Below are 46,399 nucleotides of genomic sequence, written 5' to 3'. Positions count from 1 at the left end.
ACTGCCATACAATAACATTATCTTCTCAAGCGATCGATTTAAAACTGAACCTTAGTCATCCCGATCATGTTATTTTTTCTCAAATCGCAAGTGACCGAAACCAAGACTAGCAGTCAACCGAAAAAAGTCAACCCAAATCGAGTCCGAGATCATCTGGCCAATGAACGCACCTATCTGTCTTGGATGCGAACAGCGATCGCATTAATGGGTTTTGGTATGGTTATTCTGCGCTTACGGGCCTTTCATCCTCCCCTGGTTCCTCGTCCCGGTTACGGTTGGAAATTAGGCTTAATGTTTGCTTTGGTGGGTTTATTGACCGTATTTTTGACCACAGCCCATTATTTTACAGTCAGACGAGATATAGATGAAGATACCTACGAACCAGCCGATCGATGGGTGCTACTATTTAGTTTAGCGATCGTTATTCTCGGTGCGGGAATTATCTATTTTGTCGCCACCAGTCCCGATCTGTTGATGGGTAGTATGATGACCTTCGAGTGAACTTTGGAGATTAGGTGGGTTGAAGTAAGCGCCAACTGACCGTGACTAGAACCGTATAAAGCAGTATTTTTAGGGCATTTTTGGGGAAATATTCCGATAATCTTGCTCCCACTACTACCCCCGGTATTCCACCCAACCAGATGGGAAGTACCAGATTCCAATCGACTGTTCCTAATCCCAGATGACCGATGGAAGTACAGGTTAAGAGGATGGACGCTTGCGATAGATCTGTACCAACTAATTTGCGAGAATCAAGGTGAAAAAAGGTCATCAAGACCAATGCAAATAAGGAACCACTGGAAATACTGGTTAAACCGACCAAATAGCCTAAAACTGCCCCTAATACCGTTGTTTTTATCTGACCAGAGCGAGTGGTTAAATCTAATTTTGGCCAGGACCAAGGGGACAAATCGGGAAAAAATAAGGAGATTAGTAGTTCCAGGGCCGCTAGGACAGTCACGATCATCAAGACAAGACCGATGATATGAGGCAACCATTGATCGAGATTGAGGGAGCTATTCTGCTGAAAATAGCGAAAACCGACTAATCCTAACAGAGAACTGGGTACACTGCCAATTACTAGCCATTTTACCACCTCTAACTCGATCGTTTGCTGTTGCCAGTGACGAACGGTGCCGACCACTTTCATCAACCCGGCCGCTACCACATCGGAACCCACTGCGGTGGTAGCGGGAACCTGAAATACAAAGATCAATAGGGGTGTAATCAAGGATGAACCGCCAATTCCCGTTAATCCCACGATAATTCCGATAAAAAAGCTAAATATTGTCAATAAAGAATAGTCCATTTTTGCCTCAGTTGTCTCTCTTCTCCGCTGCGTTTCTGGTGGTTAGGGGACAAAATTAGTGAATTAAGCATTTAAAAGCGTAAAAAACAGTAACAGTAAGCTTTTATCGCTGTTTAATCTTTTTAGTCTCTGTTTATAACCAGTAATCTCCCGAATCAAAACTTAATTTTTTTGCTATCCTGTAAAATGTAATTGTATTTTAATACGATTAAGATTAAATCATAGTTAAAATACGGTCAAACCCTATACATTTTTTGCCAGAGGATTAGCCACCGTGAGTATCATCATCGAGCAAGTATCGAAACAATTCGGCGCCTTTACTGCTTTAGACAACATCAACCTAGAGATCAAATCGAATCGTCTGGTGGCACTGCTGGGGCCGTCCGGTTCGGGAAAAACCACTCTCCTGAGAGCGATCGCAGGATTAGAACCCCCCGACACAGGCAAAATTATCATCAACGGCAAAGACACAACCCATTTAAATGTCAGAAAAAGGAAGATTGGCTTTGTTTTTCAGCATTATGCGCTTTTTAAACACCTGACGGTGCGTCAGAATATCGCTTTCGGTTTAAAGATTCGCAAAGCTGCCCCCGACTACATTCAAAAACGAGTGGACAGTCTCTTGAGTTTAATTCAATTGCAGGGATTGGGCGATCGCTATCCAGCCCAACTATCCGGGGGTCAACGTCAACGGGTTGCCCTAGCCCGGGCCTTAGCGGTGGAACCGGAAGTATTATTATTAGATGAGCCTTTTGGGGCCCTGGATGCCAAAGTTAGAAAAGAGCTACGAGTTTGGTTGCGACAGTTACACGAGGAAGTCCATGTCACCAGTGTTTTTGTCACCCACGACCAAGAGGAAGCCATGGAAGTGGCCGACGAGATCGTAATTTTCAATGAGGGTAAAATCGAACAGGTGGGAACTCCCGATCAGGTGTACGATCATCCTGCCTCCCCTTTTGTGATGAGTTTTATCGGCCGGGTGAATGTTTTGCCACCGACCTCGGCTGCACTATTCGGGCAGCTTGGGGGGGTAGTAACGGAGTCAAGATTTTTATTCGTCCCCACGATCTAGAAATTCTCTCTTCTCCCAATGGGTCTAGCATTGAGGCAAAAGTCGAGCGCATTATCCATCTGGGTTGGGCGATCGATGTGGAATTAATTCTACCGGATCGCTCTCTCCTGATTGCCCATCTTAATCGAGAACAACTGGCTCAATTGCATCTCAAAGTCGGGGAGCAAGTTTATGTTCGTCCTCGGGATGCTCGCGTTTTTGCTTAAAAGTCACCCTTATTGTTAGCACCTGACGGTCGCAGGATGAACGGCGATTATTTCCGGGTAACGGCTAAAATCGTCAACATTAAAGGTCAGAATATGTGTAAGGTCATGAACGCACATGGCTGCTACTAGCTTCGCATCATGTACCTGCACACCCTTGACTGAATAGGTGAAGACTAAGCGTTCCCATTCGGGATAAATAGCGGGCAGATCGTCAATAATGGGAAAAAGTGACTTTAGGCGATCGATTTCAGCCTTGGCTGCGGCCACTGTGCGTCCTAAACCATTTCTATTAATTGGACGGGTGTAAACGTTCCAAAACTCGATTAAATTCTGTGGTGCGATATAGAGTTTTTCTCCTTGTCCCAATAATAGACTTGTCGCACCCACAGCATCGCCATACATGGTGTGATCAGGTTCCGCACAAAGTCACAGGCACTCATCGTCAAAGATACTATCGCGACTTACGGCATAGTCGGATAAAAGTGCGCTGCCTCGATCGTGACTACTTGCCCAATCCCGAAAAGCTTGCGCTCGTTCCGTCGGTGTTGCCGTCTCGTAAAAAGGTGTTTTTGGCTCTATCAGTTGTTTTAGCATTGTATCCAAGAGAATTTCTACCTTTTCTGGTGATTGGTGACTAATTATTGCCAAAATCTCCGCAATTGCCTTTAAATCTTGCTGATGGGCTTTTTTAAAGTCTAGCAGCATTTCCGATCCCTCCCCATCTAGCGATCGCTGAGAAAAAGGAGTAATTTCCATAGATATTGCTCTCCTTGAAAACCGCTAAAACTTGATTCTGCCATAAAAACTTTTTTTAGAATAGATTGGGATCGACACCGATCGCGCCTTCACCGTCGGCATCTTGTAGGTTAGCACCGTCTAACCGAGCATTAGTGAGATTGGCTTTCTCTAAGTCAGCTTTTTGCAGATTGGCGTTGGTTAAGTTTGCCCCTTGCAGGTTGGCTTTTTCTAAATCTGCACCTAAGAGATTGGCCCCGCTTAAATCGGCCCCCGCTAGGAGAGTTTTGCCGAGGTCGGCTCCCCGTAGGTCAGTCCCTTTCAGGTTAGCACCCTGTAGGTTGGTTCTTTCTAGATCCGTTTGGCTGAGGTTTGCTCCTTCTAGATTGGCCGAGGACAAGTTTAAATCTTTGAGGCTAATTCCGTTAAAGTCACAACCGACACAGGCGTTGGTTGCCTGTAGTTTTTGCCGATTATCCCCGGCGGCCGCTGGCTCGACTAGAGTAATTTTTGCCGGTGCGCCGTCAGTGGTGGTAACGGCCCTAGCGATGGCAGGGTGGAAGCAAGAAAAAACTGTCAGTAGCAATAGACAGAAGGCTGTCAGTAGCGTCGGTTTCATCGTTTTTGATCTCCTTGAGTGATCTTTTTCAGTCTCTGTTTTCACTCTAGGCAATGGCTTTAATAAAAACAAATATTCTTTGTTTTCAAATCCATAAATTTGCTTTATGGAAAGCTGGGAAACTTCCTCGCCCTTTCATCACTTTTATTTATTAAAACGACAATTAAGAATATTTGCTTTTATGCTTGTCCCGTACCTAAGATGATACTGTCTGGTCAAAATCCTAGTCAAGGAGAGTGTTGTCAGCAATCTCACCCTCGATCGCAAGCTCAAGAACTTGACCTTGGATTGATACTGACAAAAAAATAGTCAAGAATCCTAGCAGGAAATACCAAGACGCATCTACAACGTGATAGGAGTAAAAATATAATTATATGTCCGTTCAAATTCTCGATATAGCTGAAAATCTCTCTCTAACCACTTGCGGCACTATTCTCACCCTGGCAGTCTTAGAAACTATTCTATCGGCCGATAATGCCGTCGCCCTGGCCGCTTTGGTGCGAGAACTTCCCGACCCCAGACAACAACGCCAGGCCTTAAACTGGGGATTAGTCGGGGCATTTGTGTTAAGAGTTGCCCTGTTAGTCAGTGCCAGTTGGACAGTTAAATTTTGGCAGGTGGAGGTACTGGGTGCTATTTATCTGCTCTGGTTAGCGGGTAAGCATTTTTGCCAGAAATTTTTAGATATAGACATAGAAGACCAAAATTTTGCCCCTAATCTCGCCATAGAATCTTTTGGCCGTGTTATTGTTCTGATTGCTTTTACGGATCTGGCTTTTTCCCTCGATAGTGTGACAACAGCGATCGCCCTAGCCGATCGATTCTGGATTCTCCTGACTGGTGGTATTTTGGGAATGTTAGCCCTACGATTTTTGACCGGTTTATTTGTCAGGTGGTTAGCTGAGTTTGTTTACCTACAAGATGCGGCCTATCTGACGGTTTTAGCGGTAGGGGGAAGATTGTTGTTAAAAGCTTGTCAACCAACCTATTTACCGCCAGAGTGGATGGTATTAATGATGGTGGCGGCCTCCTTAAGTTGGGGCTTTTCTAAGCGTGTTGTGGTGGAATAGGTCTGGCAGCAAGGGATTTCCTCAATTTTTTAGGGGCGTGTCAACCGTTATACTCCGGGAGGATGGGCGACTGTGACATAATTTGGGACTAGGTACGGTAAGAGTCGCTAGTGAACCCCGTTAGCCTTGGAGACTTCCTTGCTAGACACCATTTCCACCCTATCCCCAAAACTAACAGCGATCGAAACCACGGGAAATCCTCTCCCGAAAGTTGCCACTTGTTCCTCCACCTGTCGTTACTGTCGGTTTTATAGGTTTCAGGGGAGAGGAAATGGCTATTGTCAACGCTTGGGAGTCCCTGTCCACAGTCATTGGCGCGCCTGTCCTTTGATTTGTCCACCTTTCGCCCCTTCCTGGGAAAGGTCGGAAAATGGGCAATTTTAAGTAGTTATCTGGATTTTACCACCTGTATCGAGCAATTTTTCCCCATCCCGCTCCCTGCGAGGGTGGGGTTTTAATCGAAACCGATGCTTTCCACTCTACCGCTATCGGGACTGGTGGCGACAAAATAGAGAATTCCTGACCCTAGACAAGCGATCGCTATACTAAAACAAATAATCCAGACTTGAGCGGGTTTGTAGCTATTATTATCGATCGCTCGCCGGATGAGAAAATATCGGCGCGTGGCGATGACAACGGTTAATAATCCCACCATAGCGAAGACAAAACCCAACAACCAACCTAATCCTAGGGATGCAGAAGATGCTGTTCGTAAACGCAAAATGACCAGACCAAAACCCATCAAAGCGATGGAAGCGCGCATCCAAGACAGATAGGTGCGTTCGTTGGCCGAATGATCTCGCCAGTAATCGGGGTTAAATTTCTGCTTTGTCTTTCGGGATTTACACAGCATAGAGGAGTTCCTCGCAGTGAACTTCAATAAAATCAAGTATTCTTTCTTCTGGTTTTAATAAATTGTTTTTATCATCTAGTTTTTCGCTTATCTTTAACCAATTCAAGGGACTTAAGCAGATTATCATCCATAAATAGGGGAAGTTTACCGTCCCATCTTTCGATCGCTTTGTTCTGTAAAACTTCTGGACTTAAGGAATCTTGGAGAATGCGATGAGCTGCCGCCTCTCCCTTAGCCAGATTGATTTTTACTTCCGATTCTTTCAAGGCTTTCAGCACCATAAAACCGGCTTTTTTGGCCTCCTGTTCGGCAATTTGTTTGGCTTCCACCGCATCGGTAAAGCGATCGGAAAAGTTGACATGAACCAAAGAAATATCATCGACACCGATATGATAATTTTTCAGTCTTTCGGTTAAACGAATATCCACTTCTCCTTTCACCTCCTCCCGTTTAGTAATTAATTCTTCGGCGGTATATTTAGCCATAACTGCCTTAAGAATTTCCTCCACTGCTGGATCGATGACTCGTTCGATGACAGCCGCTTCATCGCCAATTTGTTGAAAAATATTATTAACTTCTGATGCTAAAATATGCCAGTTCAGGGCCACATCCGTAAATACTTCCTGTAGATCTTTGGAGGAAGCTTCGGCCGCTATCTGTTGTTTTTGGATTCTCACACTTAGTTTTTTTACCGTGTTAACAACCGGAATAATCCCGTGAATACCCTCATTAAGTATGTGATCTTGCACCTGTCCAAAAACCATTAAAACCCCTCTTTCTCCCGCATTGACAATCACGAAAGGATTAAAAATAATCGCCACAATTAATAACAAAAAAAAGATATTACTTGGTCTAGCTAAAAGGCGATTTTTAGGCATTCTTGGTTAATACATTAAAAATAAACGATAGGATTTGCTGTCAATTAAGATATAAATCCCTAGAATAATATAGATAAAAGGACTAATTTTATGTCCGTAGTTTGTAACCACTTTAGCTATCCTGGGATGGGTAATCAAAAAATAGGCTAGGATGCACCAAATACCCATCATGAGATAAAAAACTATCATGATAATTAAGACGTGCATCGGGGAATTATTGGCAAAAAGAGAGGTATAGATACCAATATTATCACCACCATTAGCCACGGTCACGGCAGCAACGTAATAGGTTTGGGAGGGAAAACGAGGAATAAAGGAGCGATTTTTAGAACAATTAACATCTGCTCTTACTTCTTGAATATAATCCTCATTTTCCCTTGATAAAAGTTGTTTAACGCCGATAATTAGAGGAATAAATCCTAATAGACCAATCCATTCTTTAGAAACCAGTAACCCAAATAGTAAACCGAGGGAACTAGCTAGGAGAATCAGGGTAAAACCGAGGTATTGACCAACAATCAGGTGTCGAGGTCGAAAATTAGCATTAAGTCGCGAGAAAAACAACATTAGCACCATCAGATCATCAAGATTTGTGGCTACAAAACTCGTCACGCTAGTAATTAAAAGGGCTACTAACCAATTCATAGATTGAAAAAAGAGATAATCCTTCCCATTCTAAATCTCGTAGTGCCAGATGTCCTCCTCTCGTAAAAGAAGACGATGGACGGGGAGACGTTCCACGGCCCCTTGTTGTTCAAGATGATTAAGTGCGCGGGTAATTGTGACTCTAGTGGTCCCTAATAAGTCAGCGATATCCTGATGAGTTAGACGCACATCAATTAATTGTCCGGTACCGGTTTGTTTACCAAATTGATTGCCTAACCATGACAGTAATTTCACAACCATAACATCAGTACGTTTGTAGCTACGAATAATACTTAGTTCTTGTGCTTGCTGAAGATGAGACAGCAGAATTTCTGCCATTTGATAACTCTCAACTGTGGAAAAGGAAACTGCTTGCACTGGAGTGATGCACTCAACTTGATAGGGATTGACTCTCTCTAGGGTTTTGCCAACAAAATTGCCAGGTCCCCACAATCCCAAGACGATTAGGGTTCCATCTTCTAACCAGGTGGAGGTTTTCACTACTCCACTCTCGATTTTCCAGAAATTAGGGTTTCTAAGGGGCAAAATTGCCCGATTATCAAAGTGCCAGCGATGGGGGGTTGGTGGTTGATAGGTAAGCGTCATGATTGGTAATTAATTGTGATGAGGTACTTAGCTAGTCAAAAGCACAATGTCCTCGAAAAAGAGGCTTTTTAGACGAGTTAAGGTTTTTTTGATAATTTTGGGGTAAAAACGATAATTACCCCAAAAAAGACTGATTTTATGCCCTTACAAGCCCTATTTATTTCGGGGTGTTAGTCTTCTCCAGTTCCGTGGTGGCCGAGGAGATCAGTTCTTGCCAAGCTCGATCGCTTTCCTGTAGAGTCTGTTTAACCGCATCGATGGTTTTTTCTACGCGAGTTTTCAGGAAAGGGGAAGCATTGTCTTTGAGTTGTTCGGTGTCGTCGGCTAAGATATCGATCGTCTCGGAGGTATTAACAAGGCTATTTTCTAGGGTAATAAGGTTGTTTTGCAGGGTTTCACTGAGTTTAGCCCCGGATTTGGTCAATTTTTTCGTCAATTTACTCACTTTTTCCCCTAGATCGTCAATATTATCCGCTAAGTCCTCTAGGTTGTCCTGTTGAGCTTCGATAATCTTCTTGTCGAGAGAAGGAGCGGCCAGTTGAGCATTTAGGTCATCGATAGCCGATTTTGCAGCTTGGATGGCTTTTTCATAGGCAATTTGGGCATCTTCCAGAATTTTTGGGCTAGAAACCTCATTTTTTTTCTTGACTGGTTCCACCACAGTGCCACCCGTTGCTGTTGCACGGTCGATGACGGCCAACGGTTCGGGGAGTAGGGGCAAGGCGATCGCATTTCCCCTTCCCCCGAGGAGCAAAGTGACAGTTAAGAGGAAAATCAGCAGCGGGAAAACTTGATTTTTGAGGCTCTGAAAGCTCTTATTTCGGTTGATCATACTTGGATTTTCTCCTGTTTAGAAAAATTAGTTACTCTCTCTAAATGCTATCACATAAAATATTTTTATTTTGTTTATATACAGAAAATTTCATAAAAAATTCATTATATTTTTGTTTAATAAATTGCGAATAAAAAGATAAGTCTTTTGAGCCAAAAGTCATTATTTAAAAGCTTTTGCTCTCTTAATAACAATTAATTTTTATTACTTCTTTCATTAATGAGGTGCTGAATTATCCGATGAGTCTATTTCTTGATTGATCCGAGATATTTTCTTACGACCCTTAATATATTTGGCTAAAGGTTGTTTTTTCTTCAGTCGTTTAATGCCACTTAAAGTGCAGAGAGTGAAAAAAGTTCCCACGAGAACCATCTGCCATAAACCGCAGCCAGAAGCCGCGCCTAATCCTGCCGCTAACCAGATAGTCGCCGCCGAAGTCAAACCTTTCACTTGTACCTTATTTAGTTCCCGATGGGATTGTTGTAGGATGATTCCCGCCCCTAAAAAACCGACACCAGAAGCGACCCCTTGAATAGTACGACTGAGAGCATTAGAAGACGCATAACCCACATCTCCCTCCGCTTGTAGGGGAATCATGACAAACATGGCAGCCCCGAGACTAACGATGATAAAAGTTCTCAATCCAGCAGGACGACCGCCTCGCTGTCGGTTATAACCAATCAGACAGCCGACGGCCATAGCCATACTCAGCCGAAAAATAATCGTTTGCCAATCTTCCGAGTCAAAAAACATTGCTTAACCTAACAAATGAGATGAAAACTTCGCCTAACCAATCAAAGCCTTTTCCAGATCCCGCTTTAAATCGTTCCTATTCTCGATCCCAATCGATAATCGTAGTAAAGCCGGTGTTATAGCTTCCGAGATAAATGGGAACCGTTACCGCCCCATGGCTAGAGTCTGGTTCTTGCCCCCCATGAATTGCCCTCGTTGCAAATTCCATCAATTTATTGTCCTATTAGTCGATATCTTCGAGGTCTTTAAACAGGGCCGTGCTGAGGTAACGTTCCCCAAAACTGGGCTGAATCATGACGATTAATTTATCTTCGTTTTCGGGTCTTTTGCCCACCTGAATCGCCGCCCATAAAGCAGCCCCGGCCGAAATGCCCGATAGTAGTCCCTCCTGACGAGCTAACCGTCGCGCGTAGGCGAAAGCCTCTGTATCATCGACGATAATCACCTCATCGATTAATTCCGGTCGGAAAATGGCTGGGATAAAACCGGCGCCGATGCCTTGGATTTTGTGCGGACCGGGGGGTCCCCCCGATAACACGGGACTATTAGAGGGTTCAACTGCGATCGCTTGAAATTGGGGACGACGGGGTTTAATGGTTTCGGCAATACCGGTAATGGTTCCCCCGGTTCCCACGCCACCGATAACGATATCTACCAGACCATCGGTATCGGCCCAGATTTCCTCGCCGGTGGTTTCTCGGTGAATTTTCGGGTTGGCCGGGTTGCGGAACTGTTGCAAACTATAGGCGTTGGGGATGTTTTCGACTATTTCCTCGGCTCTGGCGATCGCTCCTTTCATGCCCTGGCTACCCGGGGTTAATTCTAATTGCGCTCCGTAGGCTTTTAACATTGCCCGTCGTTCTAAACTCATGGTTTCGGGCATAGTCAGCACTAGGCGATAGCCTTTGGCAGCGGCTACCATGGCCAGGGCGATGCCGGTATTGCCGGAAGTGGGTTCCACCAGAATTGTTTTATCGGGGTGAATTAGTCCGGCGGCTTCCGCGTCCTCCACCATACTGACCCCGATGCGATCCTTAACCGAGGCGGCGGGGTTCATACTTTCTAGTTTGACGACGATGCGGGCTTTTACTCCCTCTGCTACTGGGATTCGATTCAGTTGGACTAGGGGAGTCCGTCCTACCAATTGGGTGATGTCTCTTGCGATCGGCATAATCCCACTTGCTTTATACTTGTTGGCTATTTTTAATTATATATGTATTTAAATTGTTTTACAATACTTTTTGGGTCGGAGTACACTGCGAAATGCTGGTGTTGGCACCTCTGATCACAACGTCGGCGGGGATTATCCCTGTCGATTTTTTTGCGCTACGCAAAAAAACCATCTTGGGCAAGATGGTTAAACACAACGAGTATAAACCGAGAAACTTGACTTCAGACCGCTTTTTCTGGCCCGGTGGCGACGGGCAGATCCGTGGTACTGTAAATTTAGGTATAACGTGATATTTTTTTTGCAGCAAGTCGTCAACTAATTATTAATTTCCTCTTGGGTGTCGATCGCCTTGGGTGTCTCTAATAACTGTTGCCACCAGAGATGAACTAGGATAGACCAAGCGATCGCTAAAAGCCAAGCGGCAAGGATATCACTAGGAAAGTGAACCCCTAAATAAAGACGAGTCCAAGCAATAACTAAGAGGAAGGGAATCCCCAGTAAAACTACCCCGAAAAACCAGCGCGTTCTCCAAGATAGGATCAGTAAAGAAATGACTAACAGGGAACTAAATAAAGCATGACCGCTAGGGAAGGCAAAATCATCGGGTAAGGGATAAAATAACTGCCAAAATTGCGGGCGATTCCGATGAAAAAGAATTTTTAGGTTATAACTAATGGCCCAACCTCCCGCCATAGTTACAAGCAGATAAGCGAACCCATACCAGTATTTTTTGAGGGCAAAAATCAGCAGTGAAATTGTTAGTATCGGAGCCACTCCCCAATAAGTGCCTAATCCCGTTAGTTTTATGGCCAAAAAGTTTAGGTTTAAATTAGTAGTTTGATGAATAGATAGCATTAGGGATTTTTCCCAAGCAAATCCTTGGGGATGCCAGTCAATAGCGATCGCTAAATCCGTAAAAGTTAGGGATGTTAACAAGATGGCTAAGAAAAATAAGCTATTGTTTAAGTAGGTTTTGGGAATCACGGGGAAAAAGTGGCGACAAGGATAACGGGGGCATTCATCCGACATTTTAGGTAAAGAATCAGTAAGATTAGGGAAATCTCTGGTCAAAATTCCTAGGTTCCGTTAATATACAATTTTCGCTGCTCTAGTGCCAATTGCTGGAATTCCCCTGCCGCAAATTTGCCCTGGCAAGGACGGCGCTCTCGCTCGGACTCAACCAAATAGATATAATCACAATCAACCCCTTCTAAATTGGTATTTTCGGCAATTTTCCAAGCTTCGATACAAGCACCCGTCAGGGTGGCTCCCTGTAAATTGGCTCTCATCACGTTAGTATGGGCTAAATTCGCCCCTTCTAGATTAGCCTGGGCTAAATTTGCCTCGCTGAAATTTGCTCTGGTGAGGTTGGCATTTTTGAGGTTAACTCTGCAAAGATTTAGTCCACGAAAATTATAGCCAATATAAGTTTTATTTTCCCCTTGACCGGTAACGAGAAGATTTCGGGTAGCAGTATCGGCCAGAATTGTCTTTTCCCAGCGCGCTCGCTCGATACCCGATACCAGATAAAATCGAGTTCTAGTGAAATCTTTTGCCCTTAAATCAGTGGCTTTTAACTGCGCTGCCGTGAAATCAGCTTCTTTGAGATTTGCCCCCCCAAAATTTGTGCCTTTACTGACTAAAAAAGCAATGGCCAGGGATTTTGTGATCGTTTCTCTCGATTCTTCTAGGGATAACCAGGCCATATAAGCGGTGAAACAAGTTCCAAAAATACCAACAATTAAAGCTATAGGCAAAGTTAAGTTAACTACAGCTACTGATGCTTGATCAACTAAGATAATTACTGTTAATAAACTTAAAGTTAAGCTGATTAAAATTGCTAGAATAAAACTGATTGTTTGACCAGAAATTAAGGATAAGACTAAGGGCAATCCCCCAACTCGCTGACGATAAAATATTCCGTAAATTAGTGATAAAATCGTGATGATCAAGGCAGCAATGATTTTAAATTCCATTACATCTGTCACCAGCATTAAAGCTAGATAATAACCAGCTAATCCCCAGAAAAAACCGCAGATAGCCGCTATTAACCAAGAAATTAAGATTAATTGTAGATGGCCGCGTTTTTGTAATCCTGCTTTGGCCTGTGTAAATTTAGTTCCCTCTAAAATGGCCCCTTGAAAATTAGTGCCATGGATATCCGCTTCACTAAAATTAGCCCCCGATAAATCCTTTCTGCGAAAACACTGTCCTTTTAAGTTGACTCCTGTAAAATTGCGTTTGCCCTTGGCATATAAATCTAGTATCTCACTTGCTCTCATAGAAATTACGGAGATGTGTTTTTGGGGTTGAGTGATTAATGTAACTCATAATCCATACACAATTATTAATTATATTTTTTTATATTTTCTTAATTAAGCTATTTTAAATGAGCTGCCCGCGTATTTAAATTGCTGGTGGAGATGAGACAAGGGGGGGTGAGGGCTACGAATAAAAAAAAAATGGGATAAGATCATCGAAAAAGTGGAAAATTGCCACCTTTGTAGGGAATATGACTAGACAAACCGCTAATCTCGGACAAACAGGAATTGCCGTCAGTGCCTTGGGCATCGGGACATGGGCATGGGGAGATAAAATATTCTGGAACTATGGCAAGGAATACGGAGCTAATCAGGTAGAAGCGGCCTTTAAAGCGGCAGTAGAGGCAGGAATCACCTTTTTTGACACGGCCGAAGTCTATGGACTGGGGGAATCGGAACGACTCTTAGGAAAATTTACCCAAGAGACCGATATTCCCATCGATATTGCCAGCAAGTTTGCCCCCGTACCGTGGCGTCTTGGGGCGAATGCGGTGCATAATGCCATTACCGACAGCTTAAACCGTCTAAAAACCGATAAAATGGCTCTTTATCAAGTACATTGGCCCTTCACCTTCCTAATTAGCCAAGAAACCCTGATCAATGCCCTAGGGGAAGAAGTAAAACGCGGCCGCATTGGTTCCGTGGGCGTAAGTAATTATTCCGCCGAGCAAATGCGTCAAGCAAGCCAGATTTTGGCGAAAAAAGAGGTTCCCTTAGCGGTCAATCAGGTGCAGTATTCGCTTTTGTATCGCAAAATAGAAACTAAGGGAATTTTAGCCACGGCCAAGGAATTAGGTGTCACCATCCTCGCCTACAGCCCCCTCGCTCAAGGATTACTGACGGGTAAATATAGCCCAGAAAGCCAGAATTTGCCCGATGGAGCCAGGAAAAATGACTCGCGGTTCAAAAAAGAAGGTTTGGAGAAAATAGCCCCAATTTTAAGGGTACTGCAAGAATTGGGCGCCAAATACCAAAAAACCCCCGCACAAGTCGCCCTCAATTGGTTAATCGCCCAAGGAGATGTGATTCCCATTCCGGGGGCAAAAACTGCCAACCAAGCGATCGAAAATGCCGGGGCCCTAGGATGGAGTTTAGAAGCGCAAGAGGTGACGCAATTAGAACAGATGAGCCGGCCTTGGCTGTAAAAATCAAAACTTTTGATTTTTGATCACCATTCTGGAAAAAGTCTCTAACTTTTTGGGGATCAAGATCAAAACAGGCTACAATCTTTGCATACTCCTGTACTACTTAAGAAAACTGGGGAGAAAATTAATGGCGACAATGACAAGTAATTCCGATCGAGATAAGGCCTTAGGTTTAGTCTTAAATCAAATCGAACGCAACTTTGGCAAGGGTTCGATTATGCGTTTGGGAGACGCCACCCGCATGCGGGTGGAAACCGTACCTAGTGGTGCTTTAACCCTAGATATGGCTTTGGGTGGCGGTTTACCGAAGGGCCGCATCGTCGAAATTTACGGGCCGGAAAGTTCTGGAAAAACCACTTTAGCCCTCCATGCGATCGCAGAAGTGCAGAAAGCCGGGGGAGTGGCGGCCTTTGTCGATGCGGAACACGCTTTAGATCCCACCTATTCGGATGTTTTAGGGGTAGATATCAATAATTTACTGGTGGCACAACCGGACACGGGGGAGGCAGCCTTAGAAATAGTTGACCAGTTAGTGCGTTCTTCGGCCGTGGATATCGTCGTCATCGACTCGGTGGCCGCTTTAGTGCCGCGGGCGGAAATTGAAGGGGAAATGGGGGATAATCAGGTGGGTTTACAGGCCCGTTTGATGAGTAAAGCCCTGCGAAAAATTGCCGGTAATATTGGTAAATCCGGTTGTGTGGTGATTTTCCTCAACCAACTGCGGCAAAAAATCGGTGTCACCTACGGTAATCCTGAAGTGACTACCGGAGGAACGGCCTTAAAATTTTATGCCTCGGTACGTTTAGATATCCGTCGCATTCAAACTTTGAAAAAAGGCACGGAAGGAGAATACGGAATTCGGGCTAAGGTTAAGGTGGCTAAAAATAAAGTCGCGCCTCCTTTCCGGATTGCTGAATTTGATATTATCTTCGGTAAGGGCATTTCCCAAGTGGGTTGTATGCTGGATATGGCCGAACAAACTAACGTGGTTACTCGTAAAGGGGCATGGTATAGCTATAATGGCGAAAATATTGCCCAGGGTCGCGATAATGCCGTTAAATATCTCGAAGAAAAGCCAGAAGTAGCGGCGGAAATTGAGAAGTTATTGCGGGATAAATTAGATATGGGTTCGGTTCCTTTCCCCACGGAACCAGCTGATGGGGACGATGAGGACGAACAGGAACCAGAAATCTAAAAGAGGACGGTTTTAGGTCTTGGTTATCCCCCTATTTCGGGGGATTTTTTTGTTTCAGAATCGATCGATTTTGCCGCTTCTAACCATGATTCTAAACCTTTTTTGGTCGGTGTTCCTTTAGGGGTAAAAGTCCATAAATCTCGTTTATGTTGCGGTCCGTAGCTGATATGAATCGGGCGATTAATTCCGTAAAAATAGAGAGAGTCAAAGGGTAATTTTTGGTTTAAAATCCAATCTATCAGGCGATCGCTAGTTAAGTCGATAATCCGAAAATCACAGGCTGCCCCCAATCGCTGACAATAATATTGACCTTTTTGATTAATTTCGTGGGCGCAATGTTGATCACGACTGGGATCGATTCTCCCGTTTTTTAAGCCGGTGATTGGGTCTTTTTTTTGGAGAAGTTTTCTGAGATCATTGGAACAAAATCCGTAGGTTAATTGGAATTTTTCTCGACCAAAATTGTCAATAATTGGATCGATAATAAAGTGAGTAAGATTCTGCCAAGCGGTTATGGTTTCAGGATTTTTTGGATAGGGATCGATTTGGGCTGCATACTTTTGATAGGTTTGGGAACAGGTAGATAATTCCTCTAGGGTTAAATATTTACCAATTAACATAATTAGTTATTCGATGGTATTTTTCAGTTTATTAAACATCTCTAAAAATTATAAACCAATTATACCAAATTCTGTTTAAAAAGTATAGGGGAGTGGGTTTTTTGAGTAACGCACAGAAAACGGGTTTCTCCGAGAAACCCGTTTTCTACTCATGCACTCATGCAAAACGGAGAATAAATAATCGGTTTTTAATAACTGGATTTAGTATAATACCTTTTTCTCTATTCGTGGCAGACATCTTATTACTAATTACTGTAACAGGTTTTGGTAAGCTTTGAGGGTGGCAATTTTGACGCTTTCGGGGACGAGGGGAAAGGTACTTAATATATGTTGAAATTCTGTTAGGGTTAATTCATACAAGTGGGCGACTATTGCATCTAATTTCGCTCTAATTGCCATTCTTTCTGCTTCTTCTGTTACTCCATTTTTATGGGAACCTATCCCCACTTCTTTCGCTAATTGCTCAAATTCTTCTGTGGTACAAATCAATTTTGCCGCATTTTCTACTATCTCCTGAAAGTATTTATCTCCCTCTTTTAATCGGGGGATAGGTAGTTGATATATGTAGAAAAAATTTAGGTTTTGACTAACTTTTTGTCTAAGCATCCAATCAATTAAAAAGCTGTTTAAAATGGTAACAATGAAAAATTTGAATGCCTCATTTTCTTGAAAATTATTTTGTTCGTACTCACTAATAGATAACGAATTTCCGCAAAAAACTGATTTAGGTATCAGACTAGAAATTAAAGAGCGTTCGTTTGTACTTGATGAAACTGACCGAAATCCTAAACGATAGGTTTGATAGTCCAAGATTTGACCTTTATCGACTTCACCGCGTTTTAATAAAGCTTGTCTTGCTTCCTTTTCATCTAACCAGTATTTCGGTAAAGCATACCGATGGGTGAATTGATGAATCATTTTTCCTTCGTAGAGGGGTAGTCTTCCTTCTGCGGGTTCAGTTTTAAATAAATAACTATCATTAGTCATGTGAAATTCTGATGTTAACTTGAGATTCCATGTATCGGGAAGGGTTTCTCCTAGCAGGGGAAAACGAGACATTTTTTCAGCGATATGAATATCTATATCTTGTTTAAATTCCATTACCGAGAGGGAATCGGGGGATAGTTTGCGGATTAAATCGACGCTAATTACTAAACTATCTTTATGGGGAAAACGTTGTAATTCCTCAACATCGTGACGCATAAATTCCACAGGAAAGGAAAGAGTTTGTTTATTTTTCTCAAAAGTTAGAATGACAAACTTAAAGCGACTATCTACACCTTCAAAAATTGTTTTACGATTTTCAAAACAAAATAATCCTGTCAGGTTTGTCTGAGAAAATAACATTTCCCGCAGTTGCTTGGTTCCTAAATCGGTATAAATTCCACTGGGAATAACTATTCCACATTCTCCCCGGGGATGGAGGAGATTAAAACATTGTTCAACAAAAAGCTTATAGAGATTAATATCCGTCCCTTGCTTTTTACCATTGACAATAGAGATTTGATTTTTATATTGTTCCGAGGAACGAAAATAGAGACTAACGTGGGGGTATTGACTTTGATATTCTAACCATGCTTGAGCGATTTCGGGATTAGTTAATAGTTTTTTCTGTTCCTTTTCAAACGTCTTGATGTCCATTTTATTTTTAGTCACCAAGTCGCTATGCTGAGAAAAAAATTCTTTCGCTTGGGGTTTAAAGACTTCCCAAGGGGGATTGGTGATAATCACATCAAAACCACCTTTTTCTGTAATCAGTTTATCGAAGTGATAACCCCAGTGGAAGGGTTTCAGGGATTGCATATCAGAAAGAGTTAATAAACGTTTCTTTGCTTTTCCCGTTAATTGTGCGGATTCGTACTTAATTGACAACTTACCGCTAAACTCATCTAAGAGAATTTGGTTTAATTTCTGCACCGATTCGCGGTTGACATCCTCGATGTGATTGCGTAACATCTGGAGACGGTTTTCTTGGGGGGTTCCCTCTACTTCTCCCAACCGAAAAGCGTGTTCTTTGTATAATTCAATACTGCGATTTTTTTCCGCGAGAATTGCCTGATAATTTTGCGCGGTGAGGGTTTGCAGAATGTTTTCCTCTCCCATGAGATTAAAACTTTTTTCGTCCACGCGAATTAACCCGATGAGGGAATTTCCCGACATGATATTAAAATCAATATTCGGTAAGGGTTCCAATTCTGTCACCGATTGTGCGGCAGCAACTAAAGCGAGAAATAAACGCAGTTTTGCGATTTCCGTTGCTTCCTCCATGATATCGACACCGTAGAGGTTATCGGAAATAATTCTTTTTTTGATGTAATATCCGAGGGAGGGATGGGATTTTCTTACCTCTGTTAACCACTGTTTTAATTTACTGTCTCCCCGTAGTTCAATTGTCCCAATCACCGCGCTATAAATTCCGATTAATGTCTTCATCGCAGCCACTAAAAAAGCACCGGAACCACAGGCAGGGTCTAAAATAGAAAGCTGGGGAAGAATATCTTCAATCAGAAGCTGACAGAGGGGAGAATCGAGATTAATTAGTAGTTCAGAAATACTGGCAAATTGTTTGCGGGGATAATGTTGATTACTTCTCTCGACAATCCATTTATTAATCGTCCTATCACAGAGATATTCGGTAATCTCCGGACGGGTATAGTAAGCACCGAAAGCTTTTTGGTTGATATACTTTTCAAAGATATATCCCAAGACATCGGGGTTAATTTCGTCATCGCTTCCCCCCGGAGTGTCGTCAAGATTCCAGGAGTAACGGGAGAATAAATCGAGGATATTCTCAAATGCTTGGTCATCAATACAAATGTTTTGATAAATATTTTCGAGGGGATGTTGGAGAAATAATCCTCCGTTAAGATATTTGACTTTTCCCACCAATGCAGTTACTGTCTCATCTCGTTGGGATTCTGGTTTAGCGAATGCTTGGAAAAAGAGGGTTTGCAGAAACTGACGATAAAATAAATTTTTCCCGCGTCGTTGACTTGCTTGTAATTGGTTTTGCAGATAGTTGAAGTCGTTATCGATAAATCCCTTGCGCTGCAGGAAATAGACGAACATTAAACGATTGAGAATAACCGAAGTGTACCATTTTCGATCGCTTTCTCGATCGATTCCTTGGATAAAGGGGAGGAACTGTAGATGCTCTCGCTGAAATTCCTGATAAAATTTCTTGGTAATCTTTTCGATATCGAAACCTTTTTGTAAGCGATGGGCCACCTCCACCACGGAGGGTTCCCCATCTTCAAAATCGGTGATATCGAGGACTAATTCCGCTAGTTTACCGAGAAATAAATCTCCCGGTTGTCCTTTTATATAAAGATGGTCACGGATATAACTTTTACTTCCCTCTCTTTTTACCCAGTACCATAAACTGCGTGTCCGTCCCCCATCGACGAAAATTAGCAGATTTTCGGCAATTCTTTCGATAACTTGCTGGTGAATGTCCCGACGAAGTTTCGCATCGGGTATATCGGTAGTTGTCACCTCTAATACTGCTACTCCGGACACCTCCGCAATTCGTTGACAGGGATATTCTTGATTGTCAACGGTGATACTAACAGTTTTTTTTGTGCGAGGATGAGACCATCCCAATTCCTCGATAAACAGTTCCCCAAATTGGAAGTTAGATAATAAGTCACGAGTCCGGGAGAAGTTGAGGGGCATAATGGATAAATATCGATAAATTATGAACCAATCCAATTCGCTTCGCTGAGATTGGAGATACATTTAATATAGCAAAAGGTTTGATCCCCCTAAATCCCCCTTGATAAGGGGGACTTGAATTGGTTTGATCCCCCTAAATCCCCCTTGATAAGGGGGACTTAAGAAGGTTGAAATAGACCCAAGGAACAAATAATCTGAGGTTCTTGGGTGGATTCTTGTGGGTGAACAATACAGAGACGGTCATCTTGATATAAAGATACCAGTAAATCTGCCAATTGTTGGTCACTGATGCCGGTTCTTAAACAACGATTTAAGCGATCGAGAGCCGACTGTCTAAGGGGATAATGATACAATTGGTCGAGAGCCTTGCATAAATCCTCATGAGCAAACAGATCATCCTTACTATCTTGAGAATACCTTTTTAAGCGCTCATAGGTCTTAAATTTTGCTCCCGTCAATCGTCCCAATTTAGATCCGGAGTTGTTTTCCTCCTCCGCAATTAATTCTGTACCTTTTTGTACTAATTGATGGTGTTGGGGATGGGGGGGAATGGCCGGGGTTTGGGGATGACAGGCAGCGGACCGTAAAATAGTTAATTGGGATTGAGTCACACTATTTCCCTGCTTATCAATCCATGCTAAAGCATCATTCCCCCCGGCAGTTTTTAGATAAACCATGACTCCCTCCGGATGGGTTGCTGTCCCACTATGGCAACGGGTAGAATAAACCACCGGCGGCAGAGTCTCTATGGTATGTTTTAAACTAGGGTCAACTTCGATCGCATTTTTCCAAATTTGATACGCTTCCGAGGTTAAATCCACTTCTTGATCCTCCTCTTCATCGATAACCTCAGATTTTTCATGATACAGATCCAATAAAGTCTGGTTATCCATCTCCTCCTCAAAAAATATCTCATCAGTCCCCACCACCTCAGCATTCTCTCGCAGTCTTTGAGATAGTCTCGTCCGCAGTTTAATAATTCTCTCCACTCCCTCCGCAGGTAAAAAGGAATAACAGAGAATCTGACTTGCTTTTTGACCGATTCTATCTACCCTTCCGGCCCGTTGAATCAGGCGAATAATTGCCCAGGGTAGGTCATAATTAACGATAATGGCACAATCCTGTAAATTTAACCCTTCACTAAGGATATCCGTCGCAACCAAGACTCGTATTTCTTCCCCCACTTGCTGAGAATTACTGCGGGGACTAAAATGATGGACCATTTCCGCAGGATTAGCAGAGTTTCCCGTCACTCCCGCAATCTTATCCACTCCCCGATTTTGCAACTGAGTGACTAAATAACTGACTGTATCGGCAAATTGGCTAAAAATTAACACCTTTTCTCTGGGATGATTCTCCTCTAACAGCTGCCATAACTTCTCTAGCTTTTCGTCGGTCTCCGGCTGCCAGGTCCCACAGGTTTGCAACAATGCTATTAAAGCCAAGGCATCGGATTTTAGGTCTTTTTTCAATGCGGGTTTAAACACCTCGGTGTTAATCCACTGAAAGCGCTTGCGATAATCACCGCTATACTTTTGATACACTTGTTCGGCTCTTTTTTGATACTCTTTTTCTAACCCGGTTATCCCCCCAGTCTCCTCGGTTTCTATACTTTCATCCTCTCCCTGAGTGACTAAATCCTCATCCAGATAACGAGTGTCTAACAAAGCTGGATCCTGACTCCCGATGGGAAGGGGTAAATTCTTGGCCATGGCATGAAGGAAAATATAGTTACGGAGAATATGACGGTCAAGGGATTGCAGGAAAGCATACCCTCCACTCTCCAAACGTTTAAATAAATTCGTCCGACAAAAACCCATTAATCTTTTACCCGCACGGGATAGACTTTTTAAGATGGTTTCTTCCTCTCCTGTCCCTTTGCATCCTTTAATTAGATAATTTCCCAATCCGTAACGGGGTAACTTCAATCCGTTGAGGGTTATCACCACTGCTTCCGAATATAAACGCGCATAAACCGAGTCTTGCAGGTCAAACTTGATTGTCTTTAGTTGTCGTTGGGGAAGATAAACCCTCGACCCATCAGCAAATTTTAGATACCGACGACCCTGTTCGTCTTCTGTAGCATAATTATTTTCGATAAAACCGCGAGTCCGTCTAATCATATAGAGACGCATTAAGTCTCTCCAGTCGTCGGGAGAGTCACTTTTTTCAAAGGCTGCTAGGGACCTAACCGGAGATTGGTATCTGCGATTAAATTCGATTTCTCCTCCCAGAGATTCTAGTAGTCTTTCGGGACGAATTCCGAGATTAGTATCCTCTTGAATGAATAAACGCAGTTGATTGGACAGGTCAAGATAGTTTTTATTGTAGGGAGTCGCAGTCAAGAGAATACAGCGACTTTCATTGGTGTTAATGTACTCCTGTATCACCCGATAACGTTTACCCTCCCGATTGCGTAGGTTATGACTTTCATCGATAATTACTACCCGATAGCGCCGCAGATTGGGTAATTCCTGCATAACCTGACTTAAGGGGATAATTTTCGCTCTTAATTTGTATTTATAGCTGTAATCCTCCCACATAGTTAGGAGATTTTTCGGACAAATAATTAAGATTTCTAAATCGTAGTCTTCCTGCAAAATATATGCTAGAATGGAAGCGATGCGCGTTTTTCCTAACCCCACCACGTCGCCAATTAGTACCCCACCGCGTCTTTGCACATAACGAGCGGCAATTTTAATGGCCGATTTCTGAAAATCTAGTAAGTCTTGATCAAACTGTCGGGGAATTTTGTATTCCGCTAAACCGGCTCTCGCTTCAAAGGAAAGATGGTAAGCTATTTTTAAATAGATATGATAGGGAGGAATAAGACTTTCCCGGGCCCAACTTTCGTTAATCACATTGACAATATCCGAGGATATATCCCAACACCAAGCATCAAACCAACGATCATTAAACCACTTTTGTAATTTGGCACAAGCATCGTGGTCAAGGACATCAATATTTAATTCTCCCTGCTGTTGTAATCCCGCAAAAGTTAGATTACTACTACCCAAAAATCCCACCGTTGGGTTATTGACATCCTGTCGATGAATAAGGTATAATTTAGCATGGAGATTATAGCCCAAAAATAAGCGAATTACTAGCTTACCCGATTGAATTTGTTTGGTCAAACGTTGCAAAGCTGCCTGATCTCGATTGCTAGGATTTCCCCAAGTTAATTGTTGGCAAAAATCCTGAACAATTTGTTTTTTTAAACGAGCAGAAGTAGCCTTATCTATATTATTTGATCGCTTCAATAAAGACAGGGATTGCTGTAGTAATTCCTGGGGTGCTTGCTGCATACCAATCAGCAGACGACAACAGGACAAATCACCACCGAGAAAGTGATCAATATAGGTATCAATGGACTGCCAACCGCGCAAATTAAAATAACCCACACAAAAATCAGCGCGTTGGGCCACTAATAAACTTTCGCGTAAAATTGGCAATAAATGGGACTCAATATTATCAATAATACGCGGCATATTTTTATAAAAAGATTAAGTTAATATAAGGCTTTTCTAACTGATAACTGATAACTGATAACTGAATTACTTAATCCAAATAGTTTTAACGTTGACAAATTCGCGAATACCTTCCACACTTAATTCGCGACCAAAACCGGAACGTTTAATCCCCCCAAAGGGTAAACGAGGATCGGATTTAACCATACCGTTAATAAACACACAACCGGCCTCAATTTCGGTAATTAAACGCTCAATTTCTGCGGGGTTATTCGTCCAAGCACTAGAACCCAAACCAAAGGGACTATCATTAGCTAAAGCGATCGCTTCCTCGATATTTTTGACTCGAAATAGTAAAGCCACCGGTCCGAAAAATTCCTCTTTTTCCCCCGGAGAACCGGCGGGAATATCGGTTAAAATCGTTGGTAGATAGAAGTTACCTTTTCCCTCTAAACGTTGACCCCCCACAAGGACTCTACCACCCATAGCGACGGTTTTTTCCACTTGGGCGGCAATTTCGGAGACGATCGATACCGTGGCCAAAGGACCGATATCAACAGTTTCATCGAGGGGATCACCAACTTTTAAAGCTTGGAATTTGGCCACTAATAACTGTTCAAATTGATCGGCGACAGTTTCCATAACAATAAACCGTTTAGCGGCGATACAAGTCTGACCATTATTTAACAATCTTGCCGTCACTGCCGTAGTCGCTGCCGCCTCGATATCGGCAGTATCTAAAACGATAAAAGGATCACTACCTCCCAACTCCAAAACCACCTTTTTGATCTGTTTTCCTGCGGCAGCTGCTAAACTGATCCCCGCCGGTTCACTACCGGTTAAAGTGGCGGCTTTTACCCGTTCATCGTTAATTAAATCACTAACGCGATCGGCCCCGATCAAAAGAGTTTGAAAAGTGCCTTCGGGAAACCCAGCTTCTAATAAAATTCTTTCCACCGCTAAAGCTGATTGGGGGACATTAGAAGCGTGTTTGAGTAGGCCGACATTTCCCGCCATCAAAGCGGGGGCAGCAAAGCGAAATACTTGCCATAAAGGGAAATTCCAGGGCATAACCGCTAAAATCACCCCTAAGGGTTGATAACGGACAAAACTGCGACTAGCATCGGTGGCAATCGGCACATCTTCCAGATAACCGGCGGCATTATCGGCATAGAAACGACAAACCAAGGCACATTTGAGGACTTCTGCGATCGCTGACTTGATCGGTTTCCCCATTTCTAAAGTCATGGTTTTAGCCAATGCCACCTGATCCCGTTCCAAAATGTCCGCCGCTTGCCGTAACCACTGTCCCCGTTGACTGATGGCGGTGTGGCGATACTGCTGAAAAGTTGCCTCAGCTAGGGCTAATTTCGCCGCCAATTCCTCCGAGGTTAGAGGGGTAAAAGTCTTGAGAATTTCTCCAGTGGCAGGGTTAACTGAAGCGATACCCATATCCCAATTGTCTCCTATCGAGCGCTATATCTCTAGTTTAGTTCTCTGGTTGCACCGCTGCTGACATAATTCGATCGCTAATTGGATCGCCGCTTGCATACTCTGGGGTCTAGCGATGCCAAGGCCAGCGATATCAAAAGCCGTCCCGTGGTCTGGAGAGGTGCGAACAAAAGGTAAACCGATGGTAGTATTAACAGCACAGTCAAAAGCCATTAATTTGACGGGAATTAGGCCCTGATCGTGGTATAATGCCAGATATGCGTCGGCGGGTTGCCCTGCACCGCTAAACCAAGCGCGTCCCGGTTCCACCCAAAGCGTATCCGGGGGGACAAGGCCGATTAATTGGGTTTGCGGGTATTTTTGTCCCATTGATTCTAGCCAAGGCTGTAACCAGTCCTTTTCTTCCCTTCCCAGTTTTCCCGCTTCGCCACTGTGGGGATTAAGGCCAGATATGGCGATTTTGGGGCGATCGATGCCAAAATCTAGCTTTAAAGACTCGATCAATAGGTCTAGTTTTCGGGTCATCAGATCGGGGTTAAGAGTATCGGGAACTTCTCGCAGGGGGATGTGGGTAGTGGCGAGGAGAGTGCGTAAGTTATAGCCAGTGTGAGAGGATTTAGCGACGAATAGCATCCCATAACGGTTAATTCCCGCCATGGTAGCTAAAACCTCCGTTTGACCGGGGAAATCATAACCGGCCAACTGCCAACAGGATTTAGCGATCGGACCGGTGACAATACCATCAAATTCGCCCTTGAGGGTGCGTTTTATCGCTTCTTGCAGGTAAAGAAAGCTGATTTCACCACTGTGGGCATCCCCACGCCCACAAACGATTTTTTCTTGATTGTAGGGCAAATCGATCAGAGAAAAGCGATCGAGAAGATGGGGATCGTGATAGGCTTTTTCGAGAAGCGTTCTGGTGCCGATTAGAGTAATCTGACAAATAGACGAGATTGGGGAATCGGCGATCGCTTTTAACACCACTTCAGGACCGATCCCGGCGGGATCACCGACGGGGATAACTAGACGGGGAATAAAATAGGCGGATTCCATAAATTTTGGCCGTCAATATTGCTAATTCTCCCGATTAATCTCATCGTTGACAATTATCAGGAGGGAATAAATCAGTAAACAATCTTCAGTTTACCTAAAATGTCGGATGAATGCCCCCGCTAAATTTTTCGACAAGACATCAACCTTTGCGGGGGATGAAATCCGACCAGGATATTGACTGCGAAGCACGATTTTAATTCTACTATTTGTAGGTAAACTGTGTTATAATTAAACGATCCAAGGGTCGAGGATTAATCAATGCTAGTCGTAGAAGCCAAGCTAAAAAACGGGACACCAGAACAATATCACCGGCTTGATGAAGCAATTAGGACATCTCAGTTTGTGCGTAACTCTTGTGTTCGTTATTGGATGGACAATAAGGGGACAACCCGTAATGATCTTCAAAAGCTTTGTGCGGTACTAGCTAACAATAAAGAGACACCATGGGTTAATAAATTAAACTCTCAAGCTCGTCAATCGGCTGCTGATAGAGCCTGGCAATCAATTAATAGGTTTTACCAGAATTGTCATGCTAAGATACCGGGGAAAAAGGGTTTTCCTCGGTTTAAAAAGCATAGCCGTTCGGTTGAGTATAAACTAACAGGCTACAAACTATCTGATGATAGACGTAAAATTAAATTTACCGATGGCTTTAAAGCAGGAGAATTTGATTTATGGTGTAATCAAAAAACCTTAGTTTATTATTCAGAGCAACAGATTAAACGGGTAAGAGTTGTTAGACGTGCCGATGGTTATTATTGCCAGTTTTTGATTGACGTAGAACGGCAAGAATACCATAAACCAACGGGACAAATAACAGGAATTGACCTAGGGTTAAAGGAATTTTATACCGACGCTCAAGGCAATACAGTAGAGAATCCACGTTATTTAAGAAAGTCAGAAAAACGACTTAAAAAAGCACAACGACGATTATCAAAACGATTTCGTAAAGGAAAGAAACAGTCTAACAACTATCACAAGCAACGGATAAAAGTGGCTAGGCTTCATCTTAAAGTGTCAAGACAACGTAAAGACAAAGCAATTAAAGATGCTTTGGCGTTGGTCCAGTCTAATGATCTGGTAGTTTATGAAGCTTTAAAGGTAAGAAACTTAGTCAAAAACCGTAAGCTTGCCAAGTCGATTTCTGATGCTTCTTGGTATCAATTCACTGAATGGTTGAATTATTTTGCCAAGATTTATCGGATTGTTTGTGTTGCTGTTCCTCCCCATTTTACTAGCCAAGATTGTTCAGTTTGTGGGACGAGAGTTCAAAAAACATTAAGCACTAGAACTCATCAATGTCCCAATTGTAAAACAGTCTTAGATAGGGATCATAATGCAGCAATAAATATTCTTAAAAAAGGGTTGCAATATTTGGGAAATCATCTCAACGGTACTGTTGGGCAAACAGAAACCGACCCAAACGCCTTGGGAGAGTCCGACCTCTGGGTTTTCAGTGGAGACATTGAGAATCTAAGTTGTCTCGTTGAACAAGGAATTTCTAACAGCGATGTGGAAAGAATCCCCCGTCACAGCGTAGCTTGACGGTGGGAGTATGTCAATGTAATCTCATGGCGATAGATAGTAACTTTAGGCAAATTAAATTTTTTAACTTTTCTGTTTTCTTATTGCCCAAACTAGCCAGATTGTTGTAAGCTTATGACCCAACTACAACCCGATATATTCGTCAACAATCGTCCCGATACCGATGGAGACGAGGAAGAAGACTACTTCGATTATTTTTATGATGAACCGGGTAGTGAACCAGGGACATTAATTATCGAGCCGGATGCCAAACCCTCGCGGATTATTTTAATTGACTACGATGAAGATAACGCCGTTCGCAAGGTGGATATTACCCCCAATGCTTGCGCCCCCTATATTGGCACAAATACCGTGTCTTGGATGGATATTCAAGGGTTAGGTAGTGAGACGGTTTTAAAACAAGTAGGGGAAATTTTTAATCTGCATCCTTTATTATTAGAAGATGTGGTTAATGTGCCGCAGCGACCCAAGTTAGAAGATTATAACAATCAATTGTTAGTGATTTCTCAGATGGTGCGACTGAAAGAAGATGAAAGCGGTTTTGATACAGAACAGGTGAGTTTTGTCTTGGGAAAACGCTATCTTTTGAGTTTTCAAGAGGAGGAATTACAGGACTGTTTTGAGATAGTTAGAGATCGAATTCGAACTTCCCAGGGACGAGTACGGAAATCGGGGGCGGATTATTTAACCTATTTATTATTAGACACGATTATCGATGGTTATTTTCCCGTGGTAGAACACTACGAAGATCGGATTGAAGCGTTGGAAGATGCGATTATTAGTAATCCCGATCGAGATACCATGCAGGAAATCTATGATGTCCGTCGGGAATTATTGGCACTGCGTCGCTTAATTTGGCCGATGCGAAATGTTCTACATTTACTGATGCGTGACCATCATGGTATAGTCAGCGATGAGGTACAAATTTATTTTCGGGATTCCTACGATCACGTCATTCAAATTCTGGAAATTATCGAAGCTTATCGAGAATTAGCGGCGAGTTTGATGGATGTTTATATGTCCACTATGGGCAATAAATTAAACGAAATTATGAAGTTTTTAACCGTAATTTCGACGATTTTTATTCCATTAACTTTTATCGTTGGTGTCTATGGCATGAACTTCGAGAATATGCCAGAATTAAAAGGAGAATGGAGTTATTTCCTTGTCTGGTTAGTCATGTTAGCCGTAGCGGGGGGCTTGATTTTCTACTTCTGGCGCAAAGGTTGGTTTAAACCAATTTATTCCCTGAAAGAGGAAGCAAAAGGTTAGATAGGGTTTGCGGCAAAAAGTTTGTTGGTGGGGTTAGGAGTCAGTAGCCGGTCGTCAGGGGCAGGTTTTGGGGTTTTAGGGTTTTAGTTCAATTTCCCCACTTCCCCACCCCCCCACTTCATCATTCATAATTCATAATTCATCATTCATAATTCATAATTCATAATTCCCACTTCCCAGGACAAACTTTTTCAGCCAACCCTAATTATTCCATCACAAATGCGAGGATTTGGCCTTCGTAACTGCCGAAGCGAATCTGTAAACCCGACTCTAGGGGAACTTCTTGGTTATGAACCTGTTTCCAGTGGCCATCTTGGTAGATAAAAGTACCAAAACGGGAGAAATCTTCGAGAAAGTATTGATAGTCTGGATAATCGGGATTTTTACGGCAAATGATCCGACAATGGTTTTTACTAACCCATTTTTCAGCAATCTGTAGATCATTTTCCCTGTCCCGTCCTATATTCATGCCACCACCACGGATTGACCATTTTCTTTCGGGACGATCGAGATAGTATAAGAAAGCGGCCGGCATGGTTCTGGAGATATTGGGCATAACCGTCGGTAATTGAGTCTCATCAAAGGTTTGCAGCAATTGCCCGTCGAATTCTGGGTGCATATAGAGAATCGGCAAAGTCCAAGCGGGCTGATTGTACTTGTAGAGGGTTAATAGCTGCTGCCTGGCGATGCGAACGGCCTGATCAATAGGGACTCTCAGACCGTGGGGCAACTTGGACATCTGCGCTTCTTTGTCTTTGAACCCGAAGAGGGTGCGGGTAAAAACTTCGATAAAACTCAAGGCCTCGCGATCTGCGATCGCATCTCGCATGGCCAAAACTGCGGGAACGCCGTGGTGAATCAACACTTCCGCCAGACTGCTGCGGGGAATCATCTCCTGACCGAATGTAGCGGGATAAGCACCCCAACAGGCATTAAAAACCGTTAAAATAACTTGATTTCTCACCAAAGCTTGGGCTAACTCCGTACCGTTTAGCTGTTCCTCCGGCCGTAGAAATAGGGAACCGCCATTGGGGGCAGCCATTCCGTGACCGGCGTAAAAAAAAGCTTGATATTTACCCGTATCCAAGGCCTTGGTCAGTTCTTCGGATCCCGGTCGAATTAAGGTATCGACTGTGACTTTCACTCCCAAATTCTGAGAGGGGGAACTACTATCTTCAGGGGAGATGGCCCGGATGAGATTGGCGGCCTCGGATTCAAGACCCGTATTAATGGCGCTGAGGTTGAGGGAACTAGCGGCGGTTTTAATCTGTTTTTCACCAATAACTAAGAGAATATTGAGACTATTACTCGGTTTTATCGCTGGCAGTGGTTCCACATCGCTGGTGGTGCGGCTAAAGAGTATATTCGGATGCAGAGATATGGCCTGTTTACCCGCTTGCTGCATAATTTCCCAGGGCAGCAGAATTAAATAGGGATTGCGACATTCCAAGCGAATTCGCAGGGGCTGATTTTTGCCGAGGGCGATTCCCTGACTTTGGGCGAAACTTTGACTAATTGATGCTTGAAATAACCATTGCCAGAGACTAATACCTAGTTTTTGCATCAATTGACCGCCATAACTGCCGCCTTCTCCCGAAAGAGTCAGTTTAGGTCGATAATTTGCTTCTAATTGCTCTAACATCGGCAAGGTCGGCATTTTTTGCAGACAGAACATTTCCTGCCATGCCATCCATTCCGTGGTTAGACTCTCGGTCCATTCGCAGTCATGATGCACATATCCCCCGGGTAGGGGCGCTTTCGTCACCCAACGGGCGAAATTATTACTCGTGGCTAAACTAGCGATCGCTAAATTTAGACTAGGGATGGCATCATCGGTCATTGTGGCTATTTAGAAGTCTGAAATCTATAGAATCTTATTCTAGAGGATTTCTGAACAGCAAGGAAGGGTATTAAGTCACCAATAAACAACAAAGTTCGATAATTTTGGTTTGCAAAGTTGCCAAAGGTTCTGCACCCCGTTTGAGACGATATTCTAATTCGAGAAGTATGGACAAGGTGGCGAGAAGTTGTTTAGAAGAAAAGGATTGTATCTCTTTGCGAATGAAATACAGTCGCTTGGGATTGGCAATTTCGGCGGCGGCGGCGATATTTTTGTCGTCTTTTTCTCCTTCTTCAATTTTTAATTTCACTATTGCCCAAGTGCGAAATTGACCCACTAGGGTGGCGGTGATAGCCAAGGGGTTCTCGTTGCGATTTAATAATTCATTAACTAATTCGAGGGCTTTGCCTGTCTCCCGTTTTAAAATAGCGCTGGCTAACTGTAGGCTGCTTTGATTGCTGGCGTTGACTAAGCTTAAAATGTCCTTTTTGTCAATAGTTCCCGCCGAATTATTTTTAAATAAACGCAGTTTTTCTAACTCCATCCACAGCAAGCGGCTGTTATTTCCCACCGCTTCCGCTAATAGTTCGATCGCATCGGCAGTTAATTTTACTCCCACTTCTTTGGCAATTTCCCTAACTCTTTGGGCAATTTCCTCGACTTTCCAAGGAGGAATTAGTTCAAATTCTTTAACCTCCGCCTGATTTTGGATAAACTTGCTCGATTTTAAGCGGGAGTCGGGTTTTTTGGCACTGGTTAATAACAGATAGGAATTTTCGGGTAAATTGGGCAAAGTGCGCTGTAATTCCTTGAAAATATCCTCGGAACATTGTTGACAAATAACCGTATCGGCTAACCAAACTAAACGATTTCCCATGCCGAAAACTGGAGTCATCGCTTGATTGAGGGCCTCGATAATTGCCTCATTGCGATCGCCATTAATTTTATCATAATTAAACTGTATCCAATTGGGATCGAGAAGTTTTGCTTGCAGATTTTTCACTGCTTGGTTAATAGCAAATTCATCTTCTCCCCAATAAAATATTGTCGGCATAAGTTTCGATTTTGATAATTTAAGACAACGTTGCTCATCAAGAGGAAGTGCGACGGGATTTGGCATCATCTCTAGACTACCAGCTACTGTTCCTGGGTTCCAGCGTTCCCTAAAACCGGAGACTTCGCACCTCATAATTAAGATAACTGCTATCAACTAGCTGTCGGGGTTAAGTCAATCATAGCAAAAGTTAAATTCTTAACTTTAAAAACCCTTGAGCGGATTTATTAAAATATCTTACAAAAAAAGCTTTTTGAGCTAAAATCTGTTAACTTAGGCAGAACACGCTAATTGATCTAGGGTAGAATCCCATCTATATTTATGTTCAATAACTACCTGAAAAAATCTCTGTCTGTCACCAGTTTTGTCATTCTTTCCTTTTGCGTCCCCACCGCAGCCAATGCCTTTAGCCAGGCATTTGTTTTTGGGGATAGTCTCTCCGATGCTGGGCGATTTTTTATTGCCTCTGGAGGAATTGCCCCCCAGCCCCCCTACGACCAAAGATTTTCTAATGGTATAGTTTGGGTAGAATATCTGCAAACAGCCCTAGGACTGACCCCCACTCTACAGACAAATTTTGCTATCGCCGGTGCCACTACTGGCAATGCTAATACGATTGCTCCCCTCTTGCCAGGGATTGAACAACAAGTAGGCGGTTTCTTGTTGACAAATCCAGCCGTGGACTCTGATGCTTTATATATTGTCTTTGGTGGTGCGAATGATTATCTTGGTAGTCAGCCAATCAATGTGAGTGATTCCGTTGACAATATCGGCGATTATATTATTGATCTTTACAATGCTGGTGCTAGAAATTTTCTCATTCCCAATTTACCAGATTTAGGGCAATTACCCGCCACCTTATCCACTCCTAACTCTAGCAATCTTAGTCTAATCACCCAATCTCATAATGGCTTACTGGCCTTCACTTTGAGTAGTTTATCGCAAAATCTCCCCAGTCTTGAAATTACTTCCCTTGACATTTTTTCCCTGTTTGCCGATGCTCGCAATCGCCCCATTGAGTACGGGTTTACTAATATTGATCAAGCTTGTTTAAGCACCATTCAAGACGGAATTCCTGTGCAACCTATCGAAGTTTGTCCTCATCCGAATGAATACCTTTTTTGGGATAGTATTCATCCCACCACCCGCAGTCATCAATTAATCGGTCAATTGGCACTTAAAGCCTTAGGAATTCCCGAACCTAGTAGCACTTGGGGATTATTGGGTTTAGGCTTAATTGCTGCGGGATTGAGTTTAATTAAAAAACGTTAGTTAGGATTAAATAAATTAGGCAAAATCATCGAAATAATTGTCTTAATTTTACTATTTTATCCTACTGCCAGCGTTTCTCGTCAAGGTGAAGTATAAATAAAACTTTGCCGAAGTAAGGATTTCAGTCGCAAAAACGCACCTCATCTAGGGGAGAAACGCTGTATTCTGCCAAATTTTTACAGTTTTGTCAGCACTTCCGCTAATTAAATATTTGCCATCGGCACTAATTGCTAAAGATAACAGTTTGTCTGTGGGTTGATCAAGGGTTGCTGATTCTACTTTACTTGTTAAAGACCAAAACTTAATCATTTGATCCGAAAGCTTGTTTAATCTGATCAGCACAAGCAGCAGAGGATAAACCAAGAATTTCCTAATATTAACTATGGCTATTCATAAACACAGGTAAAGACCATCTGACTCGATAATTTCCCAAATTAATCAAAAAATAGACTCGATCGACCCGAAATAACGCACAATAAAAAAGGAAATGTCAAAGGAGAATCGCAAATGTTGCCCTATATCCTAGCGATCGTGGTGGGATTAAGTAGTCTCTACCTCCTCACCACCGCTTTTATCGCCCCCGATCGCCACCGTCAAGATGATTTTCTCTGGAGTGCGGTAGGATTATTCTATGCCCTTGTCCTCTGGTTGTGCGCGGGAAGGATTACAGGCGCTATCCTCCTCGGACAAGCTGCCGCGGCCATATTATTTATTACTTTCGCTTGGCAAACTCTCAAACTCAGACAAGCACTTTTTTATCCCGACAAACCAGTTAAATTATTTACTATTGTCGGTTGGTTAGGCAATCGTCTGGGGAAAGTTACTCCCTCCCAATCCCCTAAAACTAAAGCTAAACCTGAGAAAGTAGCAGCAAAAGTCAAAGAAACGATTGCCCCCGTTGTCGAAAAAGCGGCAGCTATCGGGGAAACTATTCCAGAATCAGTGACAGAAATTGGGGAAAAAGATCAAGAAACGATTGCCCCCGTTGTCGAAAAAGCGGCAGCTATCGGGGAAACTATTCCAGAATCAGTGACAGAAATTGGGGAAAAAGCCGCAGAAATTATTGATGATGGGGAAAGCTTCGATGATTTCGATGATTTCGATGATTTCGATGATTTTGATTTGGCAACGGAAGAGATCAAACCCTCCGAAAATGTCCCAGAAATTCCCCCGACTGAACCTGTCGCAACTGTTGAAGTCGAAACTATTGCCGTTAGCGAAACGGTGATTATTGAAGTTACCGAGGAAGATTTGCCCCAAGGAGAAATTATCGGAGAAGATAATCTCCCAGAAACTCGATCGCCAAGCGCAGAAAATCCCCCTCCAGAGGAAAAGTTGCCCCCAGAAAAAACTATCGGAGAAGATAATCTCCCAGAAACTCGATCGCCAAGCGCAGAAAATCCCCCTCCATCGAATTAAAAATTAAGATTATTTAGCGGGTGGGTTAGGCAATAATTATGCCCCCCACCCAGTAAAAATAAATCCTGTTTAAAAGGTATAGTGGAGCGGGGAGAAACTATTCATAACTTGGGAGTTAATCACACTATTAAAAACCGATTTGGTATAAAAACAAGTTGACAATATGACTTGAAGAATTAATTTAATTCGATGGTTTTATTTTCCCAGTACACAGGGATAGTGCTTCTCGTTTGTCGGGACGAGTCCTGAGATAATCTTCTAACCAAAGACAACCTCGATCGAGCAATTTTTGTAAATAATTATATTCCGTTTCTAAGGGCCATCGATGCTTTTGACCATCCCTAGCAATAATCACAATTTCTTGACCATCAGGACTAAAAGCGATCCCATAGACGATATCTTCTTCTATTTTAAACTCGGAGCGCAAATTTCCGTCAATGTCCCAGCGTCTAGCTGTACCATCCCTTGAAATAGCGGCGATTTTTTCACCATCGGGACTAAAACTAACTCCATAAACGGGAAAAGAATCGGTTTTAATCTCCTTTAAAAGATTACCCTGCAAATCCCAAATTTTAATCTTTCCCCGAGTAGCAGTAGCAATTTTTTGAAGATCGGGAGAAAACACCAAATCATAGATAATACTATCATCGGCTGTCCAAGAATTAATTAATTGAGGTGGATGATTACTTAAGTGCCAGTATTGAACTTTTCCATCGCTTGTTCCCGTGATTATTGCTGTTCCCTCTCCATTAAAAGCAAGACTATAAATCGGTACTTGACTAGCGGTAAATTCTTGGAGCATTGTTCCTTTTTTGCTCCAGATTTGGACTTTTCCATTTCTTCCTGTAATCGCTATCTGATTACTATCGGGATGAAAAGCTATACTATATATTGAACGCATTTTTGTGGTAAATTCTCTAATTTTTTTACCTTGTGAATCCAGTAAAGTAATCTGACCATCTTTATTAGCAATAGCGATAATATTGCCCTGGTAATTAATGGTAACGCTGGTATTATCGGCCTTAGCTTGATTTAAATTGTTCAGTTGCCAAATTTTAGCCGTTTCATCACTCGATCCAGTTACCACCTGTTTTCCATCTTGACTAAATACAGCAGTAAAAACTGATTCTTGATGTCCTCTGAGAGTAGTTATTTCTTCCCCTTGCATTCCCCAAATTTTAGCACTACCGTCACTAGATGCGGTAATTATAAACTGGCCATCAGGACTAAAATTAACACTGTTGACAAAATCTTGATGTCCCCGGAAAGTAGCTATTAAATTTCCCTGTAAATCCCAGATTTTAGCAGTTTTATCGGCCGATGCTCCGGCAATTTTTTGACCGTCGGGACTAAAATTAACACTATAAAAAGCCCCAATATTTTCTTGACCTACACTCAGGATAATTTTACCTGATAAATCCCAGATTTTAATCGTACCATCCCGGGAAGCAGTGGCAATTTTTTGACCATCGGGACTAAAACTAGCTGCATCTATCGATCTTTTATGTCCCTTAAATACCTGTAAAGTTTGACCTGATAAATTCCACAATCTAGCGGTTTTATCCCTGGAAGTAGTCACAATTTTTTGACCATCGGGACTAAAACTAACACTATAAACTGATTCTTGGTGATCAGGATATGTGACTAAATTTTGTCCTTGCAAGTTCCAAATTTTGGCGGTTTTATCTTCAGAAGCGGTGGCGATTTTTTGACCATCGGGACTAAAACTAACACTATAAACTGCTCCCTGATGACCGGTCAAAGTTTGAATATTCTCACCTTTTTGATTCCAAATTTTTACCGTTCCATCTTGAGAAGCAGTGGCTATTTTTTGACGATCAGGACTAATACTAACACTATAAATAGTTCCCCGGTGTCCTTGCAGTTGGTTTTTTTCTTGAATACGATCTAAAATTTGTTGCAGGGTAATAATTGGACTGGTAGCAGGATATTTACCTAGAGTTTGGTCATCAGTAACGATATTTTTTAAACCATTTACTGCTTGCATAGCCGCAATTAAAGATTCTAATTGTTCAAATTGAAATTGTTGCCAATCACTATCACCCTTGCGCTGTAATTTAATACCTAGTTGAGCGTTTTCCACTTGATGCCATGCTTGTTTTACCTGAATAAAAGCGAAGAAAGAACCCAGTAGAGAAGCAATTAAAATTACCGAGCCAATTTGAATTCTTTTCGTAGCTTTTTTGTGAGCGATTGCTAGAATTTTATTAGCTTGCTTCTGAGTTTCTAGGCTAATTTCTGCCTCTCTTTTATCGAGATTTTGACTAGCAGTTAAAAACTGATAATCAAGATTACTTAAGCTTTTTCCCTGAGACCAATCGAGGGCATTATTTAAAGCTTTTCCGCGTAAAAGCCGCGATTCATCGGTATAATTAGACTGTTGCCAAGCGGCGATCGCTTCTGAGTAGGGACGCAATTGCTCTAATTGTTTTTCCAGCCAATTGAGATTAAATATTTCTCGATAAATAGGATTATAAACTACTAACTGATTATCCTTTTTTACCACCAACCCCGATAACCTTAATTCCCCTTGTTCTGGACTGTCATCGCACAGGATTGATCCCTTTTCTAAAATTTGTTGATAGATGCCCAACAAACGACCCGCTTTCTCTTGATTTCTTAACAAGCGATCAGCAATGGTTCGCAGATGAACCGGTTCATCATGAGATTCCCAATTATTAATAATTCTCTCTTTGATCAGCGTCTCAATATCTAAATTAGTTTCCAGCAATAGCTGACAAATTTTCTGGGTTAAAAATGGCTGTCCTCCCGTCCAAAAGATAATTTTTTCTAACCAATCAGGTTGATAATTACTTTGACTGGATAATCCCGCCGTTAAAGGAGCAATTTCCGCCAGATTAAATCCCGTTAATTCGATCGCCTGGCCGATATTAAAAGATGTTTGGGTCTTTTCGCGAATTAAATCTGCTGGGGTAGCAACACCGAATAAAGCAAAAGTAATTCTTTCATACTGAGCATTTTCCGCTCTTTGGTTATAACAATAACGAATCAGGGAAAAAAAGTCATCTAGAGAAAACTGTAAACTGAGAATTTTATCGATCTCGTCAATAAAAATATATATTTTCTCTCCCCGACAATAAACTAATAAAACTTCCTCGATAAATTGTCCCAAACGCTGCACGGGGGGTAAATCCTCTCGCTCGCGCAACCAGGATTTAAGATTAATTTTTCCCGTCAGATTAAATCCTAAAAACAAACGGGTGATTACGCCGTTATACCATTGGGATAAATTATCATTACTACCAAGACTGGTTATATCTACGGACGCGCAATCCATGCCCGATTGCTGTAAAATATGGGTCACTCGTACCCTTAAACTGGATTTGCCCATCTGACGACAGTTAAAAACGTAGCAAAATTGACCATTTTTTAACGCCATTAACAGTTCTCGATCGGCATTTCTCTCGATATAGGTAGGATGGTTATAGGCAAGACTACCCCCGACACGATATTGATAATTCATTATCCTTAAACAAAATTATTTCAATGTCACCAACGGAAATAAAATAGACAATTCTGATTGAGATATCTATAATGCAAGGATAATCGCTATTGACAACCTATCCCCAAGGCAATTATGAAGAAAACTTTTTTCACCTCCATCGCCGTTAGTGCTACCCTCGTCAGTGGCATTGTTTTGGGTACTCTTGATGCTGGCAGTGCCTCCGCTTGTCCTTTCGCTCAAGGTAAAAGCATTTTTGGCAGCAATAACACCCTCCCTGTCGATGCTAACAAACTTATTTTAGGGGTTGGCGCCGCTACAGGAGCAATCACTGTAGCCGGTGTTTTAACCTACCGTCGTTTTCACTCCGGGCAGCCCCCCGAAGATGCCACCGCTAACCTGCCGTCGGTATTTCCTATCCCCATTCCCCCCGCAGCTTTAAACGCGGCAGTGGAGGCTGAAGAAGCGGCAGAAACCAGCAAAATCTCCTAAAAATCTGCTAGATTTCCTCAAAAAAGGTGTTGGCATCCCCGCAGATTTCCCGCTAGGTAACACCTTTTTCTGTCTAATTGTGTCCCAGTTATCAGAATTTTCAGCGATTTTTAAGTTATGTTAAAAGGTGCAACCCTACCACCAGAGGTAAAGATGGGCAACTCTACCGCATTTTCCGACACCCCACTTCACAAAGATCATCATACTTGGGAGCATTTAAAACAAGCCATCGCCGCCAGTTCCGGTTTTCGGCGTTGGCAGCAAGAACAACTAGAATCGGGTAAAAATAGAGACGATGCTGATGCTCGCATTTGTTCCTATCTACGGGAAACTTTAGAAACTTTAGCCTACTAGATTGATGCTCCCCAGCTATGACGGCATGGGGACTTTTTTTGTCCGTTTAAGCTAATTTGCGGGCTTTATTTTCTGCGCGCCTCGTAACCCAATAACCAGACAAAAGCGACAATTAAAGGCAGGAAATAATAAATAGCTCGATAGGCGATTAAAGAACCTAAAAGCTCGCCATTAGATACATATTCTGGACGTAATCTCAGCATGATAAACTCAAAAACACCTATCCCCCCCGGCACGTTGCTTAATACCCCTGCCGTCATGGCAAATACATAGAGACCGAAAAATCCTAAAAAAGAAGTATTATAGTTGCCCGGGAGAAGAAGATATAGAACTCTGGCCGCTAATATCCAATCGATAAAAGTCACCAATATCAAAGCTAGAGAAAGATTCCAAGAGGGCAAATAGATATTTTCTTGACCGATTTTTATGGTTTTTTTATAGGTGAGAGTCAACAAAAAATAGCCAGCAACCAGCAATAAAAAAAATATTCCTAATGGTTTGGTAGTTAAAAAAGGTAATTTTAAAAGTTGAGGAATACGTTGGGGATCGACGAGGAAACTTACACCACCAATGCCTAACATTCCTAACCAAAAGCTCAAATGGGTAAAAGTGATAACTTTGGCAATGTCCGCCACCCCCACCCCCGCAGGAGTATAGAAACGATAACGAATCGCTGTCCCAGAAAATAAGGTTAAACCAATGGTATTACCAAAAGCATAACTGATAAAAGCAGTGCGGATAATAGTGGCTAAAGCTAAGGGATGATTGATATAATAAAAACCTAGGCGATCATAACCCGTCATCGACAAATAACCCAAAGCCATGCAAAAAATAGCTTCTAGCTTACGACTTGTGGTAATATGATTTAAACTAGCCCACAGTTGGGCAAAAGTGTAGTGTTTAAATTCTTGACTAATTGCCCAGACCGCTAAAATAAACAAACTCAAGCATAGGATAACTGGAGCAAAACGCAGGATTTTTTGATACATTTTATTCTTTACTAATTGCTTTTGAGTAATTGAAATTTATGCAAAAATCAAAGCTAGATTTAGCTAAACATTTAAACCGACCGCCAAAAAGAAAATATAATAAATTGCTGATTTCCTCCTTATCTTTAACAATTATTCTGGGTTTATCTTATCTAGTTTACACCAATCTTCCTTGGACTTTCCGTCTTTTTATCCCTTGGCTGACTAAAGGGGGTGATGTGGACATAGACAAAATTCCTGCTACATTTTCTTCAGAACTTAATCAATTATGTTTGGGTGCTGATAGTGCGGGGGAAGTAAAAACGGGAATCCATACAAAAATTGCTGAATCTCTTGGTCCCTTTAAATGTACTTTGATCAATGGTGGTCAAGACTGGCTAATAGAATTGCAGATAATAGTGCCTAACGCTAAGAGATGATTAATAGGATAAAAACCTAGGCGATCGTAACCCGTCATCGATAAATAACCCAAAGCCATCTAAAAAATAGCTTCTAGCTTACCACGTTGTGGTAATATCACTTAAACTAGCCCACAGTTGGGCAAAAGTGTAGTGTTTAAATTCTTGACTAATTGCCCAGTCCGGTCAAATAAACAAACTCAAGGATAGGATAATTGGAGCAAAACGCAGGATTTTTTGATACATTTTATTCTTTACTAATTACTTTTGAGTAATTGAAATTTATGCAAAAATCCAAGCTAGATTTAGCTAAACATTTAAATCAATACCAAAAAAAGAAATATAATAAATTCCTAATTTATTCCTTATATTTAACAATTATTCTGGGTTTATCTTATTTATCTTATCCAGTTTATCTCAATCTTCCTTGGTCTTTCCATCTTTTCGTGCGTTGGGTGACTAAAAGGGGTGATTTAGACAAAATTCCTGCCAAATTTTATGCAGAACTTAATCAATTATGTTTGAGGGCCGATAGTAGGGGGGAAGTAAAAACGAGAAACTATACAAAAAATCTAGAAATTGCTGAATCTCTTGGCACCTTTAGATGTACCTTAGTTAATGGTGGTCAAGAATGGTTAATAGAAGATTATAAATCTTTTAGTTCTGCCGATGAAGCGATTTTAGGCACTCAGTTAGCGGTTTTTATCACGGATATTTTAGGAACAGATTATAGTTATAGAATTCGCGCTTATATTCCCAATACTAAGTATCAAGTAACTCCTGAAAAAAAACTGTAAGCCTAGGGATGGGTGAGAAACCTATCCCTAGAAAAAATTAGGTTTCTGATACGGGTTTGGGTCGGGAAGGCCGAGGGATAGGGGATTGTCCGGGGGTAAAAGGTCGTTTTTCTTCCTCCCCTTCCGGTCGAGAATATCTATCGACTGAGGGACGACGATTTTTATCAAAAGGCTTTTTAAAACCTCCCTTACCCATCGGTTTTTTCTTGCTGGCAAAACCTAGGTCTAAACCCTCCAAAATAGTTAAGGCATCCCCTTTCAGTTGTACCTGAAAATCCCAAAAACGACTGACCGGTTTACCAGGTAAAGTGCCGCGCAATTTTAGTTTAAAAAACTTGGGTTTTTCCGCTTCAGTTTTGGGCATTTGTCGGATTTTGACCACTACCGCTTGATTTTCCCGTTCGGTAAAGATGACTTCGCCTCGAATCGAGAAATAACCAGGGGTAGAACCAGGGAGAGGTTCTATCTCCTGATCATCCTCCTTTTTCAGGGTTTCTGGTTCCCAAACACCGACAATCTGAACATGAAGGGCATCATTTTCCTGACGGGTGCGCGGATAAACCACCCAAAGATGGGGTTTTTCCAGATCGAGATGATTTTTAACCAAACTGATCACCCGACCGAGAATCACAGAATCGATCAGAGTACCATCGGCAGTTAAAATATTGCCTTTAGTTAATTGTTCCTCCGATCGCTGATAATGGCCATAGACGAGACCGATCGCCCGATACTGCCGCAGATGACTGGGAGGGGGGATCGGTTGTTGACGTTTGACTTCTTCGGGGGGGGCTGACTCTACGGCTAAATCAGCTTCAGTATGGGGGGATTTAACGGGGACTTCCTGAATTGCCACTTCAGTAGTCGGGGGGGTTTTCGGTGATTCGGTAGACCGATTCCCAGGACGATTCATATCACACTCCTAGCGGCGGAGACACATAGTAAATTAGTAATCAAGCAAGTCAAAAGCGCGATCTGGGAGGTTACAATAACCCTCTAGGGCGACTCTACTGGCATCTAATATATTAAGAACCATGATCTTTTGACTGTCAACCTGGTCAAAACCCTTTTGAGTCTTGACCGTTTGCCCATTGTACTCAATAAAGAGCGGCCAATTCGATCGATCCCTTAATCAAATCTCCAGATTTCCATAACATTTTCCTGTCTGTCCCCTCGCACCCCAGTCTATGAAAGCCTCTCTCTCTCAACGTCGTTGGCTGTCCATCGGTCTCATCCTGATGTTATTTGCTTTGCTGTCTTTCTCGACCATGCCGCTATTGACTTCTATTCTCAAGAGTGAGCGATCCTCAGGCCAGAGTCATCTGTCCGCAGTGAAACAAGAGGAATTAGCCAGTCAAGCCTTGGGTTATCAGATGGTTTTAGAGCGCGAACCCGATAATCAGACGGCTTTGCGGGGATTATTAGATACTCGCTTACAGCAGGGCGATTTAAAGCAAGCGATCGAACCTTTAGAAAAATTAGCGCAACTTAACCCCCAACAATCTGATTATCTACTACTTTTGGCAGAAGCGAAACAGCAAATAGAGGATTATGCAGGAGCCACAGGCAGTTATCGCGCCCTTTTAGCCTCCCATCCCCAAGATCTACAGGCCTTAACTGGATTAACTAATTTATTTCTCAGCCAAAACCGCCCGATCGAGGCGATTAGTCTGGTCAAAGACACGCTTGATCGCGCTTTAAAAGCCGCTGCCGATTCCAATAACCCCGCTAGTTTAATCGATATCGTTTCCGTTCAGTTACTTTTAGGCAAAATCTATTTCGAGCAGCAAAATTATCCAGAAGCTTTAAAAGCCTATAAACAAGCTCAACAGATGGATGTGAACGATTTCCGACCGATTTTAGCGACGGCGATCATACTGAAAGAACAGGGCAAAAATCAAGAGGCTCAACCCCTCTTTCAAGAGGCTCTCAGTCGCGCTCCTTTTGCCTACAGACAGGAGATTCAGTCCCTAATCAGTGATTAGTGATCAGTAGTCAGGAGTCAGGAGATAGGAGATTATTTTATTTATTCTCCCCACACCCCACTCCCCACTTCCTATAGTTTTGTAACGGCAAATTTTGCTAAAAATCAATAAGTGTAAACTTTAATCACAAGGTCGATCGAGTCCTGAAAAAGGTGTTATCTTAAAAACATAAGGCACAAAGGAAGCGACTCAACTTCCTTCCAGGCAAAAAGACCTAGAGCCTGTGCCACCTGCTCTAGATCAACGCAACAGCTAAATCGGACGCAGATTCTCGAAGTTGGTAAAGTAAAGTATGGTTTCGCCTCTGTCGCTCGATATAGGACAGATAGAGTGAGCCGTAATCAGCACCTGAGTCGGTAAACTGAGAAATCTTGATAGTTGACAGATAGACTGTTGTGGGTTCTGTAAACCTCTATTGTATTAAGTCCGTTAATTTTTTAGGAGTCCATATCGTTTGTACAAGATGAAGCCCGCCTCCCTAGGCGGGCATATTGTGTTTTTAGAAAACCGCCACGAGATATTCCTGTAATTGCAATTGATAACCTGCCCGTAGCTGACAGGGATAATCAAGGGAAAACTCAGGTAAAGCTAATAGAGAACTTTTTTGACAACTAACCAAAGCCACATCGAAACGACAGGTTAAATCGGACCATTGGGGATAAAAGGAGAGAAATATCTGGGCAGCTTCGTAAATTTTCCCCTGTTTACGGTCATCGATCGCTAATTTGCCCCCTAAATCCCAATTGCCAGCACTGCGGGTTTTCACCTCGACAAAAGCGAGAGTCGCCTGAGATTTAGACAAAACGATTAAATCGATTTCACCGCCACGACTACGCCAACGACGCTGGAGGAGATGCCATTGCTGTAATTGCAACCAATCCGCCACCAAATTTTCGCCCAATTCCCCCACAGTTGTCATATTCAGTTATCAGTTATCAGTGAACAGTTATCAGTGAACAGGGAACAACGTTGATTGATTATCCTGTCTTCTGACTTCGAACTCCTGACTACTGGCTCCTGTCTCCGAACCAAGCAGGACAATTTTCGATTTTTACAAGAGGTTTATTACAAAAGTCCTTCTAGACGACGACGGATGCTGTCTAACTCCGCATCGGGAATCTCGGAAAACTCTTCCTCGGCGGGGGGGACTTCCTCTTTTTGCCAATCCAACTCTGAGGCATTGCTTTCGGGGGGAATTACCAACATACCCGCTTCAATCATTTCCGCTTGATAGCCAGCGCTGTGACAAAATTCTTCCACTTCCTCCGAATCAATTTTCTCTACCGTGGGAGTCGGAAAATCCTGTGCCTCTAACAGCAGAGCATAACGGGTGGCATCATCTTCCGATTCAAACATCAACACCTTATTGATAGCTCCCATTTGAATGGTGTGGATACCTTCGTTTTCTGTGCCTGCGTTAAAAAGTAGTACAAATACACGCATAATTACTATTAGCGATCGATAAGCAGTGGTCGTCTATGCTCATTTTACCCCCCTTCTCGATCGCTAATCCTCAGTAATTTTAGTTTCTCGTCAACCACTTTTGACCGTTAAGCCGTTGCAAGGTGTAAAACAACAGTAAATCGAGACTAACTTTCCTTTCATCGATCATAAATGATTCAAGAGTACTAGGTAGAGCACCGCCCTCAGCTTGGGAAAAAGCTTTTTTACCGTTGATGTCTTCTTCCAAAAAATAAATGCTAAATTGACGCATTCCCCCGAGCCAATTGCCGGTTAACTGCCAACAGGGAGAGCCAGAAAAGCCCTGCACGGGAATTTTATCCTGTTTAAAGGATAGCTTCATATCAGTTATACCCAGCTTTTGCAAGGCTGCCGCCAGGGCGGGTTGAAAATGCTGCTCGATAAATTCAGCCAAGGGTTTTTCCTCGACGGTAGGCTCTTTGGGCTTTTTAGCGGCTGCGGGTTGAGCCGGTTTTGCTGCTTCTGCAGCTGGAGTTGCGGGGGTGGTGGTTTCTTCTGCCATAGGAATTAATCAGGAATGGGTAGGTAGCTACAATTATATTTTCTCCCGGGTTATCAGTTATCAGCTTTTTAGCCGTCAGCTACTGAAGGGGCAAGAGGCAAAGGACTCCAAGAAAGAATCTAGCAATTCTCCCACCTAAAAAGAAGATTAGAAGCTGAGTACATCAAAGCTTTTAGAGGAAGCCTCAACCAGTTGAAACCCAATTGTTCGAGAGATTCTTGATTAGACCTCTTGCATAACTTTTTTATGGTATGATGGAGCGATTGTCTTTTTTCTCGATTTTTAGATTGAAGTTGAAAAAAGAATAGAGTTCTTGCACAATTAATTTTTGAGAGTTCAAAAATGAGAAAAATAGACATGAAATTGCATAAAATACCCAAATAGAGCATTTAATTGATTAATACTCATTCTTAATTCTCCTGACGACCGACTACTGGGTGCTTACTCCTCACCTAACGGAAGATTTTTGATTTTTGCAAGAGGTCTATTCTCAAAAAAGTTCTTATCTAACAAAGTTAGCTAACCTAAGTTGCTACCTATGGGATTAAGCAAAAAAAGCTGCTACAAAAGATAAAAGACGAGTAGCAGCCAAAAAAATGAATGACGAGATTATAGCGATTTATTGCCTTTGTGAGGACATTCTCAAAGCCATGAATCATCAAGAGGATTCACAGCAACAGATCAGCGATGGGGAAGTGATGACCACAGCTATAGTTGCCCCCCTGTATTGCAGTGGCAATTTTGAGAAAGGGAGAAAAGCGATGTCACAACCACAGTAGATTCCGAATATGATTAGTCGCAGAAATGTTGAATCTCGTAACAAAACTTTACATTTAAGAACATGACAACCCCAGAACGCCATTTTTCAGATTGAATAGACAATTTTTCTAAACCAGTGTACATAGCTGATATGTTGACACATAAAACTCTGTAAATAGCGCAATTTATCTAATAAGCTTTTGCCAAATACTTCTTCAATATCTATTAGCTGCAAAATTAAATAAGCGATGATACAGCTATAAATTTGTAGGCAAATTCCTCTCTCGTTTTTTGTGATTAGACGGTCAAGCTTTAGCTGCATTTTTAAGAACTTCCAAACAAGTTCTATTTGCCATCTTTGTCGATACATTTCGGCAATTTCCTCATTACTTACCACCCCTTCTCCTTCTAAGGGTAAGTCCGTCGCTATCGGAAATTCACTTTTACTTTCTAGATCACAAAACTCAACGATTCTTACCTCTACTTCTCTTTTTTCTGCTCCTAGCTTGCTCTGACCATTTTCCAGCATTTCTAGCTTCATATCATTTTTTACCCTTAAAACAAAGTGCTTGTCTTTTTTCTCTAATAATTTTCTGATTCTTTCATTAGAAGAAAAGCCTCTGTCCATTACCCCAACTCCATTTACAGGAATTTCTTCTCTAGTTTTTTTCCCTTCTTTAGAGTCATGTCCTTGACCAAAATTGATCACAATCCCCCCCACTTCTGTGGTGATACTATTTATTCCACAAAATAATTTTACTTGATGCCATCCTTTTGCCCACAACAGTTTACTTGTCAGTGAGATTATTGTCGAGTCAATTGGAAATAAAGCTTGAGCCGCTTCTTTTCCTTTTTTGTTTACTAAACTTTTATTTAATTTATTGATGATTTTCTCAAATGGTTCTGTCTCTCGGATTTTACTGGCCTTAGAAAACGTTGACGTATTGACATTAATTCCTTGCATTTTCAGGCGTGCGCTTAAGTCTCTCATGCTGACGATACTTTTATCCAGCGCAAAACCTATCCAACAGGACACAAAAGTAAATGTACTTAATGCGGGATAGTCATTTTTGGGGAGTGG

44 protein-coding genes and 3 pseudogenes are annotated in these 46,399 nt (G+C 42.3%); 16 read left to right on the top strand and 31 right to left on the bottom strand.

Annotated elements, in window-relative coordinates:
• Window positions 1-66 precede the first annotated feature (66 nt).
• Entirely contained in the window at window positions 67-501 is a 435-nt protein-coding gene (locus tag MiAbW_RS07540) for a YidH family protein (RefSeq protein ID WP_151695592.1), read from the top strand.
• 10 nt (window positions 502-511) lie between these two features.
• On the opposite strand, the gene MiAbW_RS07535 is transcribed toward MiAbW_RS07540, so the two are convergent.
• The gene (locus MiAbW_RS07535) at window positions 512-1,309 is read right to left on the bottom strand and encodes a sulfite exporter TauE/SafE family protein (protein WP_151695591.1); all 798 of its coding nucleotides are present in this window, start codon (window positions 1,307-1,309) and stop codon (window positions 512-514) included.
• 274 nt (window positions 1,310-1,583) lie between these two features.
• Here MiAbW_RS07535 and MiAbW_RS07530 point away from each other — a divergent pair.
• Window positions 1,584-2,587 (top strand): annotated as a pseudogene (locus MiAbW_RS07530) (sulfate/molybdate ABC transporter ATP-binding protein).
• Between the two features lie 15 nt (window positions 2,588-2,602).
• Here MiAbW_RS07530 and MiAbW_RS07525 read toward each other — a convergent pair.
• The 3 genes from MiAbW_RS07525 to MiAbW_RS07515 are packed head-to-tail and all read right to left on the bottom strand — an operon-like array spanning window position 2,603 to window position 3,941.
• Window positions 2,603-2,989, bottom strand: a complete 387-nt coding sequence (locus MiAbW_RS07525) for a type II toxin-antitoxin system VapC family toxin (protein WP_147073090.1) — start codon at window positions 2,987-2,989, stop codon at window positions 2,603-2,605.
• A 24-nt stretch (window positions 2,990-3,013) separates the two neighbouring features.
• Window positions 3,014-3,343, bottom strand: a complete 330-nt coding sequence (locus MiAbW_RS07520; protein ID WP_151695590.1) for a hypothetical protein — start codon at window positions 3,341-3,343, stop codon at window positions 3,014-3,016.
• A 55-nt stretch (window positions 3,344-3,398) separates the two neighbouring features.
• A complete protein-coding gene (locus MiAbW_RS07515; protein ID WP_151695589.1) occupies window positions 3,399-3,941 on the bottom strand; it encodes a pentapeptide repeat-containing protein in 543 nt (180 codons plus the stop codon).
• Window positions 3,942-4,315: 374 nt separating this feature from the next.
• On the opposite strand from MiAbW_RS07515, the gene MiAbW_RS07510 reads away from it, so the two are divergent.
• Both MiAbW_RS07510 and MiAbW_RS07505 read left to right on the top strand, forming a co-directional pair.
• Entirely contained in the window at window positions 4,316-5,011 is a 696-nt protein-coding gene (locus MiAbW_RS07510; protein WP_151695588.1) for a TerC family protein, read from the top strand.
• A gap of 138 nt (window positions 5,012-5,149) precedes the next feature.
• Window positions 5,150-5,395, top strand: coding sequence for a hypothetical protein (locus MiAbW_RS07505; RefSeq protein WP_238707214.1), 246 nt, complete (start codon window positions 5,150-5,152; stop codon window positions 5,393-5,395).
• Between the two features lie 70 nt (window positions 5,396-5,465).
• Here MiAbW_RS07505 and MiAbW_RS07495 read toward each other — a convergent pair whose 3' ends face one another.
• The 11 genes from MiAbW_RS07495 to MiAbW_RS07450 all read right to left on the bottom strand — a co-directional run bounded on the left by MiAbW_RS07495 (window position 5,466) and on the right by MiAbW_RS07450 (window position 13,031).
• Complete coding sequence (locus MiAbW_RS07495) at window positions 5,466-5,864, bottom strand: YidH family protein (RefSeq protein ID WP_151695586.1); 399 nt, start codon at window positions 5,862-5,864, stop codon at window positions 5,466-5,468.
• Between the two features lie 71 nt (window positions 5,865-5,935).
• Window positions 5,936-6,742 carry a prohibitin family protein gene (locus MiAbW_RS07490; protein ID WP_151695585.1) on the bottom strand — a complete coding sequence of 269 codons (807 nt, stop codon included), beginning with the start codon at window positions 6,740-6,742 and terminating at the stop codon, window positions 5,936-5,938.
• Between the two features lie 6 nt (window positions 6,743-6,748).
• A complete protein-coding gene (locus tag MiAbW_RS07485) occupies window positions 6,749-7,387 on the bottom strand; it encodes a cadmium resistance transporter (RefSeq protein WP_151695584.1) in 639 nt (212 codons plus the stop codon).
• Window positions 7,388-7,417: 30 nt separating this feature from the next.
• The gene (locus MiAbW_RS07480; protein ID WP_151695583.1) at window positions 7,418-7,993 is read right to left on the bottom strand and encodes a Crp/Fnr family transcriptional regulator; all 576 of its coding nucleotides are present in this window, start codon (window positions 7,991-7,993) and stop codon (window positions 7,418-7,420) included.
• A 157-nt stretch (window positions 7,994-8,150) separates the two neighbouring features.
• Complete coding sequence (locus MiAbW_RS07475; protein WP_151695582.1) at window positions 8,151-8,825, bottom strand: hypothetical protein; 675 nt, start codon at window positions 8,823-8,825, stop codon at window positions 8,151-8,153.
• A 216-nt stretch (window positions 8,826-9,041) separates the two neighbouring features.
• Window positions 9,042-9,578 (bottom strand): MgtC/SapB family protein, encoded by a 537-nt coding sequence (locus MiAbW_RS07470; RefSeq protein WP_151695581.1) that lies wholly within the window; start codon window positions 9,576-9,578, stop codon window positions 9,042-9,044.
• A 33-nt stretch (window positions 9,579-9,611) separates the two neighbouring features.
• Window positions 9,612-9,665 carry a hypothetical protein gene (locus MiAbW_RS20655; protein ID WP_265795845.1) on the bottom strand — a complete coding sequence of 18 codons (54 nt, stop codon included), beginning with the start codon at window positions 9,663-9,665 and terminating at the stop codon, window positions 9,612-9,614.
• Window positions 9,655-9,786 (bottom strand): hypothetical protein, encoded by a 132-nt coding sequence (locus MiAbW_RS20430; protein ID WP_274596522.1) that lies wholly within the window; start codon window positions 9,784-9,786, stop codon window positions 9,655-9,657. The genes MiAbW_RS20655 and MiAbW_RS20430 overlap by 11 nt, the downstream gene beginning before the upstream one ends.
• A gap of 15 nt (window positions 9,787-9,801) precedes the next feature.
• Entirely contained in the window at window positions 9,802-10,749 is a 948-nt protein-coding gene (cysK, locus tag MiAbW_RS07460; RefSeq protein WP_151695580.1) for a cysteine synthase A, read from the bottom strand.
• Between the two features lie 315 nt (window positions 10,750-11,064).
• Window positions 11,065-11,733, bottom strand: coding sequence for a phosphatase PAP2 family protein (locus MiAbW_RS07455; protein ID WP_151695653.1), 669 nt, complete (start codon window positions 11,731-11,733; stop codon window positions 11,065-11,067).
• A 92-nt stretch (window positions 11,734-11,825) separates the two neighbouring features.
• Window positions 11,826-13,031, bottom strand: a complete 1,206-nt coding sequence (locus MiAbW_RS07450) for a pentapeptide repeat-containing protein (RefSeq protein ID WP_151695579.1) — start codon at window positions 13,029-13,031, stop codon at window positions 11,826-11,828.
• 230 nt (window positions 13,032-13,261) lie between these two features.
• Between MiAbW_RS07450 and MiAbW_RS07445 the strand changes: the two genes are divergently transcribed.
• Both MiAbW_RS07445 and recA read left to right on the top strand, forming a co-directional pair.
• Entirely contained in the window at window positions 13,262-14,215 is a 954-nt protein-coding gene (locus MiAbW_RS07445) for an aldo/keto reductase (protein WP_151695578.1), read from the top strand.
• Window positions 14,216-14,342: 127 nt separating this feature from the next.
• Entirely contained in the window at window positions 14,343-15,410 is a 1,068-nt protein-coding gene (recA, locus tag MiAbW_RS07440) for a recombinase RecA (RefSeq protein WP_151695577.1), read from the top strand.
• Between the two features lie 23 nt (window positions 15,411-15,433).
• On the opposite strand, the gene MiAbW_RS07435 is transcribed toward recA, so the two are convergent.
• The 5 genes from MiAbW_RS07435 to pdxA all read right to left on the bottom strand — a co-directional run bounded on the left by MiAbW_RS07435 (window position 15,434) and on the right by pdxA (window position 25,677).
• The gene (locus tag MiAbW_RS07435; RefSeq protein ID WP_151695576.1) at window positions 15,434-16,030 is read right to left on the bottom strand and encodes a hypothetical protein; all 597 of its coding nucleotides are present in this window, start codon (window positions 16,028-16,030) and stop codon (window positions 15,434-15,436) included.
• Between the two features lie 249 nt (window positions 16,031-16,279).
• On the bottom strand, window positions 16,280-19,705 hold the full coding sequence (locus MiAbW_RS07430; RefSeq protein WP_151695652.1) for an Eco57I restriction-modification methylase domain-containing protein: 3,426 nt from the start codon (window positions 19,703-19,705) through the stop codon (window positions 16,280-16,282).
• A 158-nt stretch (window positions 19,706-19,863) separates the two neighbouring features.
• Window positions 19,864-23,193 carry a helicase-related protein gene (locus MiAbW_RS07425; protein ID WP_151695575.1) on the bottom strand — a complete coding sequence of 1,110 codons (3,330 nt, stop codon included), beginning with the start codon at window positions 23,191-23,193 and terminating at the stop codon, window positions 19,864-19,866.
• Between the two features lie 66 nt (window positions 23,194-23,259).
• Complete coding sequence (locus MiAbW_RS07420) at window positions 23,260-24,624, bottom strand: NAD-dependent succinate-semialdehyde dehydrogenase (RefSeq protein WP_151695574.1); 1,365 nt, start codon at window positions 24,622-24,624, stop codon at window positions 23,260-23,262.
• A gap of 24 nt (window positions 24,625-24,648) precedes the next feature.
• Window positions 24,649-25,677, bottom strand: coding sequence for a 4-hydroxythreonine-4-phosphate dehydrogenase PdxA (gene pdxA / locus MiAbW_RS07415; RefSeq protein ID WP_151695573.1), 1,029 nt, complete (start codon window positions 25,675-25,677; stop codon window positions 24,649-24,651).
• 258 nt (window positions 25,678-25,935) lie between these two features.
• On the opposite strand from pdxA, the gene MiAbW_RS07410 reads away from it, so the two are divergent.
• Entirely contained in the window at window positions 25,936-27,222 is a 1,287-nt protein-coding gene (locus tag MiAbW_RS07410) for an RNA-guided endonuclease InsQ/TnpB family protein (protein WP_151695572.1), read from the top strand.
• A 114-nt stretch (window positions 27,223-27,336) separates the two neighbouring features.
• Window positions 27,337-28,494 carry a magnesium/cobalt transporter CorA gene (gene corA, locus MiAbW_RS07405; RefSeq protein WP_151695571.1) on the top strand — a complete coding sequence of 386 codons (1,158 nt, stop codon included), beginning with the start codon at window positions 27,337-27,339 and terminating at the stop codon, window positions 28,492-28,494.
• A 205-nt stretch (window positions 28,495-28,699) separates the two neighbouring features.
• Here corA and MiAbW_RS07400 read toward each other — a convergent pair whose 3' ends face one another.
• Window positions 28,700-30,334, bottom strand: a complete 1,635-nt coding sequence (locus MiAbW_RS07400; protein WP_151695570.1) for a CHAT domain-containing protein — start codon at window positions 30,332-30,334, stop codon at window positions 28,700-28,702.
• A 70-nt stretch (window positions 30,335-30,404) separates the two neighbouring features.
• Entirely contained in the window at window positions 30,405-31,388 is a 984-nt protein-coding gene (holA, locus tag MiAbW_RS07395) for a DNA polymerase III subunit delta (protein ID WP_151695651.1), read from the bottom strand.
• A 321-nt stretch (window positions 31,389-31,709) separates the two neighbouring features.
• Between holA and MiAbW_RS07390 the strand changes: the two genes are divergently transcribed.
• Entirely contained in the window at window positions 31,710-32,660 is a 951-nt protein-coding gene (locus MiAbW_RS07390; RefSeq protein WP_151695650.1) for an SGNH/GDSL hydrolase family protein, read from the top strand.
• 144 nt (window positions 32,661-32,804) lie between these two features.
• Here MiAbW_RS07390 and MiAbW_RS07385 read toward each other — a convergent pair whose 3' ends face one another.
• A complete protein-coding gene (locus tag MiAbW_RS07385; protein ID WP_238707213.1) occupies window positions 32,805-32,969 on the bottom strand; it encodes a WD40 repeat domain-containing protein in 165 nt (54 codons plus the stop codon).
• A 198-nt stretch (window positions 32,970-33,167) separates the two neighbouring features.
• Here MiAbW_RS07385 and MiAbW_RS07380 point away from each other — a divergent pair, with 198 nt between their 5' ends.
• Window positions 33,168-34,079, top strand: coding sequence for a Ycf66 family protein (locus MiAbW_RS07380; protein WP_151695569.1), 912 nt, complete (start codon window positions 33,168-33,170; stop codon window positions 34,077-34,079).
• A 181-nt stretch (window positions 34,080-34,260) separates the two neighbouring features.
• Here the strand turns inward: MiAbW_RS07380 and MiAbW_RS07375 are convergent, their stop codons facing one another.
• The gene (locus MiAbW_RS07375) at window positions 34,261-37,584 is read right to left on the bottom strand and encodes an AAA-like domain-containing protein (protein ID WP_151695568.1); all 3,324 of its coding nucleotides are present in this window, start codon (window positions 37,582-37,584) and stop codon (window positions 34,261-34,263) included.
• 114 nt (window positions 37,585-37,698) lie between these two features.
• Between MiAbW_RS07375 and MiAbW_RS07370 the strand changes: the two genes are divergently transcribed.
• On the top strand, window positions 37,699-38,055 hold the full coding sequence (locus tag MiAbW_RS07370; RefSeq protein ID WP_151695567.1) for a hypothetical protein: 357 nt from the start codon (window positions 37,699-37,701) through the stop codon (window positions 38,053-38,055).
• A gap of 117 nt (window positions 38,056-38,172) precedes the next feature.
• Complete coding sequence (locus MiAbW_RS07365; RefSeq protein WP_151695566.1) at window positions 38,173-38,409, top strand: hypothetical protein; 237 nt, start codon at window positions 38,173-38,175, stop codon at window positions 38,407-38,409.
• Between the two features lie 65 nt (window positions 38,410-38,474).
• Here the strand turns inward: MiAbW_RS07365 and MiAbW_RS07360 are convergent, their stop codons facing one another.
• On the bottom strand, window positions 38,475-39,398 hold the full coding sequence (locus tag MiAbW_RS07360) for a lysylphosphatidylglycerol synthase domain-containing protein (RefSeq protein WP_151695565.1): 924 nt from the start codon (window positions 39,396-39,398) through the stop codon (window positions 38,475-38,477).
• 38 nt (window positions 39,399-39,436) lie between these two features.
• On the opposite strand from MiAbW_RS07360, the pseudogene MiAbW_RS07355 reads away from it, so the two are divergent.
• Window positions 39,437-39,784, top strand: a pseudogene (locus MiAbW_RS07355) (hypothetical protein); the annotation flags it as partial.
• A 5-nt stretch (window positions 39,785-39,789) separates the two neighbouring features.
• On the opposite strand, the pseudogene MiAbW_RS20550 reads toward MiAbW_RS07355, so the two are convergent.
• Window positions 39,790-40,042: pseudogene (locus MiAbW_RS20550) on the bottom strand (hypothetical protein); the annotation flags it as partial.
• A gap of 38 nt (window positions 40,043-40,080) precedes the next feature.
• On the opposite strand from MiAbW_RS20550, the gene MiAbW_RS07345 reads away from it, so the two are divergent.
• Window positions 40,081-40,593, top strand: coding sequence for a hypothetical protein (locus MiAbW_RS07345; RefSeq protein ID WP_151695564.1), 513 nt, complete (start codon window positions 40,081-40,083; stop codon window positions 40,591-40,593).
• 37 nt (window positions 40,594-40,630) lie between these two features.
• Here the strand turns inward: MiAbW_RS07345 and MiAbW_RS07340 are convergent, their stop codons facing one another.
• Entirely contained in the window at window positions 40,631-41,503 is an 873-nt protein-coding gene (locus MiAbW_RS07340) for a hypothetical protein (RefSeq protein ID WP_151695563.1), read from the bottom strand.
• A gap of 274 nt (window positions 41,504-41,777) precedes the next feature.
• Between MiAbW_RS07340 and MiAbW_RS07335 the strand changes: the two genes are divergently transcribed.
• Window positions 41,778-42,575 carry a tetratricopeptide repeat protein gene (locus MiAbW_RS07335; RefSeq protein ID WP_151695562.1) on the top strand — a complete coding sequence of 266 codons (798 nt, stop codon included), beginning with the start codon at window positions 41,778-41,780 and terminating at the stop codon, window positions 42,573-42,575.
• 499 nt (window positions 42,576-43,074) lie between these two features.
• On the opposite strand, the gene MiAbW_RS07330 is transcribed toward MiAbW_RS07335, so the two are convergent.
• The 3 genes from MiAbW_RS07330 to MiAbW_RS07320 form a co-directional block, all read right to left on the bottom strand.
• Window positions 43,075-43,494 (bottom strand): YraN family protein, encoded by a 420-nt coding sequence (locus tag MiAbW_RS07330; protein WP_151695561.1) that lies wholly within the window; start codon window positions 43,492-43,494, stop codon window positions 43,075-43,077.
• A gap of 146 nt (window positions 43,495-43,640) precedes the next feature.
• A complete protein-coding gene (locus MiAbW_RS07325) occupies window positions 43,641-44,018 on the bottom strand; it encodes a DUF3110 domain-containing protein (protein ID WP_151695560.1) in 378 nt (125 codons plus the stop codon).
• Between the two features lie 79 nt (window positions 44,019-44,097).
• Complete coding sequence (locus tag MiAbW_RS07320) at window positions 44,098-44,559, bottom strand: DUF2996 domain-containing protein (RefSeq protein ID WP_151695559.1); 462 nt, start codon at window positions 44,557-44,559, stop codon at window positions 44,098-44,100.
• 596 nt (window positions 44,560-45,155) lie between these two features.
• On the opposite strand from MiAbW_RS07320, the gene MiAbW_RS07310 reads away from it, so the two are divergent.
• Complete coding sequence (locus MiAbW_RS07310; RefSeq protein WP_151695557.1) at window positions 45,156-45,338, top strand: hypothetical protein; 183 nt, start codon at window positions 45,156-45,158, stop codon at window positions 45,336-45,338.
• 86 nt (window positions 45,339-45,424) lie between these two features.
• Here the strand turns inward: MiAbW_RS07310 and MiAbW_RS07305 are convergent.
• Window positions 45,425-46,399 (bottom strand): IS4 family transposase (locus MiAbW_RS07305; RefSeq protein WP_151695556.1); only part of this gene is annotated, 975 nt, incomplete at its 5' end.

The sequence above is a fragment of the Microcystis aeruginosa NIES-4325 genome (assembly GCF_008974145.1).
GTDB classification, from domain to species: Bacteria; Cyanobacteriota; Cyanobacteriia; order Cyanobacteriales; family Microcystaceae; genus Microcystis; species Microcystis aeruginosa_G.
This window is presented reverse-complemented; position numbering and strand designations above follow the sequence as displayed.

Coding starts and splice junctions, on each gene's coding strand:
- MiAbW_RS07540 (WP_151695592.1), top strand. CDS start 67: ATGTTATTTTTTCTCAAATCGCAAGTGACCGAAACCAAGACTAGCAGT.
- MiAbW_RS07535 (WP_151695591.1), bottom strand. CDS start 1,309: ATGGACTATTCTTTATTGACAATATTTAGCTTTTTTATCGGAATTATC.
- MiAbW_RS07525 (WP_147073090.1), bottom strand. CDS start 2,989: ATGTATGGCGATGCTGTGGGTGCGACAAGTCTATTATTGGGACAAGGA.
- MiAbW_RS07520 (WP_151695590.1), bottom strand. CDS start 3,343: ATGGAAATTACTCCTTTTTCTCAGCGATCGCTAGATGGGGAGGGATCG.
- MiAbW_RS07515 (WP_151695589.1), bottom strand. CDS start 3,941: ATGAAACCGACGCTACTGACAGCCTTCTGTCTATTGCTACTGACAGTT.
- MiAbW_RS07510 (WP_151695588.1), top strand. CDS start 4,316: ATGTCCGTTCAAATTCTCGATATAGCTGAAAATCTCTCTCTAACCACT.
- MiAbW_RS07495 (WP_151695586.1), bottom strand. CDS start 5,864: ATGCTGTGTAAATCCCGAAAGACAAAGCAGAAATTTAACCCCGATTAC.
- MiAbW_RS07490 (WP_151695585.1), bottom strand. CDS start 6,742: ATGCCTAAAAATCGCCTTTTAGCTAGACCAAGTAATATCTTTTTTTTG.
- MiAbW_RS07485 (WP_151695584.1), bottom strand. CDS start 7,387: ATGAATTGGTTAGTAGCCCTTTTAATTACTAGCGTGACGAGTTTTGTA.
- MiAbW_RS07480 (WP_151695583.1), bottom strand. CDS start 7,993: ATGACGCTTACCTATCAACCACCAACCCCCCATCGCTGGCACTTTGAT.
- MiAbW_RS07475 (WP_151695582.1), bottom strand. CDS start 8,825: ATGATCAACCGAAATAAGAGCTTTCAGAGCCTCAAAAATCAAGTTTTC.
- MiAbW_RS07470 (WP_151695581.1), bottom strand. CDS start 9,578: ATGTTTTTTGACTCGGAAGATTGGCAAACGATTATTTTTCGGCTGAGT.
- MiAbW_RS20430 (WP_274596522.1), bottom strand. CDS start 9,786: ATGGAATTTGCAACGAGGGCAATTCATGGGGGGCAAGAACCAGACTCT.
- cysK (WP_151695580.1), bottom strand. CDS start 10,749: ATGCCGATCGCAAGAGACATCACCCAATTGGTAGGACGGACTCCCCTA.
- MiAbW_RS07450 (WP_151695579.1), bottom strand. CDS start 13,031: ATGAGAGCAAGTGAGATACTAGATTTATATGCCAAGGGCAAACGCAAT.
- MiAbW_RS07445 (WP_151695578.1), top strand. CDS start 13,262: ATGACTAGACAAACCGCTAATCTCGGACAAACAGGAATTGCCGTCAGT.
- recA (WP_151695577.1), top strand. CDS start 14,343: ATGGCGACAATGACAAGTAATTCCGATCGAGATAAGGCCTTAGGTTTA.
- MiAbW_RS07435 (WP_151695576.1), bottom strand. CDS start 16,030: ATGTTAATTGGTAAATATTTAACCCTAGAGGAATTATCTACCTGTTCC.
- MiAbW_RS07430 (WP_151695652.1), bottom strand. CDS start 19,705: ATGCCCCTCAACTTCTCCCGGACTCGTGACTTATTATCTAACTTCCAA.
- MiAbW_RS07425 (WP_151695575.1), bottom strand. CDS start 23,193: ATGCCGCGTATTATTGATAATATTGAGTCCCATTTATTGCCAATTTTA.
- MiAbW_RS07420 (WP_151695574.1), bottom strand. CDS start 24,624: ATGGGTATCGCTTCAGTTAACCCTGCCACTGGAGAAATTCTCAAGACT.
- pdxA (WP_151695573.1), bottom strand. CDS start 25,677: ATGGAATCCGCCTATTTTATTCCCCGTCTAGTTATCCCCGTCGGTGAT.
- MiAbW_RS07410 (WP_151695572.1), top strand. CDS start 25,936: ATGCTAGTCGTAGAAGCCAAGCTAAAAAACGGGACACCAGAACAATAT.
- corA (WP_151695571.1), top strand. CDS start 27,337: ATGACCCAACTACAACCCGATATATTCGTCAACAATCGTCCCGATACC.
- MiAbW_RS07400 (WP_151695570.1), bottom strand. CDS start 30,334: ATGACCGATGATGCCATCCCTAGTCTAAATTTAGCGATCGCTAGTTTA.
- holA (WP_151695651.1), bottom strand. CDS start 31,388: ATGCCGACAATATTTTATTGGGGAGAAGATGAATTTGCTATTAACCAA.
- MiAbW_RS07390 (WP_151695650.1), top strand. CDS start 31,710: ATGTTCAATAACTACCTGAAAAAATCTCTGTCTGTCACCAGTTTTGTC.
- MiAbW_RS07385 (WP_238707213.1), bottom strand. CDS start 32,969: ATGATTAAGTTTTGGTCTTTAACAAGTAAAGTAGAATCAGCAACCCTT.
- MiAbW_RS07380 (WP_151695569.1), top strand. CDS start 33,168: ATGTTGCCCTATATCCTAGCGATCGTGGTGGGATTAAGTAGTCTCTAC.
- MiAbW_RS07375 (WP_151695568.1), bottom strand. CDS start 37,584: ATGAATTATCAATATCGTGTCGGGGGTAGTCTTGCCTATAACCATCCT.
- MiAbW_RS07370 (WP_151695567.1), top strand. CDS start 37,699: ATGAAGAAAACTTTTTTCACCTCCATCGCCGTTAGTGCTACCCTCGTC.
- MiAbW_RS07365 (WP_151695566.1), top strand. CDS start 38,173: ATGTTAAAAGGTGCAACCCTACCACCAGAGGTAAAGATGGGCAACTCT.
- MiAbW_RS07360 (WP_151695565.1), bottom strand. CDS start 39,398: ATGTATCAAAAAATCCTGCGTTTTGCTCCAGTTATCCTATGCTTGAGT.
- MiAbW_RS07345 (WP_151695564.1), top strand. CDS start 40,081: ATGCAAAAATCCAAGCTAGATTTAGCTAAACATTTAAATCAATACCAA.
- MiAbW_RS07340 (WP_151695563.1), bottom strand. CDS start 41,503: ATGAATCGTCCTGGGAATCGGTCTACCGAATCACCGAAAACCCCCCCG.
- MiAbW_RS07335 (WP_151695562.1), top strand. CDS start 41,778: ATGAAAGCCTCTCTCTCTCAACGTCGTTGGCTGTCCATCGGTCTCATC.
- MiAbW_RS07330 (WP_151695561.1), bottom strand. CDS start 43,494: ATGACAACTGTGGGGGAATTGGGCGAAAATTTGGTGGCGGATTGGTTG.
- MiAbW_RS07325 (WP_151695560.1), bottom strand. CDS start 44,018: ATGCGTGTATTTGTACTACTTTTTAACGCAGGCACAGAAAACGAAGGT.
- MiAbW_RS07320 (WP_151695559.1), bottom strand. CDS start 44,559: ATGGCAGAAGAAACCACCACCCCCGCAACTCCAGCTGCAGAAGCAGCA.
- MiAbW_RS07310 (WP_151695557.1), top strand. CDS start 45,156: ATGAATGACGAGATTATAGCGATTTATTGCCTTTGTGAGGACATTCTC.